Below are 50,486 nucleotides of genomic sequence, written 5' to 3' on the forward strand. Positions count from 1 at the left end.
TGCCGAAGAGTATACAGCAGGCGCCGAGTTTATGATGGGTCTTTTGTTTACTATCCACGGAGTACGCGCAGCCGGTTTATTTTCAGGATTACTTCCGGGCAATAGAGCATCTGTAGCAAGCTGGGTTTCATGGGTGCATCTGATGCTGTAAAACTTCAGCTGACACTTTACTACTAGTTAGAAAATCTGTGGAGAAATTAGTGATAATGTTTAATTTCGTTAATGGCTAACTGTTCTGCTTTCCGGTCGGTTCAATGCTCGCTGCTTCAGCTACAGCCGTTGCTTATAGTCGGGATATAAAAATCAGCGCAGCAACAGTTGCCCTTAAGGGGTAAGAAAGTTCGCTAAGTAAATAATGATAAGATAGAGCGCATAATTTATATTAAGTTAGTATTTACATAATTTATTTTTTAAGTATTATTGCAAATAAATCAAGATCGGGGTGTAGCGCAGCCTGGTAGCGTACTTGCATGGGGTGCAAGGGGTCGTGGGTTCAAATCCCGCCACCCCGACTTTTAATCAATCAAAGGGTATCAAAACCGCTTAAATCGTATGATTTAGGCGGTTTTTGCATTTTTACGCATTTGCTTTGATTCGACTTTTTTGCTATATTGTTTCAGTTGTGTTTCAATAACCACATCATGTTTCAATGAGAAAACCGAGCTCCTATACATTAAAGTTAAAAAAATGGAAGGGTTTGGATACTGCTGTCTAAAGAGTTTGTTTGAGGTATTAGAAGCCAATGGCTGTGAGGATTTGCTTCACCAGGAATGATCGGCAGCTGATCTTACTTAGTTCACTTATATGTATTTATGTGGTGAAGCATTCTGAGTAAAAGCTCTTTTATGGAGGTTTTAGTGGCACCCTCTACATTATAATATTTGTTATTCAGGCGATGGGCATAAATAGTATCTGTTTTTTTACTGCTGATGTTCTCCTGTACAAACCGGAACATATCCCACTGACTTTTAGCTGTAATTAGCCCTAGTTCATGCATAACCTTCAGCACATAAGCTACCTGTGAAACAGATAGCCGGGTAGAAATTTTATGCACCTTAGTTTTCTCTTCTACGTCAGGTAATTGATTTTTTGGAGATATTTTTTCAAGAAATAAATTTCTTCTTTTAGCCAGTTGAGCACTTGCTCTTTAATAGAAATCAATCCCTTCTGATAGCCTACATGCGTTTTAACTAAACGTTGCCTATACATTTTCTGGAAATAATAGAGTAGCGCTAGTTTGTCTTCACTGCTTGGTTGGCTAGCCATCTCATTCTCTATTCTGGCAGTAACATAAGTAAAAAGTCAACAGAATTCACATTCAACCGGTATAAAGTGGCTACCACTAAATCATGGCTTAGCTTGGTATCAGCGGTCACCAGCGTATATAATTCGTTCAGAAGATTGCGATTGCTATGATACAAATGCGCCACATACGTAAAACGCTCCTGCAGGTTAATTTGGGTCAACTTCACAAGCATTTTCTTGATTAGCTTCACTAATTTTTCATCTACTGATCGCTTGCCTTGTATTCTCCGGGTACAATTTTATAAAAGGATTTTAACCCAGATTCTGGTAGCGCAAAACCCATCAAATAAGTTATTTGTGGTACTGTTCCTCTGAAACTTTCTCCATCCAATCGACGACTTTTCCATTGAGATTTTCCTGAATGGCAATATGGGTCATCCCGGTTGTTGCGGTAGCCCCATGCCAGTGTTTTTCTCCCGGAGAAAACCATACTACATCACCCGGATGAATCTCTTCAACAGGGCCTCCTTCCCGTTGTGCCCACCCACAACCGGCTGTTACAATCAGGGTTTGGCCTAAGGGATGCGTGTGCCAGGCAGTTCTGGCACCGGGTTCAAATGTAACACTGGCGGCTGCTGCCCGTCTGTATTCATTGGCCGCAAACAAGGGATCTATCCGTACGGCACCGGTGAACCAGTCTTGTGGTCCTTTGCCTGAAGGCTGTGAACCAACTCTTGTTATTTCCATAGAATATGGTTATTACTTTTGGCAATTTCAATTTTACAATTTGCTCTTACATTATTTTCCTGTTGGCACAGGCATGAGAAAGGAGTTCTGCCAGGCATAATTTACCTTTCCCGTTGTTAAAAACTGTTTCTATCCTGTCTCAGGAATTGCCCTCTTCGAGCCGTACGCCTGTAATCTGTTCACACAGGGCAAGGAATTTCTCTTGTATAGAAATATCCTTAGCTGCTGACAGATAATGCTCCTGTCTCTTATGGTGGAAATAGTGACCACTAACTCTGGCCTCAGGATCATTGCTTACCGCCAGCCATACCTGTGTCTCAAAACCTTTCTCCAGATTGTCAGGGGCTCCGGCCCCACCCATTCTGGTGGGTACCCAGCCAGGGTTCACGGCATTGGCATATACATCTGCCCATTTACGTGCCACAGCCATAGTCAGAATTACATCATGAAGTTTGGTATCAGAATAGCTTATATGGCTGCTTCCCTTTCGTGTGCCGACTGGTAAATTATCCAAATTAGGATTACCCTGGCGATGCATACCTGAACTTAGGTAGATGAGCCGTTTCGGCCTGTGCATTAAACAGGTTAGTATATAAGGTGCCAGACTATTGACAGTAAACACTAAGGGCAAACCTTCTGCACCTACACTATTTCTGGCTACCTGATACACACCGGCATTGTGAATGACTGCATCGAAAATACCCAAAGCATTGGCTTTGGAGGCCAATACTTTGGTTTCCTCCATACTGGATAGGTCAGCTATGAGTACATTGGCTGCACCAGGTACGTTCTCTAACGCCTGTTTTCCCCGCGCTGCATTGCGGGCATGAAGCACTACCTGATGTCCCTGCTGAATGAATGCCTTTGCTGCCAGTTGCCCAAGACCATCCGCCGAACCGGTAATAAATACGCTTGCCATACATGACTATTTTAACAGATCACTTATAAAAAGTATGTTGTTTCTACTGCTTCACTCCGTACTCTGCTGACTTACTTCTTTCGTATTCATTGCTCTCTATTTTTTCAGCGAAGCCATATCAATCACAAAGCGGTATTTGACACCCCCCTTCAACAGACGGTCATAAGCTTCATTGATTTGCCCGATATTAATCATCTCAATATCTGAAACAATGTTGTGTTTGCCACAGAAATCAAGCATTTCCTGTGTTTCGGCGATGCCGCCAATCATAGAGCCGGCAAAGCTTCTCCTGGAAGGGATAAGACTGAATGCAGCCACCGGCAGCGGATGTTCCGGAGCTCCAACCAAAGCCAGTGAACCATCCACGCGTAACAAGTTTAAATAAGCATTAATATCGTGCTGTGCGGACACGGCATCCAACACAAAATGTAGCTTGCCTGCATAGCGTTGCATTTGCTGTTCATCTTTTGACAGCGCTACATCATCTGCACCAAGACGTTTGGCATCTTCCACCTTGGAAGGGGATGTAGTAAATACAATTACCTCCGCTCCCATGGCTTTTGCTAATTTAACGCCCATATGCCCCAAACCACCCAAACCAACCACACCCACTTTTTTGCCCGGACCTACTTTCCAGTGTTTCAGCGGTGAATATGTAGTGATACCTGCACACAATAATGGAGCGGTAGCTGCCAGGTCGAGATTCTCGGGTACCCGCAAAACAAAAGCTTCATCCACCACGATGCTTTCTGAATAGCCGCCATAAGTTTGGGTGCTCAGGTATTTATCAGGAGAATTATAGGTTTGGATATTTCCTTTTTCACAATATTGTTCCAGATCATCTTTGCAATACTGGCATTCACGGCAGGAATCTACCAGGCAGCCTACCGCCGCCAGATCACCTGCTTTAAATTTTGAGACGTGACTTCCTACGCTGACAACTCTTCCCACAATTTCATGGCCTGGCACACAAGGGTAAATGGTTCCGTGCCATTCGTTTCTTACTGTATGCAGGTCGGAGTGGCAAACCCCACAATACAATATTTCAATTTCCACGTCATGTGGTGTCGGATTTCTTCGCTTAATAGATAATTGGTGCAAAGGAGCTTCTGCTGCCTCTGTACCAAATGCTTTTGCCTCTTTCGCTTTGATCGCACTTGTTTTTTCTGCTGTTGGGCTTTCTGTTTCCATAGTCATAAGTTTTTAATTTCTAGGTTAAATTTCTACTGGTTTGCACCAACCACTTCATGGCTTTTTTCTTTTGGTGCTGCTTTTTTTAAATACCGGGTAAAGAAGGAGGTTAACTTATCTAATGGGATTACGTCCATTCTGTCGTATAAATCAACGTGACTGGCATTAGGAACGATATACAGCTCTTTTGGTTGGGCGCCTTGCTTGTATGCATCTTCACTGAAGTAGCGGGAATGTTCCTGATGAGACATGCTGCAAAGGTTTTTCTACCCATGCAGCTGAGGGTAAAGAAAATCAAACTAATCAATAAGGGTTTCAAATTTTTTCATAAAAACTAAACCCTTCAAGAAGAAAGTGCAAACAAATAGAAGAAGGCAGCTTTTTAAAGAATGGATCTAAAACTTTTGATTCATAGAATGGGGTGCACTTATTTACCGTGAAATATTTTTTAAAAGACTGGGTTACTCTTTTCAATTTCTTCCATAAAAGCCAAAATCAGATTCATACTGGTTTAAAGGTTTAGGTTAAAAGTATACTGAAATTAGCGTTGTTTTTTTCCTGTATTTTTGCAACACTCATTTCCAAGTGAAAACAATAAACAGAAAATATGTATAAGGGAGCCCGTAAGCTCCCTTAATTTTTTTGTGATGCATGTAGTCAGGTGATAACTTCATTCAGTAGCCCCTAATGTAAAAACTAAAGTTCTACATAACAGAATAAGCAGCTGTTTCATGCATGCCCTTGTCTATAAAAGCAACAGATAGCGTAATTATACTCCAACAAACTTCAGTACACATCTATAGATGATAAGCTCGTACATGCATAAGCTGTTAGTGGCTAAATAAGCTTGGAATGACACCTGCAAGGCTGAGTTTTTATTCTCCCTGGCCTAAGGAAAAGCCCCTTTCTCCGTTAAATGTATAAAGGTTTTCTGTTTTAATAATTTCAAAACCGGCGGCGGCAATGGCTTTTTGCAGCGAAAGCAGCTTCGGAAATTCTATTGAAGCATAGCTCGGCTCTTCTTTTTCTGTGAGGGTTTCTGCTGCTACAAACCGGCATCTCCAGTGATCCGTACAGAAGGTTTCTTCGTGCCCCTGCGGATACACTTTTACGCCCCGGTTGGTAATCATCTTTAACTTCAGCCCCTCTGGTGTTAGTGCCGAAAGCCTGGTGCCTAACTCCTCAGGAGAAATCTGGTCATGGCAAATAAAAATATCTGATCCCACCAGTTGTTTGTGGCTCACAGGTCTTTTATACCTAGGGATTACAAAAGATCTGGCGGTGGCACTGCCGGAATTACTTCTTGGAAGAAGTGTTGGATATTTATTCAGATTCTCTATCACTGCATCTGCAAACTGCTGTGTGCCTACGTTGAGCTTACTTATACCTGGCCGGTAAATATCCGCTGTATGGATACCATTTTCAAGGGTGGCAAGCCAGGCATTTTGAATAGTACTGGCTACTTCCCGTTGCCCGATATGCATAAGCATCATAATGGCACCTTGCAATAAGCCGGATGGGTTGGCTATGTTTTTACCGGCAATATCGGGAGCAGATCCATGAATGGCCTCAAACATGGTGCAATGGTCGCCAATATTTGCTGAGCCGGCAAAACCCACAGAACCGGCAATTTGTGCCACAATATCCGAAATAATATCTCCATACAGGTTCAAAGTAACTACTACATCATACTTCTCTGGTTTATCAGCCAGCAGGGCTGCCCCGATATCTATGATCTGATGCTCTTTTGCTATTTCCGGATAGTGCGCACCTATTTCCTGGAACACCTGATAAAACAACCCATCGGTAAGTTTCATGATGTTGTTTTTTGTCAGGCAGGTTACCTTTTTCCTGCCATAGGCTCTGGCATATTCAAAAGCATAGCGGATTATCTTCTCGCACCCCGGGCGGGTAATTAGTTTGAGGCATTGCACGACATCTGCTGACTGCTGATGCTCAATACCGGCATATACATCTTCTTCATTCTCCCGGATAATTACCACGTCTAATTTAGGATGCTTCGTAGCAACAAATGGATGTAATGACAAACAGGGCCGTACATTGGCAAATAGTCCTAACGTCTTCCGGATGGTAACATTCAGGCTTTTGTAGCCAGTTCCCAGCGGGGTGGTTATAGGGGCTTTCAGGAAAACTTTTGTTTTTCTCAGGGAACTCCATGCCTTTTGGTCAATTCCGGAGGTATTGCCTTGCAAGTATACTTTTTCTCCGATTTCAATCACTTCCGGAGAAATAGCCGCTCCGGCAGCATCTAGTATGCGGAGGGTAGCCTCCATAATTTCAGGTCCTATGCCATCTCCATAGGCAACTGTGATGGGTGTTTTTTGCAGCATATGTATTTGATCAGGTTAAATTTTACTGTTACTCAGGGTTTGTTAATTCGAATCTGTCCGGCTAAGGATGGCCTGTGTGTCGCAGAAAATGCGTTATTAAGCAGGTAAGTATTCAACATGTAGCCATAAACAAGCTTACCGGCATCCTTTATTTCCTTTGCGAGTTGCCTTCTTAGCAGGGGCTGTTTTATTTCTCTGAATGGCCTCCAATTACGCCTAATCCATGTAGCTGGGCTAGGCTAACCTGCTCTATATGTTGCTCAAGCCGGTTGAGCCCTTTAAAAGAAATAATTTCTGTGACTTGCTTTTGTTCATTTAGATGCATTTCAACAAAAAAATCGTTCACCGCATACAAGTGAAGCTCATTTGCATGGGTTGTATAACTCAACAGAAAGGTTGCCTTCTCGGTGAGATACTGTTTTTTTTGTTGCAGGGAAAGCAGCAGGAATTGAAAATAAGTGATCATACTCGTTCGTGGGTTAGATTAGAAAGGTAGATAAGCCAGTAGTTGAGATAGCTGAGAAGAAAGACGTCCTGAGACATCTGTTTGAATGATAAACCAGTACAGCACCATGCCGATAGATATATTAAAGGGGAAGGCAACGCCCAGAGCCATGGGAATATACAGTCCAGGATCGGCTTTAGGTGCAGCCATGCGCATAGCGGCAGGCACAGCAATATACGAAGCCCCGGCAGCCAGGATGGCAAACATAAAGCGGGTACCAGGGTCACTGGTTACCATAATGCTGGTAAGTGCTACCAGACAGCCGTTGCAGGCAGCAACCAGCATACCAAACAAGGGCAGATACCAGCCATATTTCCGGAATGAGGAGAAGCGCCTGGCTGTAACCATGCCCATTTCCAGGAGGAAAATAGCCAGAAATCCTTTGAATATATCAGTAGTGAATGGTTTGATTCCTTCTGCTTGTTTGGCATCTGCCAGATACCCGATCAGCAGGCTTCCCAGGATCAGAACCACGCTTCCGTTTGTAAAAGAATGGCCCAGAACTTTGCTTATGTTTACCTCCCCAGTTTCCGGCTTATCATATTTATTTATCAGAAAAACGGCGATGATAATGGCAGGTGATTCCATAAATGCCATAACTGCCACCATATATCCGCTAAAGGTATGCTGATACGTTTCCAGAAAAGAGGCAGCTGCTACAAAGGTTACCGCACTCACCGATCCGTAGGCAGCGGCAATAGCTCCTGCATCGGCCACTCCCAGCCGCCTTCTGAGTAGATAAAATGTGTACAAGGGCACCAGGAAGGCAATTACTAACCCGAACAGAATAGCATACAAAATTTCCAGAGTAAATGTACTGTGTGCCAGTTCCTGCCCTCCTTTAAAGCCGATAGAAAGCAGCAGGTAGAGGGAGATAAATTTAATGCTGGCTGCCGGAATTTCCAGGTCGCTTTTTAAGGTAGCAGCCAGAATTCCCAAACCAAAAAACAGAAGGGTAGGATTTGTTAAATTACTGACAAATAAACCTAAGTCCATGTGTTGAGCTATACTTGAGAAAGAGTGAATGTAAATGGGAATGGATTGGTAGCCTGCTACCTATTATTGGCTAATGTGGTTATGCCTATCATGCTTGGAATGGCTTTTAACTACATGCCAATAGTCCCATCGATCTTTTAAGGGCTGTACAAGGGTGGATTTGGTTGCCGGGGTTAGTATCATCTGAGTCATAGTTTTTTTCTCAAAACTATAGAACCTTATTCATATATTTTTATTTATATTTGTTATGATATACATAAACAAATATTTATGCATTATACCCTTCATCAGTTAAAGATATTTACGGTTGTAGCCAAGTATAGTAGCATTACCCGTGCCTCCGAACAGCTGCACATGACGCAACCAGCGGTATCTATTCAGCTAAAGAACTTGCAGGATCAATTTGATATTCCTCTCACAGAGACAATAGGCAGGAAGTTATATATTACTGAATTTGGGAGAGAACTGGTGACCATTGCTAGTTCCATACTTGCCAGCACCGATCAGATCAGCCAGCAAATGCTGGCAAGAAAAGGGCTGCTGACAGGCAAGATCAAATTTTCAATCGTGTCTACCGGGAAGTACATTATGCCCTATTACCTAGCTCCCTTCTACAAGAAATACCCCACTGTGGAACTGGAAATGGACGTTACTAACCGCAGAGAAGTACTGAATGCCATGCAGGAGAATAAAACTGATTTTGCCCTGGTATCTATCCTGCCCGACCACCTGGAGGTAGAAGAGGAATTACTTATGCCCAATGCACTCTGGCTGGTAGCCGGAAGGGAATTCGTAGGTAAGCCAACGGAGAAGGCCGGCGACATATCCCTGTTGAAAGACATCCCTATTTTGTACAGGGAGAATGGATCTGCCACCAGAATTGTGATGGAAGAATACATGAGCAAAGTATCTGTCCGCCCATCTATAAAACTGGAACTCAGCTCTACGGAAGCCATCAAACAGGCAGTTATTGCCGGATTAGGAGCTTCTGTCTTATCGATCTACAGTTTACGTACAGAACTGCAAACAGGAGATGTAAAACTGCTGCCCCTAAAAGGGTTTCCACTCTATGCCCACTGGCGGTTAATATGGTTAAAAGGAAAGAAATTTTCACCAGCCAGCCAGGCCTTTCTGGCTTCTATCCGAGAGAACAAAGTGTCGGTGTGGGATGCGCACTTTGCCTGGGCTAAGCAGTACCTTAATCAAGTTAGTTAAGGCTGATGGTACTTACCTGTAAAAAACTGATGATGAACTGATGTTAGTATCAGCCGGATAAAATCTGCCAACTAATGTGTAATGAAAAATTTCCTTAAGAACAAAACACCCGTTTCAAAAGGGAAAAATAACACTACGTTAATTCAATAAAGTGTTTGCTTACTAACAACCAGGTTCAAGTAAAGGTATCCTGATAAGATTATCTTCCAGATTACCCTAGCTGTCCCGAAAAGAAAAGAAAGGAGACTAAAGTTATCATCAACAAAGACCATTTCAGCAAGGATTTTTTGGTAGGTCTGGGCTTGGCCCATAGCAATTGAATTCCCAGGGGTAGCAGTGCCAGACAGAGTCCGCAAATTGCCAATAGTGAAACCCATGAACTGCCTTTAAGCACACCCATCATCAAGGCAGCCATTGAAGCTAACGCAATGGAGGAAAACCATCCAAATATACCTGACAGGTAAGCCCCAATGGCTAATACTATCCAGCCAAAGAAAATGCAGGCAGAGAGGGCTGACACAATATGGAAAGCTCCATAAGAACTAGCTACTAATTTAGTAGCCGCCTCCAGGTGTAAATTATCTACCAGTTGAAAAGCCATGTGATCAATGCCTGCATGAAATGTACGGGCAAATAACCCAAGTATAACCATAGTACCTCCCCATAAGCCCCAAGCAGGTTTAACTTTACCTATTAAGTGAGTTAATGTGAGAATAGCCGGCCACAAAAACAGATTACCTGCCAGAAAAAGGCTATAGGAGGTTTGCATCAGGATAGGATATTGATCAAAAGCCTGTAGCTGTTGAGGAAAAAAGAAGTGGAACCGAAAGCGAAGCAAAGCACCGGCTAGCAACAGCAAGGGTGAAATGAGTAGCGAGACTGCTCCTACCCAACGGCCGGGAAACCAGAACTCTTCGCTTGCTACTACTTTTTGCAAATTCTTCTTAGGGAAATACTTTGAAGAAAGTGTGGTGATGAGCCCTTCCATATTTTTTGCAAGTAGTTGAAGACAGTAACTTTTATTGGAATAAGCAAGAATAACAACGCTTTATCAGAACCTAAAACACATAGGACGAAAAGCCCAAAAAATGTGACAGATGCAGCCTCCCCTTTAGAATTCTGGAAGTATTTATTGGTGAGTAAGTTAAATTGACTCCCTCCTTGCGGTAACCAAACTTAATTTTCTATTGTGTGGGTATTTAAGACAGGGGCACACTATACATACTAGATAAGCAAGAACCCTTTGGCAAATTCTCAAACAGGAAACTAAGGGCTTTATTTATCGAAATAAGATAAGGCAACCTTGTGAGTATCTCCTGCGTCTCTTCTCCATCGTTACTCGCTGAGTAAAAAAGAACCACTACTGAATTTATGCCTGTGAAAGGGAGATATATAGCTAATTATTTATGAATGAAATTCCAAATTTATACATGGGCACCTCAGGGTGGAGTTACCGATGGCAAGGCATATTTTACCCACTTGACTTAAAATCCGCAGACTATTTAGCCTACTATGCCACCCATTTTAATGCGACGGAGATTAATAGTAGTTTTTACCACTTTACCATGGCTAAAACCATCGAAAAGTGGCTAAGCCTAACGCCTGTCTCTTTCAGATTTGCCGCCAAATTACATCAGCAGATTACCCATAAAAGTAAATTTGTGGATATTGCCCAACCGCTCGACAAGTTTATGTCCAGCTATGAGTTAATGGGTAACCGGCTAGGGCCTATTCTCATTCAACTTGCCGCCAGCTTTCACTTTGACAAGCAGGTGGCAGAAGACTTTTTTATCGTATTGCGCGAAAAATATCCTACTACAACCTTTGCTTTAGAGGTCCGGCATAGATCATGGTTTGTGGAAGAGGCCTCTGAATTGATGCGGCAGTATCAGATCAGTTTTGTTATTTCCAGTGCAGGCAAGCGGTTTCCCGGACTTGAAATTGCTACCACAGAAACGGTTTACTTTCGTTTGCACGGCGAGGAAAAGTTATATTCTTCTGCTTATTCAGATGAAAAATTAGAGAAATATGCCTTTATGATTAAGGATTGGCTGCTGGATGGAAAACAAATATGGGTATTTTTTAATAACACGATCCTTGGACATGCCATTACCGATTGCAAAAAATTATATAGGCTGATCGAAAGACTCTGAATGGCTTATGGATAGTAGTCTGGTATTTTTTTCATACAGCCCCAGCCTATAGATATATACCTTGAGTGTATCAAACCTTGGCAGAAATAAGAAAAGGGCAGATTAATACCTTAATCTGCCCTTTTGAGTGTCCGGCTTAGCAATATAACGAAGCCTGTTGATTTCAATAAAAAATGTATAGTAAGGTACCAGCCTTACAACATCACTGGCATACCAGTCCGAACCGATTCATCACAGGCAAAAGCAATACGTAGGCTATTCAGGGCATCCTCTAAGTGGTCTGTCAGATCCAGGTCTTTCCGGATGGCTTCCAGGAAGTAGCGTTGCTCCCGGTTGCAGAGTTCCTGATGATCCGGCTCATCTTGCATATCTATCCAGGCATCAGACCGGGTAAACTGATTTTGAGTATTCAGGTCAGCATAGTGAATCCGCAGAGATTCAGTTTTGGTGTGAGAGTCTACATTATCAGATTTGCCTGTTCCTGCTGCTTCTTTAGCCACAATAGATACGCAACCCTTGGGTCCGATCACGTCCTTCACAAAAAAGGCTGTCTCACTCATCATGGGACCCCACCCTGCTTCATACCAGCCGACCGAGCCATCTTCAAAGCGGATCTGTAACTGGCCGTAATTATAATTGCCTATTGGAATATCTTCGGTGAGACGGGCCCCAATGGCATTGACCTGAATAGGTTTGGAGCGGGTCATTTGACACATCACATCAATGTAATGTACGCCACAATCTACAATCGGGCTGAGGCTTTTCATCAGGTTGCGGTGCACATTCCACATCTGTCCGTGGCTCTGCTGATTAAGGTTCATGCGCATCACCAGGGGCTTGCCTAGTTCCTGAGCAACTTCCACAAACTTTGCCCAGGAAGGATGATGACGCAGAATATAGCCCACCACTACTTTCTTATTCGCTTTTTTGGCGGCTGCAATCACACGTTGGGCCCCTTCTACCGTATCAGCTACAGGTTTTTCAATAAAGACATGACACCCCTGCTCCAGCGCCTGAACAGCAAAAGCTTCATGTGTATCAGGATACGTGGAGATACAAACAGCATCAGGCCTGGTGCTGTTTAGCGCAGCAGTAAAATCATCAAACAAGGGATAACCACCACCTAATTTTTGATTGAGAACGGTTTTGCTGTTTCCGGTGGATACGATCCCGCAGATCTCAAATCCGTCAAGTATGCTGTAGGCCACTGCATGGGAGGAGCCCATATTGCCGCAGCCTACAACCAAGACCCGTAAGGGTTGAGGAGAATTTACCATAGTGTTTTTACAATGAAATAATAGATGGCAGCAAATATAGCCTTTTATGCGCAAAAATTGTTTTTGAAACAACTTACTTCTCTTTAAGCGCCAGATGGTATCAGTATTAGGTATGGGCATAATACCCCTCTCATAAACTCAAACTGCTTCCTGATTTTTGGTTGAAAGCTTTGTATTCACCACTTTACAGCGTCGTGTAAAACATGGTTCAAAATTGCCTTACTGTAAATGGGTTTATTAAGACGTAAAGGTAGACTGACGATGGAAAAAAGAATTAGTACGGCTCCTTCAAACATCCCTTCTTAAAAGTGCTGGTAACATTTTTTAAGACAAAAAGTAAGACTGCTAAAGAATATATGCTACTGCTAAAAAAGCCCTAGTTATATAACTCACCAGGAATGAAAATATGTTACTTTCTTCGTTTTTTTATATGGGATTCAAGTCCTGTTTCCAGCTTACACCTTTGATCTATTTTCTTTGTTATGATGCCATATAGGACAGATGTCAGAGCAGTTTTTCTACTTTCATTTCTCCGAGTATAATCAGGCTTGCAAAAGCCGTCCATACAATAACCGGAAGGGTTAATAAAGCGGCTGTTTTTGAGATAGGATAGAGAACAGACACTACTATGGCTGCAAAAACAATAACCACTATATTTCCGGCAAGCCCAAACCACAACGCTGAAATACCAGTTAGTTTTGCCAATCCTAAGGTATAGTAGGCATAACTGGCACACAAAAGGGCAAGGGCAAACAGCCACCATTGGTATTGAGCTTGGGATGTTTGCAGCAGGTTATATCTGGCAATACCCATCAATGTGAAAAGGATAAACCAGACCACAGGGATTACAAATCCTGGCGGTTCAAACCATAACCTGGGTTTATTTCCGCTTTCAAATTCCAGACCTATAAAAGGGGCTGGTATGTTTACAATTACCAATATCCCGTAAAAGATGCATATGCTTACAACAACTGTCCAGTTCATTCTTCTTGAGTGTATAATGAGGGTTGTATAGATGAACATGCTTTACTCACCGAGTGCCCGTTGCCAGCGTAAGTTGGCCAGTAACAGTTCGTAAGTCTCTGAAATCAGGTTTTTTTCTGCTTCTGTCAGGGATGCTTCTATGTCTAACAAGTCGTTATAAAGCAGGCTGCCTAGTTCGTATTTTTTCAAGTTTACCTCATAAATGGATGTTGCCAAGCTATAGTTCTGCCGGGCATAGTCCAGATTCAGGCGGGCATTCATTAGTTCTGTACGAGCGGTTTGCAGCTCGCTGGTAACTTCTCTTTTCTGCCGTATCATTGCATTTTCACTTACCTTTCGCTGCAAACGGTACTGCTGCTTTTCCAGCCTGGTAGCATTTCCATCGAATAAGGGAAGTGCCACTTGTACACCTACATAATTAAATGGTGTCCATGCATTTTTGCCCAGCACATCAAGCTTATTATTCTGGTACTGTGTAGCATAAGTAGCATATGCTGAAAGGGTAGGCAGAACATTACTGGCTGCCTTTTTGAATTGTAGGGCGGTAACTTCTCCTTCCAGGGAAAGCTGCCTGATCTCCGAGCGGTTGTTGGCCAGCAGGCTCAACTCTTCAGGCAATGCTGCTGAAACTTCGCTACTATACAAACTATCTGTCAGTTCAAGCGCCTGGCCAGGGTCCAGATACAGCGTATTGTTCAGATGTTGCATACTTAGCTGTAAATTTTGCCTGCTTTTTTTCAGGTTCAGGTCTGCATTCTGATAGTCAAGTTTAACTTTATTCAACTCATTTTCGCCAATGGTACCTAGGCCAAGCTTTGCTGTAGTAACTTCTATATTTTTCCGGAGGCGGTCCACCATCTTTTCGGCAATTTGCATTTGCTGTGTTCTGAGTAAAACGGTATAATAGGCTTCTGAAATTTCTATTTTACTTTCAGAGACTACCTGCTTCAAAACTTCTTGTTCTATTTCTACCCTTTTTTTACTGATCTTTATCTCTTGTGAGACACCAGCCTTGAACAGGTTCTGCGTGGCATTTACTGACAACACACTGTTATAGGTAGTACCGAAACGGATTAACTGAGGGCTGCTGCCTGCTCCGAAAAAACCTTCGGGCAGTACCGTAGAAGCCAGCCTGGTATTATAGCGCAAGTCAGCAGATGCGTCTACAGCAGGTAAATACTGGCTCCGGTTTCTGGCTATACTGTTCTCAGCAATAGAGATATTAAGCTGCTGGTTTTGTAAATCGGGCCTGTTTGTTAAACCCAGTTCGATGGCTTGCGGCAAGCTAAGCCGGAGAACAGGCACAGTGTCTTGTCCAAAGGAAAGCAGGGGCAAGGTAAGCAGGATGCAACATATTAAGTTCCTTCTCTTATCCATACTGTCTGTAGGTTAAATTCTGAATATCTGCACTGGTTCAAGTCTGGTAATTTTGCGCATAGCCAGCAAACTGCCCAGAATAGAAATAAACAAAGTAACACCGATCAGGAAAGCAATCAGGCCGGCTGTCAGTTGAATATCCAGGGCCGTTTTGGTTGCCTGTACAAACAATACCAGCAGGACAAAAGCCACCACAAAACCCACCGCTGAATAGATACAGGCTTGCAGCAAAATTAATTTTCTGATCATGCCATTGTTACCGCCAATTGCTTTTACCGTGCCATAGTCCCGGATACGGTCGTTTACTGCCGAATACATGGTTAAACCAACAATAGCAAAGCCGGTGATAATGGCAAAAACAACCAGTAAGCCAAAAGAAGCAACTATGCCGCTGGTTCTGGCCGTGTAGCTCAGGGTTTCTTCCGTAAACGCCCCTCCTTCCCAGGCTTTAATACCCGGAATTTCTGCATTAATGGTGCGTACGACCTGCCCTACCTCCATCGAGTTTTCCCACTCTACCAGAAAAGCCGATGCCTGGCTGCTAGCTATGCTGCTTAGCATTCTGGCCCGCTCAATGGTCGTGAATCCATAGGCTACACCAAGCCCTCTGGCACCTCTTGTCTGCCCAACGAGCACCACCCGCCTGCCATTCAGCTCAAAATGATCACCAATAGTAATATTGTTTAACGTAGGTCCGTCATACTCATCGGTGATCAGGGCGCCTTCCTGCAGGAGATCCAGCGTATTGCCTGTTGCCAGTTTCCAGGGACCGCCAGCAAAGGTAGGGGCTGTGGTGCCGATAAGGGTGAGAGCTGCTTTGGTACCATTGCTGAACTTGGCAGTAGCTCCCGATACAACAATTGGATTTACTCTTTTCACGCCGCTCACACTCATCAGCTCACGGGCAATGCGCATATCCAGTGCCGGTAAATCGTTTACCTGCTGGCTTTTTTCACTTACCACCCAGATGTACTGTGTATTATTGCTGGCAAGGGAAACAATGCCTTCCAGCAAGCTGAAACAAATGCCGAGTTGTTGCCCGATCAGAAACACAGATAAAACAATCCCGAACAGAATGCCAAACATCTTGGCTTTGTCATACCACAAGAACCGGAATGCATCTTCTAACATAGAGGTACCATTTTCATTAATAGGATTAGAATACAATCAAACAATCTACCCGGCTGCCAATCAGGGGCATTTTACCTGAATGTAGCCGGATATGTACTTCCCGTACCCGCCTGTCTTCCAGCTCTGTGGACTGGTCTTTAAAAAGAGATTTCTGTTTGAAGTAGTCGGCCGTAAAACTTATGGTTCCAGTAGCCAGGGTATCGCCTGTGGTTTGGGAAAACAGGTAGGCTTTCTGCCCCTTTTGTACCCGCTCCGCATACAATTCATCTACTTCCGTTTTCGCAACCAGCGGACCATCCGCAGCAAATTCGGCAACCTGCGTTGCACCGGTAACATAGTCTCCAGCCTGGACGGCTACTTTCAGAATTTTTCCGGATACAGGGGCAGTTACTTGTTTGCGGGCAATCAGAGTACGGTAATACGTAATATCCGACTGTAATTCATTAAGCCGGCTACTGGCTTCTTCTACTCTAGCCTTTGCTGCTTCTGCCTCTTTTGTTAACCTGTCCGTTTCTGCTTTACTTTCATCGAGGGCTTGCCTGGTTTGTGCTTTAGCTTCAAACAATTTCTGGTTGCGCAGGTAAGTTGTCAGGGCCTGCTGCAAACTTACGTGCAGGGCTTCCAGGGTTGCTTTACTAGATAGAATAGTTGCCTGTTGTGTAGCTAATTTGCTTGTTGCCTGCGCCAGTTGTGCCTGTTCCAGGGCTATGTCTATGCTGAGCAGCACCTGTCCTTTGTATACCAGCTGGTTCTCCTCCATGGCTACCTGAAGTATTTTTCCCTCGGTACCGGCAGTTATGCTGAGAATGCCCTCCTGGGGTTCTATACGCCCTACCCCCAGCACGCGGTTTCTGGTAGTGGCTACCGTGAGCGAGTCTGCTGTTGCGTATGCCTGCTTATTGGATGCATCCGAATGGTTACAAGCCCACATGCTAGCCAGCAGCCAGCTACTGAGTAGCATCCTGTAAGAGATGGTATAGATAGCGTTCATAGCTAAAGAAATATATGTGTATTGCCTATTATGTTGTATGCCTGCACGGGCTAGGTTTATCCATTCAGGTAGGGATCACCGGCCAAAATCCATAGATTGCTTGTTGAGTGGTATTACCTTCCCATTATTGACTTCTACGGCTCGGTCGGCGTACTTCTGCAGCCGGGGATCGTGGGTTACTACCGCTACGGCCTTTCCATCTATTGCCAGCAAACGCAACTCTTCCATCACGATCGCCAGCGAATCTTTGTCCAGGGAAGCTGTAGGTTCATCACAAAGCACAATCTTCGGATTTGTTACCAGTGCCCTGGCAATGGCAATGCGTTGCTGTTCACCACCGGAAAGCGTTCTGGGCAAATTTTTCCGCCGATGCGTCATCTTCACTTTTTCCAGGGCTTCCCTGGTTTTACGGCTGATTTCATTGCTGGATAGCTTCTGCATTTTTAAAGGAAAAGCTACATTCTGCTCAGCCGTGAGTGGTGAAAGCAAATTAAATTGTTGAAACACGAACCCAATGGTATTGAGCCGGAGCGCAGCCATAGCATTTGCCGAAAGTGTATTTACTTCCCTCCCATCTACCAGTAAGCGCCCTTCCGTTGGGTTGATCAGGCATCCCAGGAGAGAGAGTAACGTAGTTTTACCTGAACCGGAAGGACCAATAATCAACAAAAGCTCCCCCAGATTAAGTGCCAAAGAAGTTTTATCGAGCGCAGTAACCATCTGATCGCCGGTCCGGTATATCTTATTGGCTTCACTTAGCTCTACAATACTCATATTACTACTTGGTAGTTTATATTACAAATATATTACTAAATAGTAATAATATGCAACTTTTTAGAAATAATTTTTTATATTTGTTACTAAAAAGTACTATCATTTTTTAATTGTGCGCAACAAGAAAAATACACACCCGGTAATTACATTGGTAAAAGCCTGGGAAACATTCGAGGAGAATCATCCGGATGGCAGTATAGAAGATTTTTGCAGGCATTACCTCACTCAGCAAGACATGGAGCAGATGCGGGAAGATTTCCAGAAAACTCAAATGCAAAGACCTCCCATGCGTGCCTCGGATGGCTTGTCGGCTACCTTAGGCAGAATGAATAAGTATATGCATTTTTATTCCCGCAAAATCATGCAGAACCTGCCGGTAGATAATTTTGAAGACTGGGCGTATCTGGCAACCCTGCATTTTCATGGCGGTATGCGCAAAAGTGATTTAATCAACCAGAATATCTCTGAATTCACATCCGGCACCAATGTAATTAACCGGCTGCTGAAACAAGAGCTTATTGAAGAATTCACTGACCCTTCGGATGCCCGTTCTAAAAGGGTACAGATTACAGGTAAAGGTGTAGACTGGATCATCACTTCTCTGCCTGCCATGAAAAAAGCGAGTGACTTGCTATGGGATGGGGTGCTGAGTGAAGAAGAACAAGAAGTAGCCTATCATATCCTGTTGAAAGCCGACCGGTATCATTCTGGCTATTTTACAGAACTCAGAAATTTAAAGGTAGAAGAAATTATAGAAAGGCTTAAATCCAGATGAATGCATAGGTAGAATAACTCCTTCTTTGTAAAAACTCACCCATATGGACAAGAGGAAAAGAACACACGTAATATCTCCCTGTGCATTTTTCCCTCTTGTCTATATGGGTGGTATGAACCTATGGAGATTTGTCAACCTATGGCAGGAGAAGCCCTGAACGGAAAGGTCATTAAATGTGCCTTATGGATTATTCTTTGTACTACTCCGTTCACAGCCTCCCAAATTTTTTGGAATGAATGGCTTGAATATACAGGCCGGTAGCTCTACTGACTCTTGAGAACCTTTGCCGGATTACTTCTCGCTGCCTTCATCGTCTGCCAGCCGATCATACCAAATGAGATCAGCAATACCGCCAGTAAGCCAGCAAACAACTCGGTGAATTGCACGGGTGTATGGTAGGGAAAACGGGTGAGCACCACTTCTTTGAAGAACAGATACGTGAGAGGCAGAGCAATAAGGGCAGATATCAACAGCAGCCATAGAAACCCGCGGCTCAGTAACAAGAGTAGGTTGCCGGTAGTGGCACCCAACACCTTCCGGATGCTGATCTCTTTTAGTCTTGTCTCGGTGGTGAATACCACCATGGCGAATAATCCCATCGATGCGATAGAAATGGCCAGGAACGAAAGGAAGCCAATGATCTTGATCATGGAGGACAACTCGCTGTAGGCATCTTCTATTTCCTGGGTATAAAATTTAGCCTGAAAGGGATGTACACGATCAATTTTCTTCCATACCGACTCGATCTTAGCCATGGTCGCCAGTATATCCGTACTTTGTATTTTGGCATTGATAATCCCCCGGTCTTCAGGTGTCCAGAACAGGAAGGCTACCGGCTCGATCAGGTTGTCGACCTTGCCATAATGAAAGTCTTTGATCACGCCAACAATTCTCATTTTGCGGCCAGTTACCTGGATATTACTGAAGGTAACCTCCTCCCCGATTGCTTTCCCGGGGTCGCCCGCAGCTATGTTGAACCGCTTTAATACTTGCTCGTTCACAATTACTTCCCTGGCGGCTTTGGCTGTGATGGGCCGTTCAATAAAATTTCTCCCGGCAATAAGCTTATATTCATGCAAAGGCAAATAGTTTTCATCCACGTGGTTGGTTAAGACCAGCGCAGAGTCACGCGAATCTTTGTAGGTCATATAGCCGCCCCAGGCATTCCCGACGCTGGTGATGATTAACGAGCGGGACAGTCCGGTAACTTCCGGCATCTCGCTTAGTTCTTTGAGAAATGCATCCGGTTTATTGCCCTGCATATGAATATTGAGGATATTTTCTGTGTTGAACCCCAGATCGAAAGCCAGAATATTTTTATACTGCACATAGCCGATGGCAGTTGTTGTGACAAATATCAGGGTGAACGTGTATTGCATCACCACCAACGCACGCCTGAGTGTTGTGTGTTTGAACACTTTTAGCGCCGATACATTCCCGAGCGCCTGAATTGCGCTTACTTTCGAAAAGAATAGCGCAGGCAATAAGCCGGCAAGGACACCTACCGTAACCGAAAAAACAATAAAGGCGGTAATCATACCCGGCGTGAGCTCCAGCTTTACCGTGCGCTGCATCTCTGGAGCCAGGTTTATCAACTGCGGCCGCAATAGCAGAAATAGGCAGCAGGAAAGAACAAGAGCTGCCAGGGAAATCATAACCGCCTCTGCCAGGAACTGTTGCCGGATGTGGCCTTTGCCGGCACCAATAGCTTTGCGAATACCCACTTCCTTGAAGCGGCGCATGGCACGGGCTATCGAAAGGTTCGTATAGTTGAAACAGGCAGACAATATCACCACCAGTGCAAGCCCGCCTAGAATCCAGAGCACAACCGGAGGCATATGCACCCGCACTGAGCCACGCATATCCCCGAGATTTTCTCCAACTACAATCTGATATAAAGGCAGAAGCTCGAGTTGGATTTTCGTGTTTTCTCCGGTTAGATTTTCCTCCTGTGCAATGGCATCAAGCTGCGACTGAATGGAAGTTTTATTGGCAACTGGAGGCAGCAGCAGGTACACGTAGTTAGAGCCCATGTTTGTCCATTTTTCAAAATTCTTGTCGTGCTTGTTGAGCTGCTGAGCCGTTGAGAGCGATACCAGGGCTTCAAAGTTGATGTGCGAAAAGAAAGGAACGTCCTTCATGACACCGGTCACCTGGTAGGCGAGTGTATCCAACTGGATTGCCTTGCCCAGCGCCCTTTCGTTACCAAAAAGCTTTTTCGCTGCTGTCTCTGTAAGAACAATTGAGTAAGGATCTCTCAGCGCATTCTCAGGATTACCTTCGAGCATGGGAAAAGTAAAAATTCTAAACAGAGACGGCTCCGCCCAGTATCCCTTCAGGGGAAGCAGATTGTCGCCAACCCTGGCATCCTGCGAAAAGTCGCGCACAATGGCCACTTCTTCAACGCCGGTTACTTTCTCCCGGATCAGCTTTCCTGTTTTTATGGAGGCAGAAGCAAACTTGCTGCTTTGTTCGCGGTTGGAAGTCAGAACGCTAGTAATGCGGTAAATCCTTTCTCCCTTTTGGTGGAACCGGTCGTAGGACCGCAGGTCGAGCACGAAGGCGATCAACAGTAACCCGACGGACATACTGATAGCCAGGCCAACGATGTTGATGAAGGAGAACAGCTTATTACGCATTAGGTTGCGTGCCGATGTTTTAACGTAGCTTCCAATCATGATAGGGTTAATTAAAAAGTTGGCAAATGTTGGTTTTCGCACCGTATAACTTCTGAAGAATTTGAAGGCATCTATCATATAAATCAACTTCGCCCGACGAGGCCCAACGGATTGTACATTGCGCTCGAAGTATTCGTTGAGGTCTCCGATCAAATCCTCGGCGAGGCCTGGCTTACAATACCACGCTATAAATCGCTGTGCCCAATGAGGTGGTTTTGGTGTAGGCGGTGTGTTCATATGGAGCCTTCAAGATTAAAACCAGGAATAATGCGCCAGTATCCTTCCCGTACTTGTTTAGCATTCATTAAAGAAGCTTTTCCGGCATGCGTCACTATGTAAAATCGCTTGCGTTTGCCACCCCTGGTGCTGGTAGCTTCTCCTAAGTGGCTTTTCACCAGGCCTTTTTCTTCCAGCCGGTTCAGCACGGCATGTACTACACCTAGTTTAGCCACGCGGCCTGTATGTTTTTCCAGTTCGTCACAGATAGCTACACTATAGGCATCATTCACCAGAGCGGCGATAGTCAGTAATACGAGTTCTTCAAACTCTCCCAGGTTGGTTCCCTTCATAGATTGAATGATTAAGTATCTAAATGTATGTAAAATTATTCTATTAATTCAGTATTTGTATGTAAAATATTTTTCCTACCTTGTTTTACTAAATTCAGAAATACACTGCCAAGCTATAATGATGTGAGCGGCAGTGATGGTAAGGCCTACTTAGCAAAAGCTGATGTTGACAGTGCATGAGTTTTTTAGAGAATCAGACGAAAGGACACTGACCGAAAAATGGGAAATAAACAAAGGAATTATCTACAAAAATCTATAAAGTAATTGCTGAAAGATAGCTCCCTCCTTCCTGCTTTTCCTCATGTCAAAGCCACCACGTTAAGTACTGCTACACCCTTTTGTATGCTTCTTCTTCTAGCAAAAAAGAAAACAGCCAATTATAGCATATAGCCGGAAAAGGAACAGGTAGTTTAGTTACCCTTTAAGTACTCCATTGTACAGGTAGCTGCACACACGTGGAGAATAGGCGTAACTTTTCAACGTCACTATCGTATACCTGTCACATAAATATATGTTGAACTAAACGAGTAGAAGGATGTTACGGAATATATTTAAAATTTTCATGTTTAGAAAGCTGATGAATCTGTTTTTTAGACGCACTTATCATAGATACTAACTTATGTTTAACCAGATAAAGAAAGCCCGGCAATAGCTGGGCTTTCCTATTTTTACCTTTTCTTCAGCCTAATTAGGTTAAAGAAATACTGCTTTTAACCACTGGGATATATACTTTATTGTCAATGGGGATAGTATTCCTATCGCCCGCAACAACCGTGTTCAATACCTGGAAGAAAATATTGCATCGGAAAATCTACAACTCATCGAGGCAATCATGCCAGCCGGTATTCTTTCACAAACCCGTTACCCCGAAAGGTTCTTGAACGCCTTAAATCAACAAATAATCATTTCCCTTCGATCGGTGCTTACTTACAGGTTTTATTCTTCTTCATTTTTGTATGAAAAAATTAGGGAGTCTGGCAACGGGGATGCTATTTCCCAAGTTGAAAATATAGCTAGCTATCGGGAGTGAAAGCAGCGAGGTAGCTTGCAGATACCTATACGATGTTCCTTCTTTATCAAATTTCCGGTCAGCTACTCAACTATGCGTCCAACAGGCCGTATGGATCTGGTAGAGGTAAATGAGTATTACCAACCGAATCAGGACCGGTGCTGCCAAAATAAAAGTCCTCCATAAAGAAGCATAGGAATAAGAAATAGGATTTAACTCCATCAACCCTTACTTTAGTAGCTCAACACTACTTATCGCATCAACTTTTTGTAAGTAAATGATAAAAATAGTTTGGTTCCTATTCTTATTTGTATTGCTGCTGGGAACACTTGTCAGCTTTGGCCAACCAACAACGCTTAGCAGTAAAGTCACACCCAGGATGCGTGTCATCATAGATAATGACTTTAGCGGTGACCCGGATGGTTTATTCCAATTAGCTCATCTGCTCTTATCTCCTTCTGTAGAGATAAGAGCGATTATTGGTTCCCACCTGAAAGTGGGCGATGGGTTTGACAACTCAACCACCCAAGCCCAGAATGCGGCCAAGAACGCCAGGGAACTGTTGCAAATCATGGAATGGAAAAGCAGCATCCCTGTCATAGCCGGTTCGGATTTAGCTATGCCCAACGATAGTACGCCGGTAAAAAGTGAGGCTGTGGATTTTATCATCAAAGAAGCTTTACGGACTGATACCAAATTACCTTTGTTTGTGCTTTGTGGAGCTGATCTTACAGAAATTGCTTCAGCTGTTTTAACTAACCCCCAGATTGCAAATAAACTTACCTTAGTTTGGATTGGCGGGCCTGAGTATAGTGATCTGGCTGTTCCGCCCCCCAACTATTCCAGTCCTGAATATAACCTGAATATAGATATTGCCGCTGCCAGGGTAATCTTTAACAAGTCTACCCTTATGCTTTGGCAAGTACCCAGGAATGCGTACCGGCAAGCTTTGTTACCTTATTCACAGCTACTATTAAAGGTGAAGCCGCAGGGAAAAGTGGGGAATTACTTATGTGAAGTGATTGAAACTTTAATGAGCAGAATAGGAAAGTATGGATTAAATATTGGCGAAACCTATGTTATGGGCGATAGCCCCCTGGTATTACTTACTGCCCTGCAATCCTCTTTTGAAGCAGATCCTTCATCAAGTGGGTATATAACTAAGATGGCTCCCAGGATCAATAATGCGGGTGAGTACACCTTTAGCCATGATGGACGCCCTATTCGTGTATATGCACACCTGGACATAAATTTAATGTTTGCTGATTTTTTTGCCAAGCTCGAATTATATACCCAGCAAAGCCGCCCTAAAACCAAATAAAAAATGAGTTGATCGTTTATTAACCTGACGTAAAATTTCATTATCAGTAGAGTAGTAATCCAAAGGCCTTTTCAATGGTTGAATATCAGTTCTTAAATGATGGAATTACGCAAATACTTCTTTGTTTGGAGAGTTTAATAGTTATTTTGTTAAAAGTAGTATAACTTAACTTTTCTGTTAACATGCAGCTATTCGTGTATGAACACTTCTTTTATGAACCCACTTAAGCAGCTCATTGTCCTGCTGCTTCTGTTTATTTCTTGGGAAAATGCCTTCGGACAAACTCAGCAGGTATCCGGCGTTAATATCCGGGTGGATCTGAACAAAGCTAAAGGCAAGATGGAACCTGTCTGGGCATGGTTTGGCTACGATGAGCCTAATTATACCTACATGAAAGATGGCAAAAAACTTTTGTCAGAGCTAGCTGCCTTAAGTCCTGTACCGGTCTATGTCCGGGTGCATAATCTATTGACCACAGGAGATGGCACACCTGCATTGAAGTGGGGCTCAACCAATGCCTATAGGGAAGACAAGAAAGGCCGGCCTATTTACAACTGGTCCATTATCGATAGCATCTTTGATACCTATGTGGAGCGGGGCATGAAACCAATTGCCCAGATTGGCTTTATGCCAGAAGCGCTCTCTGTAAAGCCACAGCCTTACCGCCATTACTGGCAACCCGGAAAGCCTTACAAAGAAATATACACCGGATGGGCGTATCCGCCTAAAGATTATAATAAATGGGCAGAGTTGGTTTATCAATGGGTAAAACATTGTGTAGCCCGCTATGGAGAAAAAGAAGTGGAAAGCTGGCTATGGGAACTGTGGAATGAACCCAATATTGACTACTGGCAGGGAACCGAAGAAGAATACCACAAACTCTATGACTACACAGCTGATGCCGTCAAAAGAGCGCTTCCGGGTGCGAAAATGGGAGGCCCGGATTCTACTGGTCCCAGGTGGGATAAAGCCGCAAGCTTTCTTCGCAACTTTCTTGAACATTGCTTGCGGGGAAAAAACTATGCCACCGGCAAGGTAGGGGCTCCGCTTGATTTTATTGCTTTTCATGCCAAAGGAGATCCCAAAGTAGTAGATAGCCATGTACGGATGAATATAGGAGCCCAACTAAAAGACATTTCCAAAGGTTTTGAGATCGTGGCTTCCTTTCCAGAGTTAAAACAATTGCCTATTGTAATTGGGGAATCAGACCCTGAAGGATGTGCCGCCTGTGGCATGCAAACCAATCCTGAAAATGCTTACCGCAATGGCACTATGTATTCCTCCTATACGGCTGCGTCTTTTGCCCGTAAATATGCACTTGCTGACCATTATGGTGTAAACTTTAAAGGGGCCGTCTCCTGGTCATTCGAGTTCGAAAATCAGCCCTGGTTTTATGGGTTCCGTGACCTAGCTACCAACGGAGTGGACAAACCGGTGCTGAATGTATTTCGCATGTTTGGCATGATGCAAGGCCACCGGGTAGAAGTTACGAGTGATGGCGCTTATTCTTTAGCACAGGCACGGGATTCCAGTATCCGGGGCAGCAGGCCCGATATTGGCGCATTAGCTAGTAAAGATACCTCAACGGCTGCCGTCATGCTCTGGAATTACCACGATGATGATGTGGTTACACCTGCTCAAGTAGTAGAAGTACAGATAAACGGCTTCACAAAAGAACAGGTACTGGTTACCCATTACCGGATTGATGGGCAACATAGTAATGCGTATGAAAGGTGGAAGAAAATGGGTTCACCCCAGCAACCAACCGCTGAGCAGATTAACGAACTAGAACAATCCGGGCAGTTACACATGCTAAGCTCTCCGGCATGGATGAAAACCAAAGAAGGAGTGCTGTTAATTTCCATGCCCCTTCCGGCGCAGGCCGTTTCCTTGCTTAAAATTGACTGGTAATTGACTGATTTGCACTTTAAGCCAAGTAATAGAAAAGGGCAGTTAGCTGCGATTCTTTATGGCCTTTTGCAGACAGATTGTGCTTAACTTATCGTCCTCCTTTTTGAAGGAAGTCCAGGCTGCACTTACCAGTTATGGAAGACTTGGTAACAAAAGATATGGGTTTAGCTAGTACATGCTGGGTAAGTATATATCCCAGTTAGCGAAGCAGCCCTGGAAGCTTATTATTCATCCAATGGGAGTTTATTATTTGAAGGAACTGGCAGGTTCCAATGATACCGAAGGGCTAATATGCGTAAGGTAAAAGATACCGTTAAAGCAATAATGGCCACCCAATCGCCTGATATCCATTTGAGATAATTTCCCAGCACAACCAATAAAGCCCCCATAAGTGCCGCTGATGCATAAATCTCTTTTTCCAGAATAACCGGAACCCGGTTAAGCAACACATCGCGTATTACTCCCCCACCTACGGCTGTAGTAATACCCAAAAGGACAGCTACCTCCCCATTGTGACCAAATAAAAGTGCTTTTTGCGCACCGGTTACAGCAAACAAGGCCAAGCCAACAGAATCGAAGAATAGCACCGGGCGGTTAAGCCGCTCTACCATGGAAAATAAACCGACTGTCAACAAGGTAGCGATGATGGCTACCACCAGATAGGGCCAGTTGGTTAATCCGGCAGGTGGAATAGCACCAATGCAAAGATCACGGATAATGCCACCGCCACAGGCCACGATAAAGGCAATCGCACAGATCCCAAACAGGTCAAGGTTGCGTTTTCTTGCTGCGGTTGCCCCGCTTATAGCAAAGGCAAACGTACCTGCCAGATCAAGAAAATAATAGACGGACTGTAGTTTTTCCATGCTAATTACCCAATACCGTTTAATCGAACCAGGCTGCGGCGGCTGTCAGCATAGTCTGCAAGCCAGGTATTAATGTTGGATGTAATACCGGCGCAAATTTAGGTGAATGATTCCTAGGTAATATAGTTAGTTGATTATTATTTTTAGCTTCTAACTAGAGGGGTGACTATATCGTAAGAATACAGGCTACCATTCTACTCATGCAGTTTTTATTTGCATCTTTGCAGGGGAGTGATCATCTATTTTTCATTGCATCCTATGTACGAATTATTCTTCGAACACTTTACTAAAAAAGTGGCCCTTACCAAAGAAGAAGAGCAGCAGATACAAACGTACTTAACGCCAAAAAAACTTCGTAAAAAACAGTACTTGCTGCAGGAAGGAGATGTTTGCAAAGCCATCGCCTTCGTAGAAAAAGGCGTGCTCAGGCAATACTCTGTCGATGAGGCAGGCAATGAACATATTCTACAATTTGCCCTGGAAGGCTGGCTCATCTCTGATCTGTATAGTTTTCTTACCGGTGAACCGGCCTCCTACCATATCGATGCCCTGGAAGATTCCGAGCTCGTGCTCATCAGCCAAACCGCACATGAGCAACTGTTGACAAACGTACCTAAGTACGAAACCTTTACAAGGCTTACTATAACAGGTGCCTATATAGCCATGCAACGAAGACTAACCTCTATTATCAGCTTACCCGTGGAAGAACGCTATATGGGTCTTACCAGCCTCTATCCGGATATCGTTCAGCGAGTGCCTCAACATATGATTGCTTCCTATATGGGACTTACGCCCGAAACATTGAGCCGTATCCGGAGAAGATTGTCGTCTCAATAATATTCTCTTTCCTCCCTTCTTTCCCTCCGCTTTGTCACTGCCGTTTCATTGATTTAAATCAATGCTTTTTCTTGCGTTCAGTCAATGCAGAAGGGCATGGCCTCGCCGTATCTTTGCTATATAAAATTGTAGACTAAAAAAGATACCTCATGAAAACGAAACAAACCATCGCCATCATAGTGAGGTACGCATCAAAGCAGATGGAGAGTTTGTTCAAAATAAGTAAACAACCTAAACCTTTTAACCGATGAAGAAGATACTCACTGTAACGCCTGCGTCTCAGGCAACCGATCTGGCCTTGTTGATCGCCAGACTCGGCATAGGCACCTTGATGCTCACACATGGCATTCCCAAACTGGGCATGCTTCTATCAGCCGATCCACTACCCTTTCCTTCTGTAATGGGCATGAGCGCATCACTTTCCTTAAGCCTTGCTGTCTTTGCAGAAGTGATTTGCTCGCTGTTTCTATTAGCCGGTTTGGCTACCAGATTATCCGCTATTCCACTGCTTTTTACTATGGCCGTAGCCTTTTTATTTATTCATGCTGCAGACCCATTTGGTGTAAAAGAACCTGCGTTGCTTTACTTGCTGGGCTACCTCGTATTGTTGCTTGCAGGAGGAGGCAAATATTCCTTGGATTACTTGTTGCAAACAACCACTAGAAAATAAGCAGGTACGAAAGAATAACAAGCAACTGCCGTATCAATTATTGCATAAAATAACTCAAACACAAAAAACATTTAGCTATGACGACAGACTATAAAATACCTTCCCAAATAAAGATTGGCCATGTTCACTTAAAGGTAGCCGACTTAAAACGCTCGCTTGCCTTTTATGTGGACCTGTTAGGCTTTGAACTGATGATGTACTATGGAGATCAGGCAGCCTTTATTTCCGCCGGTGGCTATCATCATCATATCGGGTTAAACACCTGGCATAGTAAAGGTGCGCCTCCTGCCAGCCGCGAAGGAGTAGGCTTGTATCATACAGCTATTCTGTATCCCACCCGGAAAGATTTGGCAACCATCTATAAAAGACTCCGCGATGCCCACTATCCCAACATAGGAGCCTCCGATCATGGGGTTTCGCAGGCTTTGTATCTGAGAGACCCGGACAACAATGGCGTAGAATTATACTGGGATAAACCCAGAGAACTGTGGCCAACAAATCCGGATGGGTCACTTACCATGTATACACAGCCACTCAACCTGGAAGAACTACTCAAAGAAGCGCAGGAGTAATGGCCTGCAAACAAGCGAATGCTAGGTATCCTTTCAGATATCTGGGCATTCGCTTGTTTTACAGTGGCATACTCAGGAACGGTTGCCTAAGCCAGGCGTTTAAATACAAAACCTAAAGCAACCATTGCTTTTTCAAACGTAAACCTATTTGCAAAATCAGGAACAGATATCATCTTACGGGCAGTATTAGACCTGAATCTCGCATTTGAAAGTCGACATTGTTTAAGACAGGAAGAATGTGACTGATGGCCTTTAAATATAAATAAGCTCTTATGCTCCTACAAAATGTACCAATACTCTGATTTCCAGATTAAAAAACCATTATATAGGTGCTTCTTAAGAAACACAAGTAACTTTCTTAGACATAAAGCCCTGTGCTATTGCGGGAGATAGAACGCTTTAAGAATTATGCTGCCTTTTCTGTTTATAAACCTGTAGAAATATTATAAGAGGGGTTTACAACATTTTTGACTAGGGATATACGTTAGCCTTTTACATAAGTCTTAATAAATATTCAGCATCTTTTTCTGTAACGATGCAAATGGATATATTGACATAAGCGGTGGGGTGTTGTTGTAAATGGGCCTTCTGCCAGTGGAAACGGAACTATATACTATGATAAAACCTTTAACATTTCCGGTGGTCTGCTGATAGTGGTAAATAGTTCAGGCATGGGCCAGGCTACTAGCCAATCTTCTACTTAGGATTCGCTGAAGGTGACTTTTAGTTCAGCTAAACAGGTCAACCAATTGATCCACTTACAGGGTGACAATGGAAATGCTATTGTAACCTTCAATCCTGCTAAAAGCTATCAATCTCTGGTTGTCTCTTCGTCTTCACTTGTTGGGGGTAACTCCTGTTCTGTTTACCTTGACAGTAGTTCTACTGGTAATATCAAAGATGGTTTATATGAAGGAGGCACCTATATACCTGGTACACAAAGCGCAAGTTTTACTTTTCCTGGCTCAGATACGAGTATAAACGGCAGGTAAAGCATTACGAAATAAAATGCACATAGATTTGTAATACCCTACAACCCTATGCGTATTATTACTTTGTAAGTAACCCTAACTCTTCTCTTCCAAAAGCTTATTTTTCTCCTTAAGCCTTTAATCACAGTTTTAATACCTAGTGCAGGAACTATAGCCTGCTTCTGTTTTATTCATCGGTTGATCTAGACAAAAACTTACTTGGCTAGGAATAACAGAACTTTTAGAGGAAAGTATTTCTTTTGCAGTAGACTCATTCACAAGAGATATAAGCGCAGGATTGGCCTCCATACGCAGGTGCATATACTACGTTATTTGTCATGAAAACTAGACCAATTAAACTAAAAACTTTTTTATGCGTCATTTATGTCCGGCCAGAAGTATATGTTTTTTAAAGTTGCTGCTTAGTTGTCTATTGTTTTCTATAACAGCCAATTGTCAGGAGCAGCAAGCTGTAGTAGAGAAAACCTCTGTACGCGTTTCATTTGGGTACCGTTCTGCACAAACTGTTTCTTACCAGGTACGTTTCAAGGGTACTTCTCCCGGACTGAAAGTAGCCATCCCAGTAGGAAGTAAGCTGGAGGCTAACGATCAGATTGGGGCTGTTTCGTTGTTTTCTGTCGGAGCCGGAGATGTAGATGAACTCACCACAGAAATTACCTGGCCAAAGCCGGCTGCTCCTTTACGTACACTTGCCTCCCATCAATATTCCTACTCACCAGACAAAGATGCTATGTGGGGTTATCTGCTATCTAACGGTTTACCCGGGCAGGTGGCCAGGTTAAAAGACGATCCCTGGAATAAACCTGATGCCCCGCTGCTCACCATTCTATTATCTGAAGATGGAACCAGAGGCTTTACCATTGGAGTAGAACAATTGCTGCGTCATAAGGCCATGTGGCTACCCGAGCATGATGCGTTTGTTACCCTCACCAGCAATCCGCTAAATTTTAAGCAGCACCTGGCTTCCTTAAAAGGCATCCGGACCTTGAACAAGGTAAAACAAGAGCCGGATGCCTCACTTGGCCAGTTCAAGCAATTATGGGAAGATTTTGGCAATCCGCTGGAGTGGAACAAACCCTGGGAAACCACCTGGATGGGTAGCAAAGGACATTTAGTAGTAACTGCTCCGGCACATGGCTCCTTGTACAAGTTTACTGTAGACCGGTGGGCAAATGTACGGCCGGATTTTGCTTCTCCCCATAAGTTTGCTCAAAGCTTTGTCTGGCAGGGCAGTCAATGGAAAAGCCAGCGGATTGTAAATGGGCTTCCAGTAGTTAATACTACCTTCGAAAACAAGGGGCAGCAGTGCCAGATAGAGCAATTTGCCGCGCAGCTTACTTCTGGTAAACCTGCACAGCGCGGAGAAATAGCCGGCGTAATGCTAACTAAACTGACGCTGTCCGGTAAGTCAGGGCCTGTAAATATAGGCTTCAGCCTGACTGGTGAGAAAAAAAACACATCGCTGCAAGTGAAACGCATGGGTACGCAATGGGCGATTGCAGAAACCGGCTCTGGCAACATATGGCTAATGGTGGAAACCGGACCTGATGTATCGCTAGAAGTCACAGCTACCACTCCTGGAGAAAACAATACAACAGTTACTTTTTCTTGTGTAGGTGTGCTACCGGCAGGCCAAACCCATGAAATCGTACTCAAGCTTCCTTCGCCTGCGGTACCTGCAACCGATATGGAAAGGCTAGCCCAATTGAACTTTGACACGGCCAGGCAAGCAACTATCGCTTACTGGGAAAACTGGCTTAGCCAGGGAGCACACTTTCAGGTACCTGAACAGGCTGTAAATAATCTTTTCCGGGCAAATTTGTGGCATGCCCTTATTCTTCCCCGCCACCGCACCGGAGAACAGGGAGAGGAAAGAATAGATTTACCCTATGCCAATACAGCCTACGGACAAGTAAATGCCGACTGGCCCATTAATCAGGGAGTGTATGTAGATTATATGATTTATGGTTTGCGGGGACATTGGCAAGTGGCCGAAGAAGAGTTTATGGCCATGTTCCAGAGTCAGCAGCAGCCTGATGGACGGATAGCAGGTTATGCCAACTGGGGCGTGTATTCTCCAGGGCATTTATATGCCATTGCACAAAACTACCTGCTCTCACAGGATAAAACTTTCTTTCAACGCCTGCTGCCTCAATCTATTAAAACCCTCGACTGGTGCCTTTCCCAGGTAGCCAAAGCCAGCATAGGCAAAGATGCTACCGGGCTCATCCGTGCCCCGCTCAACGACCTCACCCATGAAGAACGGGAGTGGGGATTTACCCAAGCCTATTATGTAGCTGGGTTGGAGTTGTTTAGCCGGGCTCTTTCCAGGTATGGACACGCCAGAGCCGAAGAAGTGAAGCTAATAGCTGAAAAGATGAAAGAGGATGTAGAACGCACTTTTGCAAAAAGCAGTGTACAAGCACCAGTGATACAACTGGCCGATGGCACCTGGAACCACTTTGTACCCTCCGATGCCATGACTTCCCGTAGGTTATTGGATGAATGGTATCCGACCGATGTGGATTGCGGGCCCTTACATTTGTCGCGGCTGGCGGCTATTGATCCCAAAGGCTGGCTTACAACGGCCATGCTGCACGACCATGAAGACAATTTGTTTCTAAAAAATCAGGGTGCGGCCAATGAGCCAATTTATGTACAGCAAGCTTCTGCTTATTTGCTGCGGGACGAACCGGAAGCAGCAATCCGTTCATTTTATAGCCTGATGGCTTGTGGGTTTTCACATCATCAACTCTCTCCACTTGAACACCGGTGGGCATGGGGCCAGTATTATGGGCCACCTAGTTCCGATGGCGCCTGGTTTGAATTATACAGAAAAATGCTGATCCATGAGTGGGACCATAACACACTGATTGTAGGGCAGGCTATACCCAGACCCTGGTTAGAAAACGGCAAGCGGATAGAGGTAAAGCAGGCGCCTACCTATTTTGGAACGCTTTCTTTTAGTATGGACAGCAATACCTCTGGTAACCAAATAAGCGCTACGGTAGATCTTTCCGGCAATGAAAAACCAGAAGTAATACTCGTGCGTTTCCGCCATCCACAAAAGAAAAAGATACGCTCAGTATCCGTAAACGGACAGCCCTGGAAAGATTTCGATAGAATTAAAGAATGGGTTCGCCTTCCTAAACTAGATTCAGAGAAGCAGGTAATTATTGTAACATACTAGCAGTATGGCTCAGAGGCCAATGCTTGCAGTTGCTCTTGTGTCTGGTAAATAAAGCAAAAGGGCAGATTGCTAATGTGTATACGCTCTTTCAGCAGTTTGCCTCTGCCAAATAAAATGTATACCTATGAAAGTAAAGAAACTATTACTAGCCATTTTATTGTGCACCATCTTTCATTAGCTGAAATAGCTTTGAACATAGCTGAGAAAATCAGCGTGAGCTAAAGCGTTAGCAAACTTTGCTACCTTTCTCCGGGGTATTTTAGTATTCCATTTTGGATGGAAAGTAAATAAGGAACGTCGAACCTTGGCCTTCCCTGCTTTCCACTTCAATTTTTCCTCCGCTGTTCTCTACTACCCGCTTGACAATATATAGGCCTATACCTGTACCTTCTACATGGGTATGGAAGCGTTTAAACATTTTGAATAGCTTATCCTTGCTTCTTTCCGGGATACCTAAGCCATTATCATCTACGGATAAAACGGTATATTCACCTCTCTGATAGGTATGCACTTTTATTTGGGGCAGCCTTTCTGCAGAATGATATTTGATCGCATTTGACAAAAGATTATAGAAAATGCTTTTCATATTTTTCTTGCTAAACGGCACTTGAGCTACATCAAATTGTGTGATGATCTGCGCTTGCGAGAGCTTTGCTAAGGAGGCTACATCCTCATAGACTTCCTCAAACATGGTTTGAAAAGAAATCTGTTCTACTTGAGCATCCAGGTCTTTTTGTACCCTGGCAATATCAGTTAAATCATCGATGGTTTTTCGGAGCTTGATAACACTTTTAGACACGTACTCAAGTTGCGTTTGCTCATTTGCCTGCAAGCGGTCCGCTAAGCTTTTTGCTAGCAGCATGATGAGCCCCTCTATATTAGCAATCGGGGCACGCAGGTCATGAGAGGCGGTATAAATAAAATTGTCTAGATCCGTATTGGTGCGGATCAATTGCTTGTTTTTTTCTATTAACTCTGCTGTTCTTAATGCTACACGTTCTTCTAGCTCATCATTGGCTTCCTTAAGTAATTCTTCAGTGCGCAGCAGTTCTTCATTGGTTTCATGTAACTTAACGTTTACCTCTTTGAGTTCTTGTTCGGCTAGTTTTCGTGCCGTATTATCTCTGGCCACTCCAATAATCTGAATAGGCAAACCATCGGCTGACCGTTTAAATACATTATATCTGTCCATAATCCAGCGATAATTGCCTTGATGGTCTTTTATTCTGTATTCCAAGTCCCTGGCCTTACTGCCGGTATAGGTCTTGTAGGATTCTAAAAATGTAAGGATCAAGGGCAGGTCCTCTGGGTGAATCACTTCTACTAATCCCTGCACGCCTTTCTCTACCAAGGCCTTTAACTCTTGCTGGTTGTAGCCGAGGATTTCATAGATTTCTTTAGATGAATAAATATTTACTCCTTTGGTTAGATCATAGACGGTAATTACATCCGGAGAGGTATCCGCAAGGCTTTGAATAAAGTGTTGATCCTCTTGTATCTTTAACTCCCATTCCTTTCGTTGGGTTATGTCCCGGGTTATACTTAAGGCACCTATCACTTCTTTCTTCTCGTTATGCAGAGGCACAAAATGCGCCTCATACCACCCTTTTCCTACTTTGTAAGGCCTGTCTGTCAGGTGAACAGATTCCCCTTCAAACACTTTTTTAGCTATTAACGCTTCTTCTGAACCTACATAGGAGGGAAAAAAATCATAGAAGCTTTTGCCTAAGATTTCCTCTTTTCGAACCTGAATCATTCTTTCCATAGCAGGATTCCATTCGGTTACTTTCCAATCGAGGTCATAAGCAGAAATGCCATCTATGCAATGATTGATAAGAGATTGGCTAAACTCTTTTTGTTGCAGGAGCCTTTCTTGCCCAATTTCTCCAAAGGCTTCAATGAGCTTTAAAAAATAAAAGCTATAGAATTCTACTAATTCGATGAGAATCTGCTCACGCAGTTCTATGTGGGAGGAGTAGTCTTTGAGTAGTTTGATAAAAACAAATTTACTGATATTGATAGAGGTAACGATATAGGAGACTCCTTGCATATCTCTTGATAGGTAGGATAACTCATTGTTTTTCCATAACCGGATACGCTCAAGTATATGCTGTTTCCCTTTACCCACCTGAAGGCATTGCAAAAGATCGAAAAACTCTTTTTTAAGAAAGGCCAGTTGATCTTCCTCACCTGAAAGGTTTTGTGAACCTACCAGGGTATGATTCAATATAGCGGCTCTTTGCAAGTAGAGTTGACAAAAAGCGGAAAGCTTTTCATGCAACAGGAAAGAGGCGTAAGAAGGTATGTGTTGGAAAGAATCTTTCATACTATAATTAAACGCGTAAGTAGGGTTTACGTGTGGGTAAATTAACAATTTTAGCCTAACAATGTTCAATAGAAATTGCCTTAAAAAATCTTTGGGTATAGCAAATCCTGTAATTGACTAGTGATAAACGATTATACGGGTTAGTTGATATGTATCAGGAAATAATGTGATAAGGCTCATACGCTTGTTTTTCAGCTTTTACTAGGTTTGCAAAATAGGTTGCTTTGATGGAAAAAAGGTAAGAAATATAAAATATACTTCCATCACCCCAGTTCATTTTAGTACCTCGCCAAAAATTGAGTTATCACTAGCCATACAGTTTCAAGTCATAAAAACCAACTAACCCGAGCAGCAGCATGATAATAATTAAAGAAAATGCAGTTCGCCTTCCCTTAGGAATGATCCTATCCTTACTTGCCCTGAATGCATTGGCCGGAGGCTACTACGGAATGGCCGGGGCAGAAAATGTACCCCTGGAATGGCTGGAAGGCAGTCCGTTCAAGAGTTATTTTCTCCCAAGTTTGTTTCTCTTTGTAGTGATTGGTGGCTCCTGTATCCTAGCAGCCATTTTGGTTTTCAACCATCATCGCTACGCCCGAAATGCAGCATTTATCTGCGGCATACTAGTACTCCTTTGGATTATAACACAAGTATCCATTATCGGCTATGTCTCCTGGATGCAACCAACTACTACAATGGTTGGAATGATTATTCTTTTCTTAACCTATTTGCTTCCTAAAACCAGGAACTGATGTTTAGGTATTTTTTTGGTTACCTATGATCTTGCTTTTGCCAATGCAATGGTGCGGGAATACCTGTTAACTAAATACTATATATAGTAAGCAAAGAAATATGGGATTTATTATTTCACTCCTATATTTTTATCTCCATAGGTGGGGTACTTTTCATTTTCCATGTACAACTTATACAAACTATCCATGACACAGCCCAATCATGAACCTAAAGAAGTAAAAAGCTTTTTTCATTTTAGCTTTTATATAGCCCTACTTATTACCCTGCTAACGATAGTAACCTTTGTGATTGCTATACTCACACCCCCTTTGTCTGGTCCATTTTGCCAAGAGGGATGTTATCAGTATCCCTAGTTAAACATTGCCTCCAGGTTCCCAAGAGATTATTACTGGATGTATCCTGCATGTATATTAATGCTGGCATATATCGCCCTTATCAGTTGTGTGTTTTATTACGCATCAAGGGAAAAAAAGTATTTGGGTTAATCGCCTTGAGTTTTTCTGCGATGGCATCTTTTACTTTACTTTTAGATTATTTTCTTCAAGGCTCTGTTATTCAGCCAAGCCTACTCCGATGGCATATCCTTATTATCCCAATATAATCCGCATGGTATCTTTGTTGCCCTGGAAGAGCTGGGATATTTGTTGATGAGCGTATCTTTTGCCTGTATAGCTCCGGTATTTGATAAAAATAGTTTGTTGGAAAAATCAATTCGTTGGATGTTTATAATTGGGGTTTTATTTACTATAGTTGCTTTAGCTATTATTTCATTCATATATGGTATTAATAGAGAATATAGATTTGAGGTAGCTGTCATTACAATTGACTATGTAGTGTTACTTATCAATGGAATCTTATTAGCTACGTTATTTAGGAAGTATAGAAAAGCAGAATAATATAATATTCTTGCCTGATTACCAAGCACATTATCCAAAATTATAACAATAGCTTTTAATCATTTATCTATTATTCTATACTTTTCTAACTAGCTACACAGGATTGTAAGATAAAAAATTTACGTATCCATCGGGTGATGTAGCCTTGATTTAGGTCTGGTGGCCGGAGTAATTTAGCAGAAAACTGTTAAAGATAATGACCCCACAAATTAAACCTGACAAGAGATATTTCCTTTGGTGGAAGGCTGACTTAAAAGTGGCCTGCCACAAAAACAATTCTGCACCATCCACCAGTTACCGTCCATATCGTAGCGTATTGGGTAGGCAGTTACCGGACAACTCAACCTCACAAAGCTACTGCAAATGAAGCAGTAGCTACGACAAGTAAGCCTCGCAAAGAAGTAATAGCCACAGACAGCACTTCAGGTTTTATCCGTCTTGCTTGTCCACCTCCAGTACCTACACCTGCTACTATTCAATTCTCTACCGGTAGTATGGAAGCAGTGCTGCCTACAAGAGCAGTTATCCGTTTTCCACCATCATTCCGGCAGGCTATCTCAAAGAACTACCCAACGTATGTTCGCATTGACGGCTTCTCAACGATTTTTTCTCTACCAAAGAACCGGTGGATATGTGTAAAAGATTTGATGCCTGGAGTGGCAATGTCTCCACTGGCATGAGTAAAGAGGTTCTCTCCGGCTATGTGTATATTTTTGTAGGCAAGAGCCGAGATAAGATCAAGCTCCTGATATGGAGAAAGATTGGTTTGTTCTGTACTACAAACGATTAGAGTCAGATACCTTTCAACTGTCCAAGCTGCCAGATGGTGGTTGCACTGTGTTTGCTCACAGAAGGCGTAGAAGTATGAAATTACCCATCGCCACAGAAGGCATGTGTGAGTGCAAGAAAAATACATAAGTATAAAAAAAGCAAGAGGGATAAATAACCCATCCAGATTGAGGGGTGAATCAATCACTATTCACATCTGTCAATAAATAGGCTTTTTTAAGGACGTTTTTATAAGTATGCATTTTTTCGGATAAAGTCCAATTTCCATTTTCGATTATTTTAGGGGAGTTCAATTTTCTAGTACTATTATTTCTATTGCCTTAACCAACAAGCTATCGTATGATTATTTGGTAGAATTATTTAGAATTAATCTAAATAAAATTTGTATGATACCGATTATCTTATAATCTTTGAATTGTTTATAAACATTCCAAATAGCTCCATGGTATCCTCTATTTCTACTCCTACAATCTTACGTGTATTCCTGCTATATTTTCTATTCAGCTTACCTGCCTTTGCACAAAACTCCAATGGTATTATTCAAGGCAGAATCACATCTGGCGAAGGTCAACCGGCCGCTTATGTAAGTGTTATAGTAAAAGGAACAAACCTAGGTACAAGCACAAACGATACAGGAAATTTTGTTCTCCGGAATGTTCCGGTAGGTACACAAACCCTAGTTATTTCTTCTATTGGTTTTCAACCACAAGAGCAACGTGTAGAAGTAATGGCAGGCCAAACAACAGATATTTCAGTTATCGTAGATGAAGGCGTACAGAACTTAAAAGAAGTAGAAGTATTGGGTCAGAAACGCCGAACTTCTACCATTACTAAAAATGATATAGAACTCATCAATATACCCATGTCGGTGCAGGTAATCGGGCAAGATATTCTGCAGCAGCAGCAGGTTATTGATATGAAAGATGTTGTAAAAAATGTAAGTGGCATCAACCAGACAGGTTCTTACAATGGAGGCTATCAATATTTCAACTCCAGAGGTTTTGATATGAATAACTGGACCAACTTCCGCCGTAATGGTACGTTGCTGTGGAATATGGGAAACCATTTCGCTGATTTTTATGAGAATATTGAGTTTCTCAAAGGGCCGGCAGCCATCTTATATGGGGATGTAGCGCCCGGGGGTATTATCAACTTTGTTACTAAAAAACCGCTTACCTATGACTACCGGCGTTTGGAGCTTAAAGTAGGGCAATACGGATTATTCCGGCCCACTTTCGATATAAGTGGCCCATTGAATGAAAAACGTACGGTGCTTTATCGTCTGAATGCTACGTATGAAAAATCCCGCAGTTTCCGCAACGTAGTGGAAAATGAAACGTTTATGCTGGCACCTTCTCTTACCTGGATGATCACGCCACGTACGCAGTGGACAGTGGAAGGAACATACAAGAATGACAACCGGGTAGGTGATCCGGGGATTGTTTCACCTGATAACACGTTTGCCGGACTGAGCAAAATTTCTGAAAAAACATTCCTGGGCGAGCGGGAAGCCACCTATACGTACATCAATAGCAGTGCCTATTCCACCTTAAAACATCAGCTTACCGACAGCTGGAGCCTGCAGAATGTAACTAGTTACAATACTACCGAACGTACGCCACTTAATGTCTATATCAACAACGATGCTGACCAAGCAGGCAATATTACCCGTTACCAGTATTTCTTTAAACAACGTTTCGATACCTGGACCACGGCTTTTGATTTGATAGGGGAGGTTAAGACAGGTTTTGCCCGCCACAAACTACTGATTGGAGGGGATTATGTAAATGACCGGATTCGAATGGGAGGCTTTTTACAGGAAAATATTGAAGGTAGCCTGAATTTGTTTAACCCTCAATTAGGAGCAGCTCCGCTTATGTACTTACCACAGGTCTGGGAAAACTCTGCCGGGTATACCAACCGCTTAGGTTTCTATCTGCAGGATCAGATCAGTATGTTCGACGAGAAACTTCAGCTCTTGTTAGGCATTCGTTATAACCAATATGTCAGCGGTACTGCCTACAATAACAAAGCAGATGAACCAGCTGATGCCGACCAGGTAATAGAACGGCCACTTATTCCCCGTTTCGGATTAGTGTATAAACCTCAACCCTGGCTTTCAGTATATGGTTCATATGCCCAAAGTTACGAAGTGAATGGCTTCGATTGGATAGATGCCAGCAAGCAGGTGCCCCCTACCTATGGTAAACAACTGGAGTTTGGTGTAAAAGGAGATTTTTTCGACAGAAAATTAGGCCTTACTTTGGCAGCATTCAATATTGCGAAAGAAGATGTATATAATTGGGCATACGCCAATTCAGCGCCTGATTTTGAATACGTGTCCTTTCTGCCTGGAGAAGGTTCCTATTTTACTTACCTGGCAAATAAACACCAGAGCCGGGGCCTGGAGCTAGATATAAACGGAAAACTAACAGATAACCTGCGGATACTGGCTTCCGGCTCCGTGATTGTAGCGCAAATTGTAGACGATGTAGCCTATCAGAAAGGCAACTGGCTTATGAACCAGCCACGGCAAATGTTTAATGTGTGGGGCAACTATCAATTCACTTCTTTGCTGAAAGGATTGGATCTGGGGTATGGGATTTATTACAAAGGCTATTTTTATGGGGACAATGAAAACACACCGGAAAATAAAGTACCAGCCAACTATACCATGGATGCAGCTATCGGCTATAGCTACCGCCAGGCCAGAATACAGCTAAACGTAACCAACCTGACTAATCGGATCAATTATCTGGGAGGGTATGGGGTATGGGAGCCGCAGTGGACCAGACGTGCCCTGTTAAGTGTAAGCTATAAGTTTTAAAACTCTTCTGGCTTGTTTCATATGTCGGCTGCCCGTAAAATATATGCCCTGCACCAATGGTTAGGCTTAGTGGCCGGGATGTTTATTCTGGTATTCTTTCTGACCGGATCAATTATTGTTTTCCGGGACGAACTCAATAAATGGGAAAATCCGCACCTGTTCAGCGTTAAAGTTAAAGGAGAATGGTTGCCGTATGATGAACTGTACCGCAAAGTACAAGCACAAGTGCCGGAGGTATATCTGTATTCCTTTCGCTATTTGCCTGCATCACCTGAAGAAACCATTGAAATGCGGGTATATAGCCAGGATACCTATCCGCTGCTGTATGTCAACCCGTATACCGCTGACGTGTTGGGTATAGAAAATAACTCCTGGTACGACTTTTTTATCACGTTGCATTACACTTTTTATCTGAAAACAACTGGTGAGCTACTGGCCGCACTATTTGCTATGGCTTTACTAGGATCGGTAATAACTGGCATCTATGTATACCGTAAGTCAGTGGTAAAAGTAGTATTGTTCCGGGTGGGTATTCACTGGAAAAACTGGCGTACAGTCTCTTCAGGTTTGCACCGGATAGTAGGTGTGTGGGCACTGCTGTTCAACTTGGTACTGGCTACAAGCGGATTTTATATGATGTGGTATGCGCTTGATCCCGGTTACCATACCCAGACAGCAAAAACTACTCAAATACAACCACCACCGGCTATTCATGCGAATATAGATAGTTTAATGAAGCAGACACAACAGCTCATTCCCGGAGTACAACTAACCTATGTCGATTTTCCGCGTAATTCTGGCGATTCTATAACTATACATGGGCATTTGCCGGGCGGCTGGCTTTTGGGAAAAATGACGAGTTATGCTAAATTCGATCCGCATACTGGGCAGGTGGGTAGCGTGTTTAAAGAAACAGAGTTAAGTATCGGCGAAAAAATAGAATATGCCTTATATACCCTTCATTATGGACAATATGGTGGCAAAGCCATTAAGGTCGTCTATGCTTTCTTCGGACTAGCAGGAGCGCTGCTAACTATTACCGGTTTCTTATTGTGGTGGCGACGGAAAGCATTTGTAAATAAAAAAAAGAAAGGAACCTCCCTGCCAATGCCCAGGTATACCCCGAAGGCACAGTATTAATAATCTAAATTGTGTGGTATAAAATCTATACAATTATCAGGCAGAAGAAGCCTCAAAGCAGAAATTCATATCCATTTTTAGCCCATCTGTAAAAATAACTCAGGTAAAGCCGACAATAGGGGTTTGTTTAACAGGTTAAGGCAACAACAAAGAAGATATATTGAAACCGATATCCGTGTGACTGAAAACCTGTTTCCCAGAAAGATTCATGTTGTCACAGCCAATGGTTTTCTACTCAGACTGATCGGCTTACTGAGTGCCCATCATTTCTGCTTTTATTTATACTAATTCTGCCACCCAACTTGGATTATTAAAAGTAAGAAGGTAAAAGCAAATAGTAGGCTTACTGGCTAGCAGAGTGCTTTGCCATACTATGTGCAAGGGACAAAATTGCATCTATACCTTATTACCCGCATCAATAGCTGGAAGAACGCGATTGTTTTCACTATAAATTAAAGAAGTTTTTGTCAACCTGTTTGGAAGAAAACCCGGCAAAAATTTCTAAAAATTAATTACTTCGGAAAAGGCTTTCTTAGGCCGGTTATTCTCATCAAACAACAAGGGATAATCTTTCCGGCCCCGAACCGGGAAATTATCCAGCCATGAATATTTATCTGATAAATTCCAGAAAGTGATGCCAGTAAGGGTCTTGCGGTGTTTGCGAAACACGTCAAAGAGCATCTTATAATGTGCTGCCTGCTTATCGTTCATTTCGGGCGTAAACTCACTTTTGTCCGTCGCTCTTTTCTCCCGTCGTTCATGCTCCTTAGGATATACCGACACATCTAACTCTGTCACCTGCACCTTCAATCCCAGGCTGGCAAACTTACTGATAGATTCTTCCAGCTCTTTAGCTGTAGGCTCGTACAAGGACCAATGCCCCTGTAATCCCACCCCATGTATGGGAATGCCTTTATCTTTCAATTTCTTTACCAGTTGATAGATTTTTTCCCGTTTAGCTGCATTTTCCGTGTTATAGTCGTTGTAAAACAATTGGGCATCCGGGTCTGCCTGGTGGGCAAACTGAAACGCTTTCTCAATGTAATCTTCCCCAATGATCTGATAGAATTTTGATGGACGATACAGGGCTGTTCCCGTATCTGGAACCGCTTCATTGACCACATCCCAGGCATAAATTTTTCCTTTATATCTGCGTACCACTTCACTGATGTGTTTTTGCAACCGGTCCAAAAGCACTTCCCGGCTTACTTGTTTTCCAGTTGCATCTATAAAAAACCAGCTAGGCGTCTGCGTGTGCCAGCAGAGGGTATGACCGCGCACTTTCAATCCATTGTTCTGGGCAAAATCCACAATTAAATCGGCATCTTTCCAGAAATAGGTGTCTTCCTGCGGGTGGATCGGCCCCATCTTCATAGCATTTTCCGGCGTTATACTATTGAAATGCGTTTTAATCAATCTTGCATCTTCTTCCTGCTGTAGCATCCGCGGATTAACGGCCACGCCAATCGGAAAGTAGGTTTGATAATAATCTTTGAGTCCTTTTTGTGCTTGAGCAAAGCTTGCATAAGAAGATACCAGTAGCAGAAAAGCCAGAAGAATGAACTTGTTTTTCATGAATGTAACCGAAAATAGATGCATAGACCCTTAAATAGCTGAACTTGTTATAGTATTTTGATAAGCTGTGATTTGCTGCCTTCCTTTTTATGTGAAGTAATTGCTCATCTTTTATCAACCCCATCAACTAGAAAAAGAATGTAGTCAAAGTTAATGGGAGTAATCAGGCAATTACAGTCTAGGGTTTTTGATGACCATTCATAGATTGCCTTTACCCATCACTTGCCTATAGCCTGCGGCTAACGGGCAAATTTATAGTTTTCTAACCTTTATATTTTTTAGCCACACTTTCTGCCCATGATGCTGAAACATTATATGTCCATTGGTTGATTTGGCAAAGGTAGGGTTTGTGTTGAACTTACTGTTGCTAATTAACTGGTTGAGGGCATCAGATCCTATGGTGTACTCCACCACTTTTGCTCCATTCAACCAGTGCTCCACATGGCCTTTGCTGACAACTAATCTGGCCTCGTTATATTCACCTACCGGGTTGAGCTTTTTATTTTGGGGAGCAATCAGATCATATAAAGAGCCAGCCGAGCGTTTTGGTTCTTTATCATCAAAATTAATATCATCCAGGATCTGCATTTCGAAATTATGCAGCCAGTTAGCACTATTGCCATTCCCTGACTGCATGTCGGCTACTTCCTGTACATGAAAAAACACCCCGCTATTGCCTGCTTTTGATACTTTCCACTCAAAGACAAGTTCAAAATCTTTGTAGCTATCTTTGGTCACCAGGTCAATATTAGGTACGCCTGTCTGGGTAACAAGGGCCCCTTCTTCCACTTTCCAGGCTTGCGTGGGAAAGCGATCCATTTTATAGCCTCTTAACTGCTCAGTGGATTTTCCATCAAATAAGGTTATCCAATTTCCTGACTTCTGCGCCTGCAACTGCCCACTGCAGAGGCCTAGCAATAGTACCATTAAATATAATCCCATTCTTTTCATACTATTATGCATTCAGGAAATGATAATCGATTAATAAAACAATTTACTCCCAATCTAGCAATTATTTTCCAGAAGCTCCACAAAGTGTTTCTCAGTAGTCATGGCTTGCGGCTGTATTGTTCCTGCTCCACAAAATAATACCTTATACTCGACCTTGTAGCGTCCTAAATCAGCTAGCAGGTACAGAAGTATTTGTCAGGCCACTACGCTGGTGGAGTGGAATCAGAAAAGAATGTGGGTCTACTATTATTGGAAAAGGGGGGCAGTTAAATTAACTAACAGAAATTATGCGTGTTGAAGTGGTGACTAGTGAATTTCCAATGCTAGTATGTTGTTGCATCTTGCTCATGTCAATTGGGCTTTCTGCTTAATGATTTTTCGTACCAATTCTATGGGCAAGGGTTTGTTGTGAGGAAAGTGTAAGCTGTCTTTCGTTCCTTTTGCTCGGTAAGCAGACAGTTCTTCTTCTAGTTCCCAAAGGCCGTAGACAGGATAAAATCCAATATGCTTTGTATAGGCAGCAAAATACAAATAGTGCATCCCCACTTTGTAGGCTGGTATCTTGTAGCGAATACTTTCTACACAGTTTGGATAAAGTTCAAAGAAAAGCTCTCTCAGGCTTTTAAGCCTGGATTGAATTGGAGGCTCAAACTGTAAGATATATTTATCGACTTCAGTCATAAGGTCGCTTTTTGTACATAGATCAAAGCTTATGAAAAGTTTACCGCGCATTTGCTTATTAACAGCACATTGGTAAGAAGCTTTTTATATTCTCCCCCGGCAAAGTAACCGTTCATACATTGTACAATAGGCAATATGCCATTGGCCACATACATATGTGATACATAATAGGTAAGCTCACCTAACAACTTCACTGACCAAGATTATAGGGATAATATTCGTGTAATTTGCGAAATCGGCTCTGATGGCCTCTCTATGGGGGCCAATAGCTGCCTGATAATCGCTTAAACTTTTTACATAAAATGTACCAATTGCTACATATGGCAGCGGTTGGTTAGGCATACCGTTTGAAAGTCCTTTTTCGATGGTGTATTTTACTAAATTTGACCCTAAAAACCCGGCTACCATCGGCATGTGCTTGCTTGCATAATACGCCATATCAAAGCTTTTGCCTTCGGCAAAAGGGTACATGATGGATACTTTAATTAATCCTTGTTCGACTACAGCCGAACTTTGCTTTTTAGCTTTTGAGGATTGTTTTTCTTGACCGAAGGCGGTAAAACTTACTGCCAAAAGCAAATACATTACAAGAAATTTAGATTTCATAATTATTTATTATTACTTGAAAATGGGTGATACAAACAACTAAAAACCGGGGCCATACAATTCTGCAGGCTAATCCCATTTCTGTCAAACTTTAAATTAGCCTTTTGGTCATCTTTCATCATTAACCTGTTAAAACTACTTTATCTACGTCCGGTTCAAGAAAATCAAGAAACATGTGATGGCTCAGGTCATAGTGCGTTTTAGTGACGTAAAATTTGTAACTTCCGATGATTGTGAATCCTGCTTTCAGATAAAAATTAATGGCTCTATGATTACCAATCCATGTATACAACCAAATACCCGATTGCTTATTCTTTCTTGCTAGATCAAAATTAAAATTTAAAAGCGCAAGCCCTACTTTCAACCCGTAGTATTCTTTAAGGAGGTAAATCCGGTCCAGCTTAGCTACATTTTCTGCAACAATATCAGGATGTTTTGCATCCAAGATAATTTTAGAAAACCCAACCGGCTTATCTTGGTAGGTAACAATATGATAAATAGTATTTATATCATTAAGTTCTTCCTTAATCGTATCACGGTTATACTTTCTTTCAAGAAAAGCCTGCATGTCTTCTGCTGAACAGCTGCCTCTGTGAGACTCTGCTACGGCTATTTTACCGATGCTAGCAATGGAATGGCAATCTCTTTGTGTTGCCTTTATAATGGATATCATTGACTGTGCGTATAAGTAAGCTAACTGTTACAGCCTGGGTTGGATAAATATGTTTAACTAAAACCTGACTTGGAGATGAGTAAGATAGTCCAAGCTCCGGGTGTTTCGGGCTAGCTGTTCTTTTTTACCGGCTCATAGTAAAGCGTAATGGCACCACAACCAAAAGTTTTCGTCTTTATCAGTGTAAGATCAATTTTATCAGTGATGTTTTTGAACAATGGTAAACCCTTTCCGGCTATATGCGGGTGCACACAGAGTTGGTATTGATCAATTAAATTCAGCTTGGTTAAGCCCACAATCAAACTGGGGCTGCCAACTAATATGTCTTTGCCTGCTGCTTGCTTTAAGGCGGCTACTTCTTCTTTGAGGTCTCCTTTGGCTAGCCTGGTGTTTTTCCACGCTACCGTTTTGAGGCTATGGGAAAAAACAAGTTTAGAAATATCGTCTACGGTGATGGCAAACTCATCGGTTGCTTTATTACCGGTGGGATTTTTTACGACCGTGGGCCAATACTCCATGAGCTGGTAAGTTATCCTACCCCAGATAATGGTGTCGGCACTTTTTAAAAGTTCTGTATAATGTTGATGTAGTTCATCATCTGCCATGACCAACGTATGGTCACAAAACCCGTCTATGGTCATATTGATGCCTGCAATTACTTTCCTCATAGCTTTTTATCTATAATCAATGAATGTGTTATCTGTTTTCCACATGCTTTTTAAAGTTGGCAAGTATGTTGTCTACAAAAGCTCTTTGCTCCTTAAAAGAAATAGAGCTGTCCGGCTCAAAGGTCTCCCTTACCTTGGTTGAGTTCCCATCTGAGGTGAAAAGGATTTTGGATTTTCTCCCCTCCTTAGTGGTATATTCTATCCGCTCATGTAGCAGGATCTTATCGTATTGGCCGGCATGGTCGAACCCTTCACTGCCATCTTTTGCTTCCATGCGTAGCAAAAATGTACCTTGTTCCGTCAAATTAATTTCTGCTACTGGGCAGTGCCAATGACTGAAAGGCCTATTCCAATGCATTACCTCTTGTGGTGTTGTCCAGGCGCTCCACACGTTCGCCAGGGCAGCATTTATGGTAATTTGGACGGTAATGGGGTTTGTATCTTTCATGGAAAGGGTGGTTTGTAGAACTTGCGTTTTGTCGCCTTACTCGGGTCATTTTATTCCTACAAAGGTAAGCTATCCGTTATTTGTATCCCGGCCTCGATTGCGTCAAGAAAAGGGTGTTTTGCGACAAATGTTGGCCACTTTGACCAAGTCACTTGTTGGAGGTGGAAATCTTTTTGCAAAGGCTTTTAGCTAGGCTAGCACGGGGGGTGAACGGGCAATACCTGTAAAGATACATTTCACTCTAGTTGGATTCAACACGGTTATTCTATACAAAGATCAGGCACCTGCATTGATCGATTCTGTAGGTAAGCAGGATATTACCAAAGGGATTCTATGGTCACTAGAAAAGGGGAGTTAGGTTAACACCTCAGTGCTTACCCAACTGACCATGGCAAAATGGGCAAGAGGAGAAACGAGTAGTACTCAGAAATATACCAGATGATGGAAGGCATTGAAAGAATCAAAGGAAGTATTGATTCATTAGGGCTACAATGAGGTTATATTTATCTTTCAATAGCTCTATACCTATTTTTATTTCATTCAGCCGGGCTATCTACATAAAAATTAAGCAGGCAGATAAACATGGAAAGCACTACCATAGCCAACAGCACTTTCTACTTCAATTTTTCCCTCTAATGCTTCCACTTGTTCTTTTACAATAAATAATCCCATGCCTTTTCCTTCAGTATGCGTGTGCATTCTCTGATATAGCTTAAATAGCTTTTTAGTGTTTTTATGGGTGAGATCCAAGCCTATGCCATTATCTTTGACGGTTAAACAAACTGAGCCATTGACTTTGCTAGTGCTTATCAGAATTTCAGGAAGGCGCTTTGGTGATCTATATTTGATCGCATTGGAGAGAAGATTGTAAAGGATACTTGTAAGATAACTCTTTACAGTTACTAGATTACTGACTTGCGAATAATCAGTCTGAATATTTGCATGAGATTCTTCTATCAGGTCATGTAAACTTTCAATGGTAAGGTTGGTAATCTCTTCTAAGTGAACATTCTCTTTACGGATATCTGAAAGATCATGCATTAACAGAATGTCATTCAAATCACTTACTACCATGTCTAAATTAATTGTTGCCTGGTTAAGATAGTCGAGAATGGCTAAGTTGTTTTTATCCTGCAAGTTTTCCCTATCAAAAATGGAAACCAAACCCATGATTCTGGCAATAGGAGCACGTAAATTATGAGAAATTACATAAGCAAAGTCCTCCAGATGCTGGTTTTTTTTAACTAAGTTCTCTATGGCCATGTGTAGTTGAGCAGTACGTTGTTCTACCTTTTGTTCCAAAGAGCTATTTAATAGTTTGATTTCTTCATTTCGCTCGGCAAGCTCTTTTTGTTGTGAGATAAGTTGGAGATTAACTTTGTGTTTTTGCCGGTTATTGCGATACAAAATAAGCGCTAAAGCGACAATACAGATTAAAATACTAGAAATAGCAACTAGAATGATATATTTCTGTTGAGCGTCTGCTTGAATAATTTCATTGTTTTTCTTTAATAGTTCTATTTCTGCCCGCTTTTTATCCCATTCATAGTTGGCCATCACTCCCTCTAATTCGGCGTTATATTTTCGCTGATCAAGCGAATCTTTTAGTTTATACTCTAAGGCTTGGTATTGAAAAGCTTTATCCAATTGGTTCGTTTGAAGATAAAAACCGGATGCAGTTTTGTATAGCAGATGAAGAAAATCTGGCTCTTTTACAGCATCGGTTAGGTACATGGCACTATCAAGATACATTTTTGCCTTTAGATAGTCCTTTTTCTGCAAATACACATTGGCTACACTAACAAACCCATTGCCTACGCTGCCCCACATTTTAAACTTCTTGCTAAAGGTTATATCAAGCCGATAATAGGCCAAGGCTTTCTGATAAACTTGTTGTAACTCATAAATGTGACCTAGGTTACCAGCCGTTAGCCCAATCCAGGCACTATCTTTCGCTTGGATGGCCATTTGGTGAGAAAGCGTCTGATAGTGTATAGCCTGGTCAAATTCTTGCTTGGCGCGGTAAGTTAATGCAACGGTGTTTATGGTACTAATTAGTAAGCGACTATTTAAGGAATCGCGCCCTAGTTGATAGGCCTGCAATAAGTAACGTCTTGAGGTATTATATTTATGCGTATAGTAACATAAATTACCCAAGTCATAAAGCGTCTCGGCTTCCAATTTCTGGTGCCCCTGTTGATGGTATATTTCAAAAGCTTTTAAATAATGATCTAGCGCTAAGTCATGCCGGTTCATGGCCTGATAGATATTGCCCATGAGCTTTAAACTATTTGCCTCTTCAACAGCCAGCCTATTGGTCAGGGCAAGCTGGTAGGCTTGCTGTGCCGTTTGTATGGCTTGTACGCGGTTCTGATGCAAATTATATACAATTGCTTTACAACGGTATGCACTAACCAAGGCTCCACGAAAAGGCAGTTGTTGACAGATTGCCAAAACCTCGTCTGTTATTTTCAAGGCAGGTGTATATTCCATTTCTACTACGGTTTGCTCAAGTTTAGAAAAAACAGCAGGATACGCAGAAGAAGTGGAGTTACGTAAAGCTAACAGAAGGCTATCGGTTCGATGGTATTGCGCTAATGAAGGCTGGAAAGAAAATATAAAAAACACTACAAGAACGAAACGCCACATTCCTTATTTAGTTTAACGCTCAGGAAATTAAGTATTTACAAAATTAGTGATTTAAACGCGCAGCTCTATGTTAATTCTCCTAATTTTTTATTTCATACTAGTGTAAATAAAGTTAAACTGCAATTTTGCCCCAATTCTCAAAGCAAGGGTTTGAACTGAAAAATTATCTGGTGTAACCTATGAAAATTTAGGTGAATAAATGATAAGTATGGGGACAAAATTAAGTATAAACATGTTATAGTTCCCATATGGGAAAGA

At 42.7% G+C, this 50,486-nt stretch carries 44 protein-coding genes and 1 tRNA gene; 16 read left to right on the forward strand and 29 right to left on the reverse strand.

The features are described 5' to 3' along the window. Window positions 1–438: 438 nt before the first annotated feature. A tRNA-Pro gene (locus Q0590_RS12000) sits at window positions 439–512 on the forward strand. Between the two features lie 284 nt (window positions 513–796). Here the strand turns inward: Q0590_RS12000 and Q0590_RS12005 are convergent. The 10 genes from Q0590_RS12005 to Q0590_RS12050 form a co-directional block, all read right to left on the reverse strand. Next, the gene (locus Q0590_RS12005) at window positions 797–1,054 is read right to left on the reverse strand and encodes a hypothetical protein (RefSeq protein WP_302037783.1); all 258 of its coding nucleotides are present in this window, start codon (window positions 1,052–1,054) and stop codon (window positions 797–799) included. A 14-nt stretch (window positions 1,055–1,068) separates the two neighbouring features. Next, window positions 1,069–1,266 carry a hypothetical protein gene (locus Q0590_RS12010; protein WP_302037784.1) on the reverse strand — a complete coding sequence of 66 codons (198 nt, stop codon included), beginning with the start codon at window positions 1,264–1,266 and terminating at the stop codon, window positions 1,069–1,071. A gap of 8 nt (window positions 1,267–1,274) precedes the next feature. Then, window positions 1,275–1,472 carry a hypothetical protein gene (locus tag Q0590_RS12015; protein ID WP_302037785.1) on the reverse strand — a complete coding sequence of 66 codons (198 nt, stop codon included), beginning with the start codon at window positions 1,470–1,472 and terminating at the stop codon, window positions 1,275–1,277. Window positions 1,473–1,596: 124 nt separating this feature from the next. Then, window positions 1,597–1,992 (reverse strand): (R)-mandelonitrile lyase, encoded by a 396-nt coding sequence (locus tag Q0590_RS12020; RefSeq protein WP_302037786.1) that lies wholly within the window; start codon window positions 1,990–1,992, stop codon window positions 1,597–1,599. 139 nt (window positions 1,993–2,131) lie between these two features. Further along, the gene (locus Q0590_RS12025; protein ID WP_302037787.1) at window positions 2,132–2,911 is read right to left on the reverse strand and encodes an SDR family NAD(P)-dependent oxidoreductase; all 780 of its coding nucleotides are present in this window, start codon (window positions 2,909–2,911) and stop codon (window positions 2,132–2,134) included. A gap of 96 nt (window positions 2,912–3,007) precedes the next feature. Further along, entirely contained in the window at window positions 3,008–4,102 is a 1,095-nt protein-coding gene (locus Q0590_RS12030; RefSeq protein ID WP_302037788.1) for an NAD(P)-dependent alcohol dehydrogenase, read from the reverse strand. A gap of 32 nt (window positions 4,103–4,134) precedes the next feature. Further along, complete coding sequence (locus Q0590_RS12035; protein WP_302037789.1) at window positions 4,135–4,353, reverse strand: alpha/beta hydrolase; 219 nt, start codon at window positions 4,351–4,353, stop codon at window positions 4,135–4,137. 624 nt (window positions 4,354–4,977) lie between these two features. Further along, window positions 4,978–6,453 carry an NADP-dependent isocitrate dehydrogenase gene (locus Q0590_RS12040; protein WP_302037790.1) on the reverse strand — a complete coding sequence of 492 codons (1,476 nt, stop codon included), beginning with the start codon at window positions 6,451–6,453 and terminating at the stop codon, window positions 4,978–4,980. A 187-nt stretch (window positions 6,454–6,640) separates the two neighbouring features. Next, a complete protein-coding gene (locus Q0590_RS12045) occupies window positions 6,641–6,919 on the reverse strand; it encodes a hypothetical protein (protein WP_302037791.1) in 279 nt (92 codons plus the stop codon). Between the two features lie 18 nt (window positions 6,920–6,937). Then, on the reverse strand, window positions 6,938–7,954 hold the full coding sequence (locus Q0590_RS12050; protein ID WP_302037792.1) for a sodium-dependent bicarbonate transport family permease: 1,017 nt from the start codon (window positions 7,952–7,954) through the stop codon (window positions 6,938–6,940). Between the two features lie 270 nt (window positions 7,955–8,224). On the opposite strand from Q0590_RS12050, the gene Q0590_RS12055 reads away from it, so the two are divergent. Beyond that, window positions 8,225–9,169 carry a LysR family transcriptional regulator gene (locus Q0590_RS12055; protein WP_302037793.1) on the forward strand — a complete coding sequence of 315 codons (945 nt, stop codon included), beginning with the start codon at window positions 8,225–8,227 and terminating at the stop codon, window positions 9,167–9,169. A gap of 211 nt (window positions 9,170–9,380) precedes the next feature. Here Q0590_RS12055 and Q0590_RS12060 read toward each other — a convergent pair whose 3' ends face one another. After that, complete coding sequence (locus Q0590_RS12060; RefSeq protein ID WP_302037794.1) at window positions 9,381–10,157, reverse strand: hypothetical protein; 777 nt, start codon at window positions 10,155–10,157, stop codon at window positions 9,381–9,383. A 418-nt stretch (window positions 10,158–10,575) separates the two neighbouring features. Between Q0590_RS12060 and Q0590_RS12065 the strand changes: the two genes are divergently transcribed. Further along, a complete protein-coding gene (locus Q0590_RS12065; protein ID WP_302037795.1) occupies window positions 10,576–11,322 on the forward strand; it encodes a DUF72 domain-containing protein in 747 nt (248 codons plus the stop codon). Between the two features lie 194 nt (window positions 11,323–11,516). Here the strand turns inward: Q0590_RS12065 and Q0590_RS12070 are convergent, their stop codons facing one another. The 6 genes from Q0590_RS12070 to Q0590_RS12095 all read right to left on the reverse strand — a co-directional run bounded on the left by Q0590_RS12070 (window position 11,517) and on the right by Q0590_RS12095 (window position 17,856). Further along, window positions 11,517–12,599 carry a Gfo/Idh/MocA family protein gene (locus tag Q0590_RS12070; RefSeq protein WP_302037796.1) on the reverse strand — a complete coding sequence of 361 codons (1,083 nt, stop codon included), beginning with the start codon at window positions 12,597–12,599 and terminating at the stop codon, window positions 11,517–11,519. 504 nt (window positions 12,600–13,103) lie between these two features. Then, a complete protein-coding gene (locus Q0590_RS12075) occupies window positions 13,104–13,583 on the reverse strand; it encodes a tryptophan-rich sensory protein (RefSeq protein WP_302037797.1) in 480 nt (159 codons plus the stop codon). Window positions 13,584–13,625: 42 nt separating this feature from the next. Next, window positions 13,626–14,960, reverse strand: coding sequence for a TolC family protein (locus tag Q0590_RS12080; protein ID WP_302037798.1), 1,335 nt, complete (start codon window positions 14,958–14,960; stop codon window positions 13,626–13,628). A 12-nt stretch (window positions 14,961–14,972) separates the two neighbouring features. Further along, window positions 14,973–16,091 carry an ABC transporter permease gene (locus Q0590_RS12085; protein ID WP_302037799.1) on the reverse strand — a complete coding sequence of 373 codons (1,119 nt, stop codon included), beginning with the start codon at window positions 16,089–16,091 and terminating at the stop codon, window positions 14,973–14,975. A 25-nt stretch (window positions 16,092–16,116) separates the two neighbouring features. After that, entirely contained in the window at window positions 16,117–17,082 is a 966-nt protein-coding gene (locus tag Q0590_RS12090; RefSeq protein WP_302037800.1) for an efflux RND transporter periplasmic adaptor subunit, read from the reverse strand. A 75-nt stretch (window positions 17,083–17,157) separates the two neighbouring features. After that, on the reverse strand, window positions 17,158–17,856 hold the full coding sequence (locus Q0590_RS12095) for an ABC transporter ATP-binding protein (protein ID WP_302037801.1): 699 nt from the start codon (window positions 17,854–17,856) through the stop codon (window positions 17,158–17,160). Window positions 17,857–17,968: 112 nt separating this feature from the next. Between Q0590_RS12095 and Q0590_RS12100 the strand changes: the two genes are divergently transcribed. Next, window positions 17,969–18,631: a MarR family winged helix-turn-helix transcriptional regulator gene (locus Q0590_RS12100; RefSeq protein ID WP_302037802.1), complete on the forward strand. Its 663-nt coding sequence runs from the start codon at window positions 17,969–17,971 to the stop codon at window positions 18,629–18,631. Between the two features lie 263 nt (window positions 18,632–18,894). On the opposite strand, the gene Q0590_RS12105 is transcribed toward Q0590_RS12100, so the two are convergent. Further along, window positions 18,895–21,546, reverse strand: coding sequence for an ABC transporter permease (locus tag Q0590_RS12105; RefSeq protein ID WP_302037803.1), 2,652 nt, complete (start codon window positions 21,544–21,546; stop codon window positions 18,895–18,897). Further along, window positions 21,543–21,878 (reverse strand): PadR family transcriptional regulator, encoded by a 336-nt coding sequence (locus tag Q0590_RS12110; RefSeq protein WP_302037804.1) that lies wholly within the window; start codon window positions 21,876–21,878, stop codon window positions 21,543–21,545. Before Q0590_RS12110 ends, Q0590_RS12105 begins: the two co-directional genes overlap by 4 nt. A gap of 1,286 nt (window positions 21,879–23,164) precedes the next feature. Here Q0590_RS12110 and Q0590_RS12115 point away from each other — a divergent pair. Further along, window positions 23,165–24,208 (forward strand): nucleoside hydrolase, encoded by a 1,044-nt coding sequence (locus tag Q0590_RS12115; RefSeq protein WP_302037805.1) that lies wholly within the window; start codon window positions 23,165–23,167, stop codon window positions 24,206–24,208. 198 nt (window positions 24,209–24,406) lie between these two features. Beyond that, window positions 24,407–26,119, forward strand: coding sequence for a GH39 family glycosyl hydrolase (locus tag Q0590_RS12120; protein WP_302037806.1), 1,713 nt, complete (start codon window positions 24,407–24,409; stop codon window positions 26,117–26,119). Window positions 26,120–26,343: 224 nt separating this feature from the next. Here the strand turns inward: Q0590_RS12120 and Q0590_RS12125 are convergent, their stop codons facing one another. Then, window positions 26,344–26,985, reverse strand: coding sequence for a trimeric intracellular cation channel family protein (locus Q0590_RS12125; RefSeq protein WP_302037807.1), 642 nt, complete (start codon window positions 26,983–26,985; stop codon window positions 26,344–26,346). Window positions 26,986–27,243: 258 nt separating this feature from the next. On the opposite strand from Q0590_RS12125, the gene Q0590_RS12130 reads away from it, so the two are divergent. From Q0590_RS12130 to Q0590_RS12150, 5 genes are all read left to right on the forward strand, one after another. Next, complete coding sequence (locus Q0590_RS12130; protein WP_302037808.1) at window positions 27,244–27,822, forward strand: Crp/Fnr family transcriptional regulator; 579 nt, start codon at window positions 27,244–27,246, stop codon at window positions 27,820–27,822. 247 nt (window positions 27,823–28,069) lie between these two features. Further along, complete coding sequence (locus Q0590_RS12135; protein ID WP_302037809.1) at window positions 28,070–28,492, forward strand: DoxX family protein; 423 nt, start codon at window positions 28,070–28,072, stop codon at window positions 28,490–28,492. Between the two features lie 77 nt (window positions 28,493–28,569). Next, complete coding sequence (locus tag Q0590_RS12140) at window positions 28,570–29,064, forward strand: VOC family protein (protein WP_302037810.1); 495 nt, start codon at window positions 28,570–28,572, stop codon at window positions 29,062–29,064. Between the two features lie 749 nt (window positions 29,065–29,813). Next, complete coding sequence (locus Q0590_RS12145) at window positions 29,814–30,056, forward strand: hypothetical protein (RefSeq protein WP_302037811.1); 243 nt, start codon at window positions 29,814–29,816, stop codon at window positions 30,054–30,056. Between the two features lie 352 nt (window positions 30,057–30,408). Continuing rightward, window positions 30,409–33,246: a hypothetical protein gene (locus Q0590_RS12150; protein WP_302037812.1), complete on the forward strand. Its 2,838-nt coding sequence runs from the start codon at window positions 30,409–30,411 to the stop codon at window positions 33,244–33,246. Between the two features lie 259 nt (window positions 33,247–33,505). Here Q0590_RS12150 and Q0590_RS12155 read toward each other — a convergent pair whose 3' ends face one another. Beyond that, entirely contained in the window at window positions 33,506–35,572 is a 2,067-nt protein-coding gene (locus Q0590_RS12155) for a PAS domain-containing sensor histidine kinase (RefSeq protein WP_302037813.1), read from the reverse strand. A gap of 356 nt (window positions 35,573–35,928) precedes the next feature. Here Q0590_RS12155 and Q0590_RS12160 point away from each other — a divergent pair, with 356 nt between their 5' ends. The 5 genes from Q0590_RS12160 to Q0590_RS12180 all read left to right on the forward strand — a co-directional run bounded on the left by Q0590_RS12160 (window position 35,929) and on the right by Q0590_RS12180 (window position 41,977). Further along, a complete protein-coding gene (locus tag Q0590_RS12160) occupies window positions 35,929–36,324 on the forward strand; it encodes a hypothetical protein (RefSeq protein ID WP_302037814.1) in 396 nt (131 codons plus the stop codon). 648 nt (window positions 36,325–36,972) lie between these two features. Further along, a complete protein-coding gene (locus tag Q0590_RS12165) occupies window positions 36,973–37,221 on the forward strand; it encodes a hypothetical protein (protein ID WP_302037815.1) in 249 nt (82 codons plus the stop codon). A gap of 625 nt (window positions 37,222–37,846) precedes the next feature. Next, complete coding sequence (tnpB, locus tag Q0590_RS12170; RefSeq protein WP_302037816.1) at window positions 37,847–38,011, forward strand: IS66 family insertion sequence element accessory protein TnpB; 165 nt, start codon at window positions 37,847–37,849, stop codon at window positions 38,009–38,011. 441 nt (window positions 38,012–38,452) lie between these two features. Then, entirely contained in the window at window positions 38,453–40,837 is a 2,385-nt protein-coding gene (locus Q0590_RS12175) for a TonB-dependent receptor (RefSeq protein WP_302037817.1), read from the forward strand. 21 nt (window positions 40,838–40,858) lie between these two features. After that, window positions 40,859–41,977: a PepSY-associated TM helix domain-containing protein gene (locus Q0590_RS12180; protein ID WP_302037829.1), complete on the forward strand. Its 1,119-nt coding sequence runs from the start codon at window positions 40,859–40,861 to the stop codon at window positions 41,975–41,977. A gap of 501 nt (window positions 41,978–42,478) precedes the next feature. Here the strand turns inward: Q0590_RS12180 and Q0590_RS12185 are convergent. From Q0590_RS12185 to Q0590_RS12220, 8 genes are all read right to left on the reverse strand, one after another. After that, window positions 42,479–43,552 carry an endo-1,4-beta-xylanase gene (locus Q0590_RS12185; protein ID WP_302037818.1) on the reverse strand — a complete coding sequence of 358 codons (1,074 nt, stop codon included), beginning with the start codon at window positions 43,550–43,552 and terminating at the stop codon, window positions 42,479–42,481. A gap of 252 nt (window positions 43,553–43,804) precedes the next feature. Beyond that, window positions 43,805–44,494 carry a 3-keto-disaccharide hydrolase gene (locus Q0590_RS12190; protein ID WP_302037819.1) on the reverse strand — a complete coding sequence of 230 codons (690 nt, stop codon included), beginning with the start codon at window positions 44,492–44,494 and terminating at the stop codon, window positions 43,805–43,807. Between the two features lie 354 nt (window positions 44,495–44,848). After that, window positions 44,849–45,184, reverse strand: a complete 336-nt coding sequence (locus tag Q0590_RS12195; RefSeq protein ID WP_302037820.1) for an iron chaperone — start codon at window positions 45,182–45,184, stop codon at window positions 44,849–44,851. Window positions 45,185–45,361: 177 nt separating this feature from the next. After that, window positions 45,362–45,790 carry an EthD family reductase gene (locus Q0590_RS12200; RefSeq protein ID WP_302037821.1) on the reverse strand — a complete coding sequence of 143 codons (429 nt, stop codon included), beginning with the start codon at window positions 45,788–45,790 and terminating at the stop codon, window positions 45,362–45,364. A gap of 121 nt (window positions 45,791–45,911) precedes the next feature. Then, window positions 45,912–46,463, reverse strand: coding sequence for a GNAT family N-acetyltransferase (locus Q0590_RS12205; protein WP_302037822.1), 552 nt, complete (start codon window positions 46,461–46,463; stop codon window positions 45,912–45,914). Between the two features lie 110 nt (window positions 46,464–46,573). Beyond that, the gene (locus Q0590_RS12210) at window positions 46,574–47,131 is read right to left on the reverse strand and encodes a dihydrofolate reductase family protein (RefSeq protein WP_302037823.1); all 558 of its coding nucleotides are present in this window, start codon (window positions 47,129–47,131) and stop codon (window positions 46,574–46,576) included. Window positions 47,132–47,159: 28 nt separating this feature from the next. Then, window positions 47,160–47,579 carry an SRPBCC domain-containing protein gene (locus Q0590_RS12215; RefSeq protein WP_302037824.1) on the reverse strand — a complete coding sequence of 140 codons (420 nt, stop codon included), beginning with the start codon at window positions 47,577–47,579 and terminating at the stop codon, window positions 47,160–47,162. 564 nt (window positions 47,580–48,143) lie between these two features. Next, entirely contained in the window at window positions 48,144–50,228 is a 2,085-nt protein-coding gene (locus tag Q0590_RS12220) for a tetratricopeptide repeat-containing sensor histidine kinase (protein ID WP_302037825.1), read from the reverse strand. Window positions 50,229–50,486 lie beyond the last annotated feature (258 nt).

This window comes from Rhodocytophaga aerolata (assembly GCF_030503435.1).
Taxonomy (GTDB): Bacteria; Bacteroidota; Bacteroidia; order Cytophagales; family 172606-1; genus Rhodocytophaga; species Rhodocytophaga aerolata.

Excerpts from the sequence above, each read along its gene's own strand:
- Q0590_RS12105 (WP_302037803.1), bottom strand. The coding sequence starts at position 21,546 with ATGAACACACCGCCTACACCAAAACCACCTCATTGGGCACAGCGATTT.
- Q0590_RS12150 (WP_302037812.1), top strand. The coding sequence starts at position 30,409 with ATGCGTCATTTATGTCCGGCCAGAAGTATATGTTTTTTAAAGTTGCTG.
- Q0590_RS12190 (WP_302037819.1), bottom strand. The coding sequence starts at position 44,494 with ATGGGATTATATTTAATGGTACTATTGCTAGGCCTCTGCAGTGGGCAG.
- Q0590_RS12085 (WP_302037799.1), bottom strand. The coding sequence starts at position 16,091 with ATGTTAGAAGATGCATTCCGGTTCTTGTGGTATGACAAAGCCAAGATG.
- Q0590_RS12080 (WP_302037798.1), bottom strand. The coding sequence starts at position 14,960 with ATGGATAAGAGAAGGAACTTAATATGTTGCATCCTGCTTACCTTGCCC.
- Q0590_RS12065 (WP_302037795.1), top strand. The coding sequence starts at position 10,576 with ATGAATGAAATTCCAAATTTATACATGGGCACCTCAGGGTGGAGTTAC.
- Q0590_RS12115 (WP_302037805.1), top strand. The coding sequence starts at position 23,165 with ATGATAAAAATAGTTTGGTTCCTATTCTTATTTGTATTGCTGCTGGGA.
- Q0590_RS12060 (WP_302037794.1), bottom strand. The coding sequence starts at position 10,157 with ATGGAAGGGCTCATCACCACACTTTCTTCAAAGTATTTCCCTAAGAAG.
- Q0590_RS12070 (WP_302037796.1), bottom strand. The coding sequence starts at position 12,599 with ATGGTAAATTCTCCTCAACCCTTACGGGTCTTGGTTGTAGGCTGCGGC.
- Q0590_RS12075 (WP_302037797.1), bottom strand. The coding sequence starts at position 13,583 with ATGAACTGGACAGTTGTTGTAAGCATATGCATCTTTTACGGGATATTG.
- Q0590_RS12020 (WP_302037786.1), bottom strand. The coding sequence starts at position 1,992 with ATGGAAATAACAAGAGTTGGTTCACAGCCTTCAGGCAAAGGACCACAA.
- Q0590_RS12160 (WP_302037814.1), top strand. The coding sequence starts at position 35,929 with ATGATAATAATTAAAGAAAATGCAGTTCGCCTTCCCTTAGGAATGATC.
- Q0590_RS12010 (WP_302037784.1), bottom strand. The coding sequence starts at position 1,266 with ATGGCTAGCCAACCAAGCAGTGAAGACAAACTAGCGCTACTCTATTAT.
- Q0590_RS12155 (WP_302037813.1), bottom strand. The coding sequence starts at position 35,572 with ATGAAAGATTCTTTCCAACACATACCTTCTTACGCCTCTTTCCTGTTG.
- Q0590_RS12120 (WP_302037806.1), top strand. The coding sequence starts at position 24,407 with ATGAACACTTCTTTTATGAACCCACTTAAGCAGCTCATTGTCCTGCTG.
- Q0590_RS12200 (WP_302037821.1), bottom strand. The coding sequence starts at position 45,790 with ATGAAATCTAAATTTCTTGTAATGTATTTGCTTTTGGCAGTAAGTTTT.
- Q0590_RS12140 (WP_302037810.1), top strand. The coding sequence starts at position 28,570 with ATGACGACAGACTATAAAATACCTTCCCAAATAAAGATTGGCCATGTT.
- Q0590_RS12035 (WP_302037789.1), bottom strand. The coding sequence starts at position 4,353 with ATGTCTCATCAGGAACATTCCCGCTACTTCAGTGAAGATGCATACAAG.
- Q0590_RS12050 (WP_302037792.1), bottom strand. The coding sequence starts at position 7,954 with ATGGACTTAGGTTTATTTGTCAGTAATTTAACAAATCCTACCCTTCTG.
- Q0590_RS12195 (WP_302037820.1), bottom strand. The coding sequence starts at position 45,184 with ATGACTGAAGTCGATAAATATATCTTACAGTTTGAGCCTCCAATTCAA.
- Q0590_RS12210 (WP_302037823.1), bottom strand. The coding sequence starts at position 47,131 with ATGAGGAAAGTAATTGCAGGCATCAATATGACCATAGACGGGTTTTGT.
- Q0590_RS12110 (WP_302037804.1), bottom strand. The coding sequence starts at position 21,878 with ATGAAGGGAACCAACCTGGGAGAGTTTGAAGAACTCGTATTACTGACT.
- Q0590_RS12030 (WP_302037788.1), bottom strand. The coding sequence starts at position 4,102 with ATGGAAACAGAAAGCCCAACAGCAGAAAAAACAAGTGCGATCAAAGCG.
- Q0590_RS12040 (WP_302037790.1), bottom strand. The coding sequence starts at position 6,453 with ATGCTGCAAAAAACACCCATCACAGTTGCCTATGGAGATGGCATAGGA.
- Q0590_RS12185 (WP_302037818.1), bottom strand. The coding sequence starts at position 43,552 with ATGAAAAACAAGTTCATTCTTCTGGCTTTTCTGCTACTGGTATCTTCT.
- Q0590_RS12090 (WP_302037800.1), bottom strand. The coding sequence starts at position 17,082 with ATGAACGCTATCTATACCATCTCTTACAGGATGCTACTCAGTAGCTGG.
- Q0590_RS12125 (WP_302037807.1), bottom strand. The coding sequence starts at position 26,985 with ATGGAAAAACTACAGTCCGTCTATTATTTTCTTGATCTGGCAGGTACG.
- Q0590_RS12180 (WP_302037829.1), top strand. The coding sequence starts at position 40,859 with ATGTCGGCTGCCCGTAAAATATATGCCCTGCACCAATGGTTAGGCTTA.
- Q0590_RS12175 (WP_302037817.1), top strand. The coding sequence starts at position 38,453 with ATGGTATCCTCTATTTCTACTCCTACAATCTTACGTGTATTCCTGCTA.
- Q0590_RS12220 (WP_302037825.1), bottom strand. The coding sequence starts at position 50,228 with ATGTGGCGTTTCGTTCTTGTAGTGTTTTTTATATTTTCTTTCCAGCCT.
- Q0590_RS12045 (WP_302037791.1), bottom strand. The coding sequence starts at position 6,919 with ATGATCACTTATTTTCAATTCCTGCTGCTTTCCCTGCAACAAAAAAAA.
- Q0590_RS12205 (WP_302037822.1), bottom strand. The coding sequence starts at position 46,463 with ATGATATCCATTATAAAGGCAACACAAAGAGATTGCCATTCCATTGCT.
- Q0590_RS12135 (WP_302037809.1), top strand. The coding sequence starts at position 28,070 with ATGAAGAAGATACTCACTGTAACGCCTGCGTCTCAGGCAACCGATCTG.
- Q0590_RS12025 (WP_302037787.1), bottom strand. The coding sequence starts at position 2,911 with ATGGCAAGCGTATTTATTACCGGTTCGGCGGATGGTCTTGGGCAACTG.
- Q0590_RS12165 (WP_302037815.1), top strand. The coding sequence starts at position 36,973 with ATGAGCGTATCTTTTGCCTGTATAGCTCCGGTATTTGATAAAAATAGT.
- Q0590_RS12055 (WP_302037793.1), top strand. The coding sequence starts at position 8,225 with ATGCATTATACCCTTCATCAGTTAAAGATATTTACGGTTGTAGCCAAG.
- Q0590_RS12130 (WP_302037808.1), top strand. The coding sequence starts at position 27,244 with ATGTACGAATTATTCTTCGAACACTTTACTAAAAAAGTGGCCCTTACC.
- Q0590_RS12095 (WP_302037801.1), bottom strand. The coding sequence starts at position 17,856 with ATGAGTATTGTAGAGCTAAGTGAAGCCAATAAGATATACCGGACCGGC.
- Q0590_RS12215 (WP_302037824.1), bottom strand. The coding sequence starts at position 47,579 with ATGAAAGATACAAACCCCATTACCGTCCAAATTACCATAAATGCTGCC.